Below are 56,148 nucleotides of genomic sequence, written 5' to 3' on the forward strand. Positions count from 1 at the left end.
GGTGGCGCTCGGCGGCGGGCACGGCCTGCACGCCACCCTCTCCGCGCTGCGGGTGCTCGCCGCGCGCGGGGTCGTCGACGAGCACGTCACGGCGGTCGTCACCGTCGCCGACGACGGCGGCTCCTCGGGCCGGCTGCGCCGCGAGCTGGGGTCGCTGCCGCCGGGCGACCTGCGGATGGCGATGGCCGCGCTCGCCGCCGACGACGTCGCCGGGCGGCGCTGGACCGCGCTGGTGCAGCACCGCTTCGGCGGCACCGGGGCACTGGCCGGGCACGCCGTCGGCAACCTGCTGCTCGCCGGGCTGATGGACACCCTCGGCGACCCGGTCGCCGCGCTCGACCAGGTCGGTGCGCTGCTCGGCGTCCGCGGCCGGGTGCTGCCGATGAGCTGTGAGCCGCTCGACATCGAGGCCGAGGTCACCGGGCTGGGCCTGTCCGGTGCGGACGGCGGCCCCTACCGGATCCGCGGCCAGGTCGCCGTCGCGTCCACCCCGGGGCGGGTCCGGCGCGTGTGGCTGCAGCCCGAGCGGCCGAGCGCCTGCGCGGAGGCCGTGGCCGCCGTGCGGGACGCCGACCTGCTGATCCTCGGCCCCGGGTCGTGGTTCACCAGCGTGCTGCCGCACCTGCTGGTCCCCGGGCTCCGCGACGCCGTGCTCGCCGCACCGGCGCGGCGCGTGGTGGTGCTCAACCTCGCCCCAGAGCCCGGGGAGACCGCCGGGTTCTCACCGGAGAGACACCTGGCCGTACTCTCCGAGCACGCACCGGCACTCAGGGTGGACGCGGTCGTCGCCGACGTCGCCGCCGTGCCGGTGCCCGACCGGCTCCACCGGGCGGCGTCGTCGATGCTGTCGCCCGGCGGCCGGGTCCACCTGGCCCCGGTCGCGGCCGACGCCGCGGTGCCGCGCCACGACCCGGTGGCGTTGGCCGATGCGCTCGGCGCGGTGGCCGGTCCGCAGGCACCGCATCCGGTGAGCACGCTGCCGGATGGTCCGACTCAGCACCCCGGAGGTCCGTGACATGGCGATGACCGCAGCGGTCAAGGACGAGCTGAGCAGGCTCGTCGTCACCAAGCCGTGCTGTCGGCGTTCCGAGGTCGCGGCCCTGCTGCGCTTCGCGGGCGGCCTGCACATCGTCGGCGGCCGCGTCGTGATCGAGGCGGAGGTCGACACGGGCTCCGTCGCCCGGCGCCTGCGCCGCGACATTCACGAGCTCTACGGCCACACCTGCGAGGCGCACGTCATCTCGCCGGGCGGGCTGCGCCGCGGCGCCCGGTACGTGATGCGCGTCGTCCGCGACGGCGAGGGGCTGGCCCGCCAGACCGGCCTGCTCGACGCCCGCGGCCGCCCGGTCCGCGGCCTGCCGCCGCCCGTCGTCTCCGGCGGGGTGTGCGACGCGGAGGCGGCGTGGCGCGGGGCGTTCCTCGCCCACGGCTCGCTCACCGAGCCGGGTCGCAGCTCGTCGCTGGAGGTCACCTGCCCCGGTCCCGAGGCCGCGCTGGCGCTCGTCGGGGCCGCGCGCCGGCTCGGCGTCACCGCCAAGGCCCGCGAGGTGCGCGGCGCCGACCGGGTGGTCGTCCGCGACGGCGACGCGATCGGCGCGCTGCTCACCCGCATGGGCGCCCACGAGTGCGTCATGGCGTGGGAGGAGCGGCGGATGCGCCGCGAGGTCCGGGCCACCGCCAACCGCCTGGCCAACTTCGACGACGCCAACCTGCGCCGCTCGGCCCGCGCCGCGGTCGCGGCGTCGGCGCGGGTGCAGCGGGCGCTGGAGATCCTCGGCCCGGACGTGCCGGAGCACCTGCAGGCCGCGGGGCGGCTGCGCGCGGAGCACACCCAGGCGTCGCTGGAGGAGCTGGGCCAGCTCGCCGACCCGCCGATGACGAAGGACGCCGTGGCGGGCCGGATCCGCAGGCTGCTGCACATGGCCGACAAGCGGGCCGCCGACCTCGGCATCCCCGACACCGACTCGGCGGTCACCGCGGAGATGCTCGACGAGAGCTGAGGCGCACCGCGGCTAGAGCGACCCTCCCGCGGTGTCCGACGCCAGCGCCGCCCGCCCCGCCTCCAGCCGCGCCACCGGCACCCGGAACGCCGAGCACGACACGTAGTCGAGCCCCGCGTCGTGGAAGAAGTGCACCGACTCCGGGTCGCCGCCGTGCTCGCCGCAGATGCCGAGCTTGATGTCGGGCCGGACCTCCCGCCCGGCCTGCACCGCCATCCGCACCAGCGCCCCGACGCCGTCGCGGTCGAGCGACTCGAACGGCGAGACGGTGAACACGCCCTTGTCCAGGTAGGTGGCGAAGATCGAGGCCTCGACGTCGTCACGGGAGAAGCCCCACGTCGTCTGGGTGAGGTCGTTGGTGCCGAAGGAGAAGAACTCCGCGGCCTCGGCGATGCGGCGGGCCGTCAGCGCGGCCCGGGGGAGCTCGATCATCGTGCCGACCGGGATGTGCAGCGCCACCCCCGCGTCGCGCGCGACCTCCGCCAGCACGCCGTCGATCTCGTCGCGGATCAGGTGCAGCTCCATCACCGACCCGACCAGCGGCACCATGATCTCGACGACCGGGTGCCCGCCCGCGGCGATCCGGTCGGCCGCGGCGCCGGCGATGGCCCGGACCTGCATCGCGAACAGCCCCGGCACGCTCAGGCCGAGCCGGACCCCGCGCAGCCCGAGCATCGGGTTGGACTCGTGCAGCCGGTCGACCGCGGCCAGCAGCGTGACGTCCTTCGCGACGTCGGCCTCCTCGCCCCGGCCGGTCGCCTGCGCCACCGCGACCCGCACGGCGAGCTCGGTGCGGTCGGGGAGGAACTCGTGCAGCGGCGGGTCGAGCAGCCGGATCGTGGTCGGCAGCCCGTCCATCGCCTCCAGCAGGGAGACGAAGTCGGCGCGCTGCAGCGGCAGCAGCTCGGCGAGCGCGGCCTCGCGGGCCGACGGGTCGTCGGCCAGGATCAGCCGCTCGATCAGCACCCGCCGCTCGCCCAGGAACATGTGCTCGGTGCGGCACAGCCCGATGCCCTCGGCGCCCATGTCACGGGCCCGGGTGGCGTCCTCGGCGGTGTCGGCGTTGGCCCGGACCCGCAGCTGCCGGGCCTGGTCGGCGTGGCGCAGCAGCCGGTCGACGCTGCGCACCAGCTCACCGGTCTGCTCGTCGGCGACCTCGAGCGCCGCGTCGAGCCCCTGCTCCAGGTAGATCACCACCGGGGACGCGACGACGGGCAGCTCACCGGCGAACACCTCGCCCGTCGACCCGTCGATGGAGAGCACCTCGCCCTCCGCGACCTGCGTGCCGTTGACCGACAGCGTGCGGGCCGCCGCGTCGACCTCGATCTCCTCGGCCCCGCACACGCAGGTGCGGCCCATCCCGCGGGCGACGACGGCCGCGTGCGAGGTCTTGCCGCCGCGGCTGGTCAGGACCCCGGTGGCGGCGATCATGCCCTCGAGGTCGTCGGGGTTGGTCTCGCGCCGCACCAGCATCACCTGCTCGCCCCGCGCGGCCCACGCGACGGCGGTGGCGGAGTCGAACACCACCTTGCCGACGGCGGCGCCGGGGGAGGCGGCCATGCCGCGGGTGAGCAGCGTGCGCTCGGCGTCGACGTCGAACTGGGGGAACATCAGCTGCGCGAGCTGGTGGCCGGTGACCCGGGCCAGCGCCTCGTCCCGGGTGATCAGCCGCTCGTCGACCAGCTGGGTGGCGATCCGGAACGCCGCGGCCGCGGTGCGCTTGCCGACGCGGGTCTGCAGCATCCACAGCTTGCCGCGCTCGACGGTGAACTCGATGTCGCACAGGTCGCGGTAGTGGGTCTCCAGGCGCCGCATGATGCGGGTCAGCTCGGCGTGCGAGGACGGGTCGAGCGCGGCGAAGTCCTCCAGGGTCAGGGTGTTGCGGATGCCGGCGACGACGTCCTCGCCCTGCGCGTTGGACAGGTAGTCCCCGTAGACGCCGGGCTGCCCGCTGGCCGGGTCGCGGGTGAAGCAGACGCCGGTGCCCGAGGTCTCGCCGAGGTTGCCGAACACCATCGCGCAGATGTTCACCGCGGTGCCGAGGTCGTGCTGGATGCGCTCGCGGCGGCGGTAGAGCCGCGCCCGGTCGGTGTTCCAGGAGTTGAACACCGCGCGCATCGCGAGGTCGAGCTGCTCGCGCGGGTCCTGCGGGAACTCCCGGCCCGTGGCGTCGGAGACGATGTGCTTGAACTCCTCGACCAGCTCGATGAGCGCGGGCACCGGGATCTCGACGTCGGTGGCCACCCCCGCCCGGGCCTTGACGGCGTCGAGCTCGTGCTCGAAGCGCTCGGCGGGGATGTCGAGCACCGTCCGGCCGAACATCTGGATGAGCCGCCGGTAGGAGTCCCAGGCGAACCGCTCGTCCTGCGCGGCCTCGGCCAGGCCCTTCACGGAGTAGTCGTTGAGCCCGACGTTGAGGACGGTCTCCATCATCCCGGGCATGGAGTGCTTGGCGCCCGAGCGCACCGAGACCAGCAGCGGGTCGACGACGTCGCCGAGGCGGCGTCCCAGCTCGTTCTCCAGCCGGCGCAGCGCCATCGTGATCTGCACGCGCAGCGACTGCGGCTCCTCGCCGCGCTCGAGGTAGTACCGGCAGGCCTCGGTGGTGACGGTGAAGCCGGGTGGCACCGGGAGGCCGAGCTTGGTCATCTCGGCCAGGTTGGCGCCCTTGCCGCCGAGCAGGTCGACCTGCGTGCGGTCGCCCTCGGAGAAGTCGAACACCAGCGGCGCGCGTTCGGGCTGGGCCGACCGGGCCCGGCCGGGTCCGGGTTGCTGCACCATCGTCACGACGCCTCCCACAGGGTCGACGCCGGGGGTGGCCCGGCGCACATCGCAGCGACGCTACGTGTGACGTGCGCGTCAGCTCAATGGTCCGCCCGGGGCGTGATCGATTCCGGACCCGCCGGTCCGGCCGGGTGTATCGATTCCGAACCGGACGGTGCCCGGTCCGGGGTCCGGACGCTAGGGTCGTCCCCGACGGAAGTGACGAGTCTGAGGAGGCACGGCGTGACGGTGCGCGTAGGCGTGAACGGGTTCGGTCGGATCGGGCGCAACTTCTGGCGCGCGGTGGACGCGCAGCGCAAGGCCGGCACCAGCGACATCGAGATCGTGGCGGTGAACGACATCACCGACAACGCGACGCTGGCGCACCTGCTCAAGTACGACTCGATCCTGGGCCGCCTGCCCTACGACGTCTCGTCGACCGACGACGAGATCCTCGTCGACGGCAAGGGCTTCAAGGGCCTCGCCGTGCGCGACCCCGCCGAGCTGCCCTGGAAGGACCTCGGCGTCGACGTCGTGGTCGAGTCCACCGGCATCTTCACCAAGCGCGAGGCCGCCGCGAAGCACCTCGACGCGGGCGCCAAGAAGGTCGTCATCTCCGCGCCGGCCACCGGCGAGGACATCACGATCGTCAAGGGCGTCAACGACGGCGACTACGACGGCAGCCAGACCGTCATCTCCAACGCCTCGTGCACCACCAACTGCCTCGCGCCGATGGCGAAGGTGCTCGACGACCTGGTGGGCATCGAGAAGGGTCTGATGACCACGATCCACGCCTACACCCAGGACCAGAACCTGCAGGACGGCCCGCACAAGGACCTCCGCCGCGCCCGCGCCGCCGCGCTCAACATCGTGCCGACCTCGACCGGTGCCGCGAAGGCGATCTCGCTGGTCATGCCGCACCTCAAGGGCAGGCTCGACGGCTACGCGCTGCGCGTCCCGATCCCCACGGGCTCGGCCACCGACCTGACGGCGACCGTCGGCCGGGAGACCACCGCCGAGGAGGTCAACGCCGCGATGAAGGCCGCGGCCGAGGGCCCGCTCAAGGGCGTCCTGCTCTACACCGAGGACCCGATCGTGTCCTCCGACATCGTCACCGACCCGCACTCCTGCATCTTCGACGCGGGCCTGACCAAGGTCATCGGCAACCAGGTCAAGATCGTCGGCTGGTACGACAACGAGTGGGGCTACTCCAACCGCCTCGTCGACATCACCGGCCTGGTGGCCTCGAAGCTGTGAAGACTCTCGACGACCTCATCGACGAGGGCGTCGAGGGCCGCCCGGTCCTCGTGCGCTCCGACCTGAACGTCCCGCTCGACGACGCCGGTGAGATCACCGACGACGGCCGGATCCGGGCCTCGGCGCCCACGATCTCCGAGCTCTCCGGCGCGGGCGCGATGGTGATCATCGTCGCGCACCTCGGCCGGCCGAAGGGCGAGCCGGACCCGGCGCTGTCGCTGGCGCCCGCCGCGTCGCGGCTGGGCGAGATCCTCGGCGCCCCGGTGCGGCTGATCAGCCAGAAGCACTGGGACGCCGGCCGCGGCGACCTCGGCATGGCGGCGGGCGACGTCGTCATGCTGGAGAACGTCCGGTTCGACCCGCGCGAGACGTCGAAGGACGACGACGAGCGGGCCGCGCTGGCCGACGAGCTCGTCGCGCTCACCGGCGACGACGGCGCGTTCGTCTCCGACGGGTTCGGCGTCGTGCACCGCAAGCAGGCGTCGGTCTACGACGTGGCGAAGGACCTCCCGGCCTACGCGGGCGGGCTCGTGCTGTCCGAGGTCGAGGTGCTCCGCACGCTCACCGAGACGCCGCAGCGGCCCTACGTCGTGGTGCTGGGCGGGTCGAAGGTCTCCGACAAGCTCGCCGTGATCGAGGCGCTGCTGCCGAAGGTCGACGCGCTGCTCGTCGGCGGCGGGATGTGCTTCACCTTCCTGGCCGCGCAGGGCTACGGCGTCGGCGACTCGCTGCTCGAGCGCGAGCAGATCGGCAGCTGCCGCACGCTGCTGGAGTCCGGGAAGATCGTGCTGCCCACCGACGTCGTGGTGGCCGACGACTTCTCCGCCGAGGCGACCACGCGGACCGTCGCGGCCGACGCGATCCCCGACGGCTGGAAGGGCCTCGACATCGGCCCCGACTCGGTCGCGGCCTTCGCCGAGGTGCTCTCCGGCGCGGCCACCGTGTTCTGGAACGGCCCGATGGGCGTGTTCGAGCTGGCGCCGTTCGCCGCGGGGACCCGGGGGGTGGCGCAGGCCATCGTCGACTCGTCGGCGTTCTCGGTCGTCGGCGGCGGCGACTCCGCCGCCGCGGTGCGGGCCCTGGGCCTGCCCGAGGACGGCTTCTCCCACATCTCGACCGGCGGCGGCGCGTCGCTGGAGTACCTGGAGGGCAAGACCCTTCCCGGCATCGCGGTCCTGGAGCAGTAGAGATGGCACGCAAGCCGCTCATCGCGGGCAACTGGAAGATGAACCTCAACCACCTCGAGGCCCTCGCGCTGGTGCAGAAGGTGGCGTTCGCGCTGCCGGAGAAGTACTACGCGAAGGTCGAGGTGGCCGTGCTGCCGCCGTTCACCGACATCCGCTCGGTGCAGACGCTCATCGACGGCGACAAGCTGCTCATGGCGCACGGCGCGCAGGACCTGTCCCCGCACGACTCGGGGGCCTACACCGGTGACGTGTCCGGGGTGATGCTCGCGAAGCTGGGCTGCCGCTACGTCACCGTCGGGCACTCCGAGCGCCGCGAGATCCACGGCGAGGACGACGCGACGGTCAACGCGAAGGTGCGCGCCGCGTTCCGGCACGGCATCGTGCCGATCCTGTGCGTCGGGGAGGGTCTCGACGTCCGCGAGGCGGGGGAGCACGTCGCGCACACCACGCGCCAGCTCACGGCCGCGCTCGCGGAGGTCGACGCCGAGCAGGCCGCGACGCTGGTGGTCGCCTACGAGCCGGTGTGGGCCATCGGCACCGGTCGCGTGGCGAGCGCCGCCGACGCGCAGGAGGTCTGCGCCGCCCTGCGCGAGGCGCTCGCGACCCGGTACGGCGCGGAGGTCGCCGCTGGGGTCCGCGTGCTCTACGGCGGCTCGGTGAAGGCCAAGAACGTCGGCGAGATCGTGGCCGAGGCCGACGTCGACGGGGCGCTGGTCGGGGGCGCGAGCCTCGACGCCGACGAGTTCGCCCAGCTGTGCGCGATCGCGGCGGGCGGCCCGCTCCCGTAGCGATCCGACGGCCTTGTACCCTCGATCACGGTTGTTCGCGACGTGAAGAGGATGGGATGAGGATCGCTCTCCAGATCGTGCTGATCGTCTCCAGCGTGCTGCTGGTGACGTTCATCCTGTTCCAGCGGGGCAAGGGTGGCGGTCTGTCCAGCCTCTTTGGTGGCGGTGTGCAGTCGAGCCTGTCCGGTTCGACGATGGCGGACAAGAACATCCAGCGGATCACGTTGTTCACGGGGCTGATCTGGGTGATCGCCATCGTCGGCACCGGCCTGCTGGTGAAGGTGGGGGTCTAGATGGCGATGTCCGGCGGCAACGCGATTCGCGGCACCCGCGTGGGTGCCGGTCCGATGGGGGAGTCCGAGCGCGGGGAGACCGCCCCGCGCGAGCACGTCCCCTACTACTGCGCCAACGGCCACGTGACGACGCCGTCGTTCGCGTCCGAGGCGGAGATCCCCGACTCGTGGGACTGCCCGCGCTGCGGGCTCCCGGCCGGGCGCGACGGGCAGAACCCGCCCGCGGCCCCGCGCACCGAGCCGTACAAGACGCACCTCGCGTACGTGAAGGAGCGCCGCTCCGACGCGGACGGCGCGGCCATCCTCGACGAGGCGCTCGGCCGCCTGCGCGCGTCCCGCGAGCTGTAGGCGCGACCGTGGGCCTGCGTGCAGCGTTGCGCGCGAGGATCGTGGGCGCCGTCGACGAGGTCGTCTCGCGGCACCGCGCGGAGCAGAACGCCGAGATCCGCGCGCAGATCGACGCGTCGGTGCGGGCCGAGGTCGACCGGATCGTCACCGAGATCCGCCAGGTCGAGATCCGCGACCGGCGCGACACCATCGCCGCCGCCGAGCGCGAGGCCGTGGCGTCCACCGCCCGGTTCGTCCAGCGGGAGATGCGCGAGGCGCGGTCCTTCCCGCACCCGGTCGCCACGCTGGAGCACGCGCTGGCGCTCGCGCCGACCGGCGGGCTCGCGCTCGAGTTCGGCGTCTTCACCGGCAGCACCCTGACGATCATCGCCGCGGCCCGCGACGGCGGCGTCTACGGCTTCGACTCCTTTGACGGGCTCCCGGAGAACTGGCGGGCGGGCTTCGACACCGGGGCGTTCGCCGTCGCCCGCCCGCCCGACGTCCCCGGCGCCGAGCTGGTGGTGGGTCTGTTCGCCGACACGCTCCCGGGCTTCCTCGCCGCGCACCCCGGGCCGGTCGACCTGCTGCACCTCGACGCCGACCTGCACAGCTCCACGGCCTGCGTCCTCGACGCGGTGGGCCCGCGGCTGCACCCGGGCAGCGTCGTGGTGTTCGACGAGTTCTTCAACTACCCCGGCTGGGAGCAGCACGAGGCGCGGGCCTGGCGCGAGTACGCCGAGGCCCACGGCGTCGCGTTCCGGTACGAGGCGTTCACCCACGACAACGAGCAGGTCGTCGTCCGGCTCGTCTGAGGCGGGTCAGCGGAGCTGCGCGCCGAGGGCCGACGCGAGCCGGTCGGCGGTGGTCGCCGCGGGCACGGCCGCGGCGGCGAGCGTGAGCAGGTCGCCGTCGTGCTCGGTCGCGGCGAACACGCCGCCGCCGGGCAGCCGGCAGACGAACCCGGAGCCCGCGGGCGTCCGCGTGTCCCTGTCGCACACGGCGGCGACGTCGTCGAGGGGGACGGGCGCGGCGAGGTCGACGACGAGGAACGCGTCGGACCCCCGGGCGTCGTAGACGCAGCGGGTGTCGCTCGCGGCCGTCCCGTCCGGGGTCCACGCGACGCCGGTCGCCGCGGCGAGCGCGTCGGCGTCGAGCAGGCAGGCCGCGGGTGGCGCGGGCGGCTCGGGGGCCACGGGTGCCGCGTCGGGTGCGGGGGTGCCGGCGCACCCGGTGAGGACCACCGCGCCCGCCAGCGCGCCCAGCAGCCGCCCGTTCACCGGGGCAGGGCCGCCTCGACGGCCGCGACGACCTCGTCGGAACCCGGCTCGGTGCGCGGGCGGAACCGGCGCAGCACCGTGCCGTCGGCGCCGACGAGGAACTTCTCGAAGTTCCACTGCACGTCGCCGTCGGCCCCGGAGTCGTCGGCGACGGCCGTCAGCTCGGCGTAGAGGGGATGGCGGCCGGGGCCGTTGACGTCGATCTTCTCCGTCAGCGGGAAGCTCACGCCGTAGGTGGCCGAGCAGAACGTCGCGATCTCCTCGGGGGAGCCGGGCTCCTGCCCGCCGAACTGGTTGCAGGGCACGCCGAGGACGGTGAACCCGCGGTCGCCGTAGCGCTCCTGGAGCTGCTCCAGCGCGGTGTACTGCGGGGTGAGCCCGCACTTCGACGCGACGTTGACGACGAGCACGGCGCGGCCGTCGAGCGGGGGCAGCGGGGAGCCGTCGAGGGCGGACAGCGGAGTGTCGAGCAGGGCCATGTCGTGCACCCTACGACCGCGATACCCTCCGCCGATGACGCGGTGGACGCTGCCTCCCGACGAGATCCCCAGTGCCTGGTTCAACGTGGTCCCGCACCTCGCGACGCCGCCGCAGCCGCCGCTGCACCCCGGCACCCGCGAGCCCGTCGGCCCCGACGACCTGGCCCCGCTGTTCCCGATGGCGCTGATCGGCCAGGAGGTGAGCGCCGAGCCGTGGATCGACGTCCCCGGAGAGGTGCTCGACATCCTCCGGCTGTGGCGCCCCACGCCGCTGGTCCGCGCGACCCGGCTGGAGAGGGCGCTCGGCACGCCGGCCCGGATCTACTTCAAGGACGAGTCGGTCTCGCCGTCGGGCAGCCACAAGACCAACACGGCCGTGCCGCAGGCGTTCTACAACAAGGCGGAGGGCGTCACCCGCCTGACGACGGAGACCGGGGCGGGCCAGTGGGGCACCGCGCTGGCGTTCGCGACGGCCCAGTTCGACCTGGACCTCAAGGTCTACATGGTCCGCGCCTCGTACGACCAGAAGCCCTACCGGCGCATCGCGATCGAGACCTGGGGCGGGGAGGTCGTGCCGTCCCCGGTCGACGACCCGAGCCACCCCGGGTCGCTGGGCAGCGCGATCTCCGACGCCGTGCGCGACTGCGCCGGCCGCGCCGACACCCACTACTCGCTCGGGTCGGTGCTCAACCACGTGCTGCTGCACCAGACCGTCATCGGGCTGGAGGCCAAGGAGCAGCTGGGGCTGGCCGGGGAGGGGCTGCCCGACGTCGTCATCGCGCCGTGCGGCGGCGGGTCCAACCTGGGCGGCATCGCGTTCCCGTTCGTCCCCGACGCCGGGGTGCGGCTGCTCGCCGTCGAGCCGCTGTCCTGCCCGACGCTGACGCAGGGCGAGTTCGGCTACGACTTCGGCGACGTCGAAGGGCTCACCCCGCTGCTGCCGATGTACAGCCTCGGCCGCGGGTTCATCCCGCCGTCGATCCACGCGGGCGGGCTGCGCTACCACGGTGACTCCCCGCTGATCTCCCAGCTCGTCCGCGACGGCCGGATGGAGGCCGTCGCCTACCCGCAGGGGAAGGTGTTCGAGGCCGCGGTCCAGTTCGCCCGGACCGAGGGGAAGATCCCGGCGCCGGAGTGCGCGCACGGCATCCGCGCCGCGATCGACGAGGCACTGGCCGCGAAGGAGACGGGGGAGGAGAAGGTCATCCTGTTCAACTACTGCGGGCACGGCTTCCTCGACCTCGCCGCCTACGACGAGTACAACCACGGCCGGCTGCCCGAGGAGCAGGGTTCCTGACCGCGACCGTCAGCACCCGCAGGGGGCGGTGAGGGGGTCGGGTGCGTGCTCCACGCGCCCGGCCGCCGTCTGCACCGGCAGGCCCTCCCGGATCCAGTACTCGATCCCGCCCTGCATCTCCCGGACCGTGAACCCGCGCCGCGCGAGCGCGAGGGCGGCGCGGGTGGCGCCGTTGCAGCCCGGTCCCCAGCAGTAGGTGACGACCGGGGTGCCCGGGTCCAGCGGGCCGGGCAGGTCGGCCGTCGGCAGGTGCACCGCCCCCGGCACGTGGCCCTGGTCCCACGCGGCGCGGCTGCGGGTGTCGACGAGCGCGAACCCGCCCGCGGGCAGGTCGCGGTGCACGTCGGCGACGTCGGTGAGGTGGGCCAGGCGGGCGGTGAAGAAGGCGACGGCGTCGGTCATGGAGCCGACGCTAGGGTCTGCTCGCCCGCGGCCACAGGCAGGATCCACGGTAGTTTCGTCCGATGGCCGTGGAATCCCTGGACGATCTGGACTGGCGCCTGCTGGAAGCCCTGCAGGCCGACGGCCGCGCGAGCTACGCCGACCTCGGTCGCACCGTCGGGCTCTCGCCCAGCGCCGTCACCGAGCGGGTGCGCCGGCTGGAGGAGTCCGGGGTGATCACCGGCTACACCGCGGAGGTCGACCCGGAGAAGCTGGGGCTCGCGATCACGGCACTGGTGCGGCTGCGCTACCCGCACGGCAACTACCGGCCCTTCCGCGACCTGCTCGCCACCACCCCGGAGATCGGCGAGGCCCACCACGTCACCGGGGAGGACTGCTTCGTGCTGACGGTCCGGGCCCGGTCGATGCGGCACCTGGAGGAGGTCACCGGGCGCATCTCCGGGCTCGGCGCGGTCACCACGAGCGTCGTCTACTCCAGCCCGCTGCCGCGCCGCTCGGTCGTCGCGAGCGCGGTGGGGGCGTCCGGGGCGGCGGCGAGCGGTGCACGCCGCCGCACCTGAGGCCGCCCACACCCGAGTCCGCCGCACCCGGGTCCGCCGCACCCGGGTCATCCCGCGCGGCGCACGGCCCGGCGGTAGTGGAACACCACGCTCAGGGTGATCCAGAACAGCGGCCAGACCGGCCAGAGGCGGGGGCCGTCCCCGACGAACCCCGGGCCGTCGAGCACCGGTCCGACCGCCCACCGGAGCAGCAGCAGGACCGCGACCACCGCGCCCACGGCCACGTGCACGGTCAGCCGGCGGCGGGCCGACGGGCTCAGCCCGCGCCATCCCGGGGCGGCGACCTCGGGCTCCGGCGCGGGCAGGTCGGCGGTGAGCGGGGCCAGGTCGTGGTGGAACCGCGCGGCGTACGCCGACGCCTGGCGCTCGTCGGCCTCGGCGAGGGTCAGGCGGCCGTCGGCGGCGGCGGCGCGCAGGCGCCGCGCGACCTCCTCGCGCTCGGCGTCGGAGACGCGGACCGACGCGGCGCGGACCGAGGCGGCGGGGGCGGACGCGGCGGAGACGGGGGTGGCGGGGACGGGGGGTGGCGGGGACGTCGCTGGTGGTCATGTTCGCTCCGGTGGTCCGGGTGGGGTGGGACCCGTCCAGCTTCGCGACGCGGACGGTCCCGGTCGTCCGGTCCACGGGGGCACCCGCACTGCGCCCGGTGCGGTAGCGCGACCGCCCGGCGTACGCCCGCGGGAGCAGGCCCGGCGTCGCCCGGCGGGGGCGTCGCGGCGGGCCGGACCTGGCTACCGTGGACCGGTGCCGCCGACCCCCGCCTCCCGTGCGTGGTGGGGTGGGGTGCGCCCGACGGTCCTGGTGCCGCTCCTGGTGGCCGTGCTCACCCTGGCCGGCACCCAGTGGGCCGCCCGGGCCGGACAGCCCGCGGCGCGTCCCGTCGACGGCATCGCGGTGGTCCTGCTGCTGGCCGGGCCGGCGCTGCTCGTGGTGCGCCGGGCCCGGCCGGGGCTGGTCCTCGGGCTGGTCGCCGCCGTGCTCGTCGGCTACCTCGCACTGGGCTACCCGGTGGGGCCGGTGTTCGTCGCGTCGCTGGTGGCGCTGGCCGAGGCGGTGTCGGCCGGGCGGCGGGTCGTCGCGTACTCCGTGACCGCGGTGGCGTTCACCGCCGCCGTCACGATCTACGCCCTCACCCACCCGGGGGTGCAGGTCCCGCTCCCCGCGATCGGGGGCTGGACGGCGTCGCTGGTCGCGTTCGTCGCCGGGTGCGAGCTGCGCCGGTCGCGGCGGGAGCGCCTGGAACAGGCCCAGGAGGCCCGGAACGAGGCCGAGCGCCGCCGGGCGGGGGAGGAGCGCCTGGCGATGGCGAGGGAGCTGCACGACGCGCTGGGCCACCACCTGTCGCTGATCAACGTCCAGGCCGGGGTCGCGCTCTACCTCATGGACGACGACCCCGAGCAGGCCCGCCGGGCCCTCGCGACGATCAAGGCGTCCAGCCGGGAGCTGCTGCGCGAGATGCGCGCGACCCTCGGGGTGCTGCGCGGCGTCGACGAGCCGTCCCGGGAGCCGGTCGCCGGGCTCGCCCGCCTCGACGCGCTCGTCGCCGAGAACCGGCAGGCCGGGCTGCCGGTCACGGTCCGCACCACCGGCACGCCGCGGGACCTGCCGGCCGGGGTGGACCTCGCCGCCTACCGGATCGTGCAGGAGGCCCTGACCAACACCCGTCGCCACGCCGGGGCCGACGCCGCGACGGTGCAGCTGGACTACGCCGACGGCGGCCTGACCGTCGAGGTCACCGACGACGGGGCGGGGACGTCGGAGCCCGGCGGCGGGAACGGGCTGCCCGGCATGCGCGAGCGCACCGCGGCGCTCGGCGGCGCGTTCAGCGCGGGCCCCGGCCCCACCGGCGGGTTCCGGGTGCGCGCCCACCTGCCGACCGCCCGTGAGGAGGCGGCCCCGTGATCCGGGTGCTGCTCGCCGACGACCAGGCGCTCGTCCGCGCCGGGTTCCGCGCGCTGCTGTCGTCCACGCCCGACATCACCGTCGTCGGGGAGGCCGAGGACGGGCACGCGGCCGTGCGGCTGGCCCGCGACACCGCCCCGGACGTCGTCCTCATGGACATCCGGATGCCCGGCACCGACGGGCTCGACGCCGCGCGGCAGATCGTGGCCGACCCGCGGCTGGCCGCCGTCCGCGTCGTCATGCTCACGACGTTCGCGGAGGACGCCTACATCTTCGACGCCGTCCGGGCCGGGGCCAGCGGCTTCCTGGTCAAGGACATCGAGCCCGCCGACCTCATCGCGGCCGTCCGCGTCGTCCACCGCGGCGACGCCCTGCTCTCCCCGACGGTCACCCGCCGGCTGATCGAGGAGTTCGCCGCGCGGGCCAAGCCGCCGGAGCCCGGCCGCGAGATCGGCGCCCTGCTCGCCCGGCTCACCGACCGGGAGCGGGAGGTGGTGGCCCTCGTCGCGACCGGGCTGTCCAACGACGCCATCGCCGCGCGGCTGGTCGTCAGCCCGGCCACCGCGAAGACCCACGTCAGCCGGGCGATGGTGAAGCTCGGGGCCCGCGACCGCGCCCAGCTGGTGGTGCTCGGCTACGAGTCCGGCCTGGTCCGCCCCGGCTGGCTGGGCTGAGGCCGCCGGGGTCGTCCGCTACGGGCCGGGGAGGGCGTCGAGCAGGGTCGCGGGGCCGGTGCAGGTCGCGCCGAGGGCGCGGACGCGGTCGCGCAGGCCCCGGTCGGCGGTGACGACGAGGACGCCGGACCCGCCCAGGTCCCGGGTGAGCGCGACGATCGCGTCGTCGCCGTCCGCGTCGGCCCGGACCACGTGCAGCCGCGGGTGCGGGGGAGGGTCGGCCGCGCGGGCCGCACCCTCCAGCACCAGGTGCAGCAGTCCCGTCTCCAGCGGCCCCGTGTCCAGCGCCCCCGTGTCCAGCGCCGCGGCGAGCCGCCCGGCCAGCCGCTGCGCCGCGCCCGCCCGGTCGCGCCACCAGCCGTCGGGACGGGAGCCGACGACGTTGGCCCCGTCGACGACGACGTGCCGGACGGCGGGGCCGCTCATCCGATGGGCGGCACCAGGTCGCGGGGCAGCTCCGACGCCGCGGCCCGGTCGAGCAGCCACCGCGTGCGGCGGCGCCCGCGCGCCCCGGCGACCGGGATGGCCACCTCCCCCGCCCCGCCCAGGGCCAGGGAGACCGCCGCGGCCTTCGCCTCGCCCGTGGTGATGATCCAGACCTCGGCGGCGCGGCGGATCGCCGGCAGCGTCAGCGAGACGCGGGTGGGCGGCGGCTTGGGGCAGCCGTGCACGGCGACGACGGACCGCTCGGTCTCGTAGACGGCGGGGGAGTGCGGGAACACCGACGCGGTGTGGCCCTCGCCGCCCATCCCGAGCAGCAGGATGTCGAACGACGGCACGGGCCCGTGGTCCTCCGGGCGGGCGGCCTTCGCGAGCAGCTGCGCGTAGGCCTCGGCGGCGGCCCCGGCCCCGGACGGTCCGGTGCCGGTGTCGGCGCCCATCGGGAACACCTTGGCCGGGTCGACCCGCACGTGGTCGAGCAGGGCCTCGCGGGCCTGGGTCTCGTTGCGGTCGGGGTGCCCGGGCGGCAGGAACCGCTCGTCGCCCCACCAGAACTCGACCTGGCCCCAGTCGACGGCGTCACGGGCGGGCGTCTGCCGGATGTGCTCGAGCATCGCGATCCCGACGCCGCCGCCGGTGAGCACCAGCTTCGGCACCGCGCCCGCGGCCTGCAGGTCGACCAGCCGCGTGAGCAGCCGGGCGGCGGCGGCCGCGGCGAGGACGTCGGGGTCGGCGTGGACGGCGATGTCGGCGGCCATCAGGACGACACCGCCAGTGCCGGCACCGTCACGGGCGTGCGCCCGCGGGTGGTCTGCGCGACGCCGGCGAGCGCGCCGGCGTAGATCTCGTCGGGGTCGAGCCGGCGCAGCTCCTCGGCGAGGCAGTCGCGCAGCTCCCGGCGGGGCAGCGCGACGAGCCGGTCGGGCTGCCCCGGCTGGCGCAGGCTGCCCACCTTGCCGTCCGGCCGCACGAGCTCGACCGGGCCGGACGGCCGCTCCAGCACCACCGACACCAGGCCGGGCCCGCTCGCGGCGGGCGAGCGCTTGACCTTCACCCCGAGCCGCGAGACGAGCCAGCCCGCGATCAGGTCGGTCGACGGCGACACGGTCTCGCCCGCCACCACGGCGGAGGTGACGTCCTCGTGCGGCGGGGCGTCGAGGGCGGTGGCGAGCAGCGCGCGCCACGGCGTCAGGCGGGTCCAGGTGAGGTCGGTGTCGCCCGCGACGTGCTTGGCGCGGCGCTGCTCGAACGCCTTCAGCGGGTTCTTCGCCGACAGCGCGTCGGTGATGCGGCGCTGCGCGAGGCGCCCGACGGCGTCCTCGGACGGCACGGCGGGGGCCTCGCCCGGCCACCACGCGACGACCGGGGCGTCGGGCAGCAGCAGCGGCGTGACCATCCCGGCCCCGGCCTCGGGCGCGGCGAGCGCGCCGTAGCCGCGCAGCACGATGACCTCGCTCGCACCGGCGTCACCGCCGACGCGGATCTGCGCGTCGAGCCGCGGCGCGGCCTTGCGCTGCCCGCTGGCCAGCACGATCACCCGGCACGGGTGCTCGCGGCTCGCGGAGTTGGCGGCCTCGATCGCCCCCTCCACGGCGGAGCCGTCGTCGGTGATGATCACCAGGGTGAGCACGCGGCCCAGCGCCTGCACGCCGCCGTCCTCGCGCAGCTCGACGAGCTTCCTGTTGACGGCGGAGGTGGTGCTCGACGGGAGATCGACGATCATGGACGCCTCCAGGTGCGGCCGGTGCGGGCGAGCATGGCGTCGGCGGACTCGGGACCCCACGAGCCGGCCGGGTAGGGATCGGGACCGGTCTCCGCGGCGTGCCAGTGCTCGATGACCGGGTCGAGGATCTCCCAGGAGCGCTCGACCTCGTCGTTGACCGGGAACAGCGACGGCTCGCCGAGCAGGACGTCGAGGATGAGGCGCTCGTAGGCCTCCGGGGAGGCCTCGGTGAACGAGGTGCCGTACCCGAAGTCCATCGTGACGTCGCGGACCTCCATGGTGGAGCCGGGCACCTTCGACCCGAACCGCATGGTGACGCCCTCGTCGGGCTGCACCCGCACCACGAACGCGTTCTGCCCGAGCTCCTCGGTCATCGTCTCGTCGAAGGGCAGGTGCGGGGCGCGCTTGAAGATGACCGCGATCTCGGTGACGCGGCGGCCGAGGCGCTTGCCGGTGCGCAGGTAGAACGGCACCCCGGCCCAGCGCCGGGTGTCGACCTCGACGGTGATGGCCGCGTAGGTCTCGGTGCCGGACTCGGGGTCGAAGCCGACCTCCTCCTTGAGCCCCGGCACCTTCTCGCCGCCCTGCCAGCCGCCGCTGTACTGCCCGCGGGCCGTGGTCTCGTCCAGCGGCCCGACCAGGCGGGTCGCCTTGAGCACCTTCGTCTTCTCCGCGCGCAGCTCGTCGGAGGAGAAGGAGGTGGGCTCCTCCATCGCGATGAACGCGAGCAGCTGCAGCAGGTGGTTCTGGATGACGTCGCGGGCGGCGCCGATGCCGTCGTAGTACCCGGCCCGACCGCCGAGGCCGATGTCCTCGGCCATCGTGATCTGCACGTGGTCGACGTAGTGGGAGTTCCAGATCGGCTCGAACAGCTGGTTGGCGAAGCGCAGCGCGAGGATGTTCTGGACGGTCTCCTTGCCGAGGTAGTGGTCGATGCGGAACACCGAGTCCTCGGGGAAGACCTCGTTGACGATCTGGTTGAGCTCCACGGCCGACTTCAGGTCGTGCCCGAACGGCTTCTCGATGACGACCCGGCGCCACTGGTCGAGCCCCTCCTGGGCGGCGAGGCCGGAGCGGGAGAGCTGCTTGCACACCACCGGGAACGCGTCCGGGGGGATGGAGAGGTAGAAGGCGTGGTTGCCGCCGGTGCCGCGCTCGCGGTCGAGCTCGCGGACGGTGTCCTCGAGGCGGTCGAACGCGTCGTCGTCGTCGAAGCTGCCCTGGACGAAGCGGAACCCCTCGGCGAGCCGGTCCCACACGCTCTGCCGGAACGGGGTGCGCGCGTGCGCCTTGACGGCCTCGTAGACGACCTGGCCGAAGTCCTGAGCGGCCCAGTCGCGGCGGGCGAACCCGGTGAGCGCGAAGCCCGGCGGCAGCAGCCCGCGGTTGGCGAGGTCGTAGATGGCGGGCATCAGCTTCTTGCGCGAGAGGTCACCGGTGACCCCGAAGATCACCAGTCCGCACGGACCCGCGATCCGCGGGAGCCGCTTGTCGCGGGGATCGCGGAGCGGGTTGCTCCAGCCCGCCGCCGGCGTGGCCGTCATGGGTGTCTCCCAGTCGTTCGGTGTGGGGGGTGATCGTCCTACAGGTGCTGCACCGCGCGCACGACGGCCACCATCCCGAGGAGGCGGTCGGTCAGGTGCAGCCGCAGCACCGGTCCGGGCTGGGCCGCGGCGTCGGCGTCGGCCTGCCCGGCCTGGGCGTCGTCGAGCCCGGAGCGGCCGTCTCCCGCGCCGGTGATCTGGCAGACCGCGGCCCCCGGCCGCAGCGCCGGACCCCAGTCGAAGGTGACGGTGCGGCCGGTCCGCCGGGCCAGCACGTCGCGCAGCAGCGCGATCGACGCGTCGGACTCGCGGTCGAGGTGGGCGTGCAGGGCCACGTGCGTGCCGTCGATGTCCAGCAGGGCCAGCAGCGCGTCGCCGACGGTGGTGGTGCCGTCGGGGAGCCACGCCCCCGCGGAGACCTTGACGTCGTCGTCGGTGAACGCCGGGCGCAGGGCGGCGCCGGAGGGGGAGAGGTCCGCCGGCCCGCGCAGGTGCGCGGCGACGGCCGCGGCGTGCTCCCACAGCAGGATCCGTGCGGCGGCCGGGCCGGGCACGTCGACGTCGCCGTCCGGGCCGATGCGCAGCGCCTGGTGGACGCCCGGGTTCCCGTCGTGGACCACGGGCACCGGCTGCCCGCCGAACGCGTCGAGCAGGGCGGCGGTGAAGCGGTCCCCGACCTCGACGACGGTGTGCTCGGCGAGCAGCGCGCCCAGCACCAGTGCGGGGTTGGCGGGGTCGTCGGCGAGCAGGCCGTCGCGGGCCGCCACCGCGTCGGTGACCAGCGCGGCGACGTCGGCCCCTGCGAGCCCGGCGGGCACCAGGACGTAGGGGGAGAAGGCACCGGCGGCCCCGGCGGTGACGGTGACGCCCGCGCCGGGGGAGTCCGGGCCGGCGGCCACGACGACCGTGTGCGCGACCGGGTCGAGCCCCTCGGCCCGGAACCCCGCGCGGACCTCGTCGACGACGCGGCCCAGTGCCCGGACGTCGACCGGCGCCGTACCGGGCGGGACGGCGACCGTGAGCACCGTGGCGTCGAGGTCGCCGTCGAGCGCGTCGGCGACCCGCACCGGGTCGGCGGAGTCGAGCACGAGCAGACGGGCGCCGTCGCCCGCGAGCGCCTCGGCGAGCGCGCCGACCTCCGGCGTGGTGACCAGCAGGACCTTCGCCAGGCCCGCGACGTGCAGCGACTCCCGCAGGGCCGTGATCTCCCCGACGAGCGGCCGGGCGGCCCGCACGCACGCGGCGCGCGGGCCGTCGGCGACCCGGGAGGCGACGGCCCCGCCCACCAGCCGGTCGAGCAGCTCGGCCGGCGGGTGGACGGAGGTGGTCAGCACGGGCGCCCCATCCCGTCCACCTCAGCGGGCGCCGTCGAGCTGGCCCTGCACGGTGTCGCCGAGCTCGGACCAGGACTTCTCGAACTTCTCGACGCCCTCGTCCTCCAGGGTGAGGAACACGTCGGTGAGGTCGATGCCCACGCGCTCGAGGGCGTCGAAGACCTCCTGCGCCTCGGCGGCGGTGCCGGTGACCCGGTCGCCGTGGACCTCGCCGTGGTCGGCGAAGGCCTGCATCGTCTTCTCCGGCATGGTGTTGACGGTGTCGGCGACGACGAGCTCGGTGACGTAGAGGGTGTCCGGGTAGTCGGGGTTCTTCACGCCGGTGGAGGCCCACAGGGGCCGCTGCACCTTCGCGCCCTTGGCCGCCAGCGCCTCCCAGCGCTCCCCGGAGAACACGTCCTGGAACGCGGCGTAGGCGAGCCGGGAGTTCGCGACGCCCGCCTTGCCGCGCAGCGCCAGCGCCTCGTCGGTGCCGATCTTCTCCAGCCTCTTGTCGATCTCGCCGTCGACGCGGGAGACGAAGAAGCTCGCGACCGACGCGATGTCGGCCAGCTGGTGCCCGTTGGCCGCGGCCGCCTCGAGGCCCTCGAGGTAGGCGCCCATGACGGCCCGGTAGCGCTCGACGGAGAAGATCAGGGTGACGTTGACGGAGATGCCCTCGCCCAGCGTGGTGTTGACCGCGGGCAGGCCGTCCTCGGTGGCCGGGATCTTGACCAGCAGGTTGGGCCGGTCGACGGCCTTCCACAAATCGATCGCCTGCGCGACGGTGCCGTCGGGGTCGCGGGCCAGGCCCGGGTCGACCTCCAGCGACACGCGGCCGTCGATGCCGCCGGTGGCCTCCCAGACGCCGCGGAAGACGTCGCAGGCCTCGGTGACGTCGGCGACGGTGATCTCGCGGACCGCGTCCTCGACCGACGCGCCGCGCCCGGCGAGCTCGCGGACCTGCTCGTCGTAGGCCTCGCCGTCGGCCAGTGCGCCCGCGAAGATCGTCGGGTTGGTGGTGACGCCGACGACGTGCGAGTCGGTGATCAGCTGCCGGAGGTTGCCGCTGCGCAGGCGCTCGCGCGACAGGTCGTCGAGCCAGATGGAGACCCCCGCGTCGGCGAGGGCCTTCAGACGGTCGTTGCTCATCTCGGAACTCCTCAGACTGCGTCGGTGGCGATGGCGGAGAGGCTGCGCTCGGCGGCCGCGACGACCGCCTCGGTGGTGAAGCCGAACTCGCGGAACAGGACGTCGGCGTCCGCGCTCGCGCCGTAGTGGTCGATGGAGACGATCTCGCCCGCGTCGCCGGCGAAGCGGTACCAGGACTGCGCGACGCCGGCCTCGACGGTCACGCGCGCCCGTACGGCCTTCGGGAGGACGGACTCGCGGTAGGCCGCGTCCTGCTCGTCGAACCACTCGACGCACGGCATGGACACCACCCGGGTGGCAACGCCCTTGTCCTCCAGGACCTTCCGCGCCTCGACGGCCAGCGACACCTCGGACCCGGTGGCGATGATCACCAGCTGCGGCGTGCCGGACGAGGCCTCGGCCAGCACGTACCCGCCCTTCGCGACGCCCTCGACGGAGGTGCCCTCCAGGGTCGGCAGGTTCTGCCGCGACAGCGCGAGGCCGCACGGGCCCTCGGGCCGCTCCAGGACCGCCTTCCACGCCGACGCCGTCTCGTTGGCGTCGGCCGGGCGCACCACGGACAGCCCGGGGATCGCGCGCAGCGCGGAGAGCTGCTCGATGGGCTGGTGCGTCGGGCCGTCGCCACCCAGGCCGATCGAGTCGTGCGTCCAGACGTAGATGCCGGCGCACTTCATCAGCGCGCCGAGCCGCACGGCCGGGCGCATGTAGTCGGAGAAGATGAGGAACGTGCCGCCGTAGGGGCGGGTGGGCCCGTGCAGCGCGATCCCGTTGATGATCGCGCCCATCGCGTGCTCGCGGATGCCGAAGTGCAGCGTGCGGCCGTAGGGCTGCGCCTTCCACATCGACGTGGCGATCGAGGTGGGGCCGAAGGAGTCGGCGCCCTCCATCGTGGTGTTGTTGCTCTCCGCGAGGTCGGCGGAGCCGCCCCACAGCTCGGGCAGCACGTCGGCGAGGGCCTTGAGCACCTCGCCGGAGGCCTTGCGGGTGGCGACGCCCTTCGGGTCGACGTCCCAGCTCGGCAGCGCCTTCTCCCAGCCCTCGGGCAGGGTGCGGCCCAGCATGCGGTCGAGCAGCGCCTTGCGGTCGGGCTCGCGCTCCGCCCACGCGTCGAAGGTGGCGGTCCACTCCTCGTGGGCGGCCCGGCCCGTGTCGCGCAGCGAGCGGGTGTGCGCGAGGACGTCGGCGTCGACCTGGAAGGTCCGCTCGGGGTCCATCCCGACGATCTTCTTGACCGCCGCGATCTCCTCGGCGCCCAGCGCGGAGCCGTGGGCCTTGCCGGTGTTCATCTTCGTCGGCGCGGGGAAGCCGATGATCGTGCGCAGCAGCACGAACGACGGGCGGCCGGTCTCGGCCTTCGCGGCCTCCAGCGCGTCGAGGATGCCGGTGACGTTCTCGCCGCCCTCGACGACCTGCACGTGCCAGCCGTACGCCTCGTACCGCTTCGCGACGTCCTCGGACAGCGCGATGTCGGTGTCGTCCTCGATGGAGATCTTGTTGTCGTCGTAGATCACCGTGAGGTTGCCCAGCTGCTGGTGCCCGGCGAGCGAGGACGCCTCGGCGGTGACGCCCTCCTCGATGTCGCCGTCGGAGGCGATGACGAAGATCTGGTGGTCGAACGGGCTCTCGCCCGGGGCGGCGTCGGGGTCGAACAGGCCGCGCTCGCGGCGCGCCGCCATCGCCATACCGACGGCGGAGGCGAGGCCCTGGCCCAGCGGACCGGTGGTGATCTCGACGCCGGGGGTGTGGCGGTGCTCGGGGTGGCCGGGGGTGGCCGAGTCCCACTGCCGCAGGTTCTCGATGTCGGCGAGCTCGAGGCCCCAGCCGCCGAGGAACAGCTGCAGGTACAGCGTCAGGCTGGAGTGCCCGCAGGACAGCACGAACCGGTCGCGGCCGATCCAGTCGGCGTCGGTGGGGTCGTGGCGCATCACCTTCTGGAACAGGCTGTACGCCAGCGGGGCGAGGCTCATCGCCGTGCCCGGGTGCCCGGAGCCGGCCTTCTCGACGGCATCGGCGGCCAGCACGCGGACCGTGTCGACGGCCCGCCGGTCCAGTTCGGTCCAGTCGGCGGGCAGCGAGGCCTGCGTCAGGCGGGCGATGTCGGCATCGGTCACGGGCACGGCGGCTCCCTGGTCTCGTGGTCGTTCGGCACTGGATCGTCCGGGGCGCTGGTCACGGGGCGGTACGCCACGACGCGTCGGCGCCAGCCTATCCACGTCGGACAGCTGCGCGCGCCGTCCCGCACCCACGGTTCACGCCGGGTTACCCGACAGGCCGTCCCGTCATGCGCCGGGCTAGGATCGACGCGCTGTAGAAGAACCGCCCCACCACATCGCGGATCGAGGTTGTGCCGGTGAGTGTGCCCGTGTCCGACGTGGCACCGACGCAGGTCGGGTTCGTGGCCCGTGCCCGTACGACCGTCGGCGCCTACCTGGGCCTCACCAAGACCCGGATCATCGAGCAGCTGCTCGTGGTCACGGTGCCGGCGATGTTCCTCGCGCAGCGGGGGATCCCGAGCGTGTGGCTGATCGTCGCCACGCTGCTCGGCGGCGCGCTGGCCGCGGCGAGCGCGCACGCGCTCAACTGCGTCGTCGACGCCGACATCGACAAGGTGATGAAGCGCACCGCCCGTCGCCCGCTGGCCAAGGGCCAGGTGCCGCCGCGCAACGCGCTGGTGTTCGGCCTGGCGCTGGGCGTGCTCAGCTCGGTGTGGCTCGGCCTGACGACGAACTGGCTCGCCGCCGCGCTGTCGGTCGCGGCGATCGCGTTCTACGTGCTGGTCTACACGCTGCTGCTCAAGCGCCGGACGTCGCAGAACATCGTCTGGGGCGGCGCGGCGGGCTGCATGCCCGTCGTCATCGGGTGGGCGGCGGTCACCGGCACCGTCGAGTGGCCCGCGCTGGTCATGTTCGCGGTCATCTTCTTCTGGACGCCGCCGCACTTCTGGGCGCTCGCCATGCGCTACCGCGAGGACTACGCCGCCGCCGGGGTGCCGATGCTGCCCGTCGTGGCCACGCCGGTGCAGGTGTCGCGGCGGATCGTCGCGTACTCGTGGGTGATGTTCGTGGTCACGCTCGCGCTGCTGCCCGTCACGTCGTGGATCTACGCGGCCGTCGCGGTGCTGGGCGGGGCCTGGTTCGTGTTCTCGGCCCACCGGCTGCACCACGACATCGTCGCGGGCGACGAGATCAGCCCGATGAAGCTGTTCCACCTGTCCAACATGTACCTGTGCCTGCTGTTCGCCGCGATCGCGGTGGACGCGGCCATCGGCCTGCCGGTCCTCGGCCTGCCCTTCTAGCGACACGGCCCGCGCCGCGCAGGCCCCCGGGCTCGGCGCAGGCCCCCGGGCTCGGCGCAGACCCAGGGGCTCGGCGCAGACCCAGGGGCACGGCGCAGACCCCCGGCGGTCTGCGCGGTGACCACGCGGTCTGCGCGGTGGGTCGGGCTGTCCCGTTCGGCCTCGGGAGCACCGCCCGCCGCGGCATCCTCGCCCGGTGGATCCCCTCCTGCACCGGCGTGCGCTGCTCGCCGGCGGCGCCGTCCCGCACGAGGTCCGGCGGCAGCTGCAGCGCGGGGAGCTCGTCGGGGTCCGGCGCGGTCGTTACGTGGCGGGCGGGCTGCCGACGCGTCCCGAGCTGCGCCATCTGCTCCACGTCCACGCGGCGATGACGGAACTGGCGCCGGACGCCGTCGCGAGCCACCAGTCGGCCGCCGTCGTGCACGGACTGCCGCTCTGGAACGCCGACCTCACCCGGGTGCACGCGACGCGGGACCGGCGGTCGGGTGCCCGCCGCAGCCCCGTCACCCACCTGCACGCGGCCCGGCTGGACCCCGACGAGGTCGTGGTCGTCACCGGCGTGCGGGTCACCTCGGTCGCGCGCACGGTGCTCGACGTCGCGCGCTCGCTGCCGTTCGACGCCGCCCTCGTCGTCGCCGACGCGGCACTGCACCGCCACCTCGTCACGCGCGAGGAGCTGGCCGCTGCGCTGGTGCGGGCGCAGCGGTGGCGGGGTACACCCGGGGCGGGGCGGGTGCTGGCGTTCGCCGACCCCGGTTCGATGAGCGTCGGCGAGACCCGCAGCCGCGTCGCCCTGCGCGACGCCGGTCTCCCGGCGCCCGTGCTGCAGTGGCGGGTCCGCGCGTCGGACGGGACCGAGGTGGCGCAGACCGACTTCGGCTGGCCGGAGCTGTGGACGGTGGGGGAGTTCGATGGCCGGGTGAAGTACGGCCGGTCCCTGCGACCGGGCGCGGACCCCACCCGGCTGCTGGTCGAGGAGAAGCGGCGCGAGGACGCGGTCCGGGCCGAGGGCCTCGGGATGGTGCGGTGGATGTGGGCCGACCTCGACCGCTTCGCGCCGGTGGCCGAGCGGCTGCGGCGGACGTTCCGCTGACCGCCCGCCGCCACCGCGCAGATCCCGCTGTCACCGCGCAGACCGCCGGGGGTCTGCGCGGCGCCCGGGGGTCTGCGCGGTCGAACGGGGTGGCCGGGGTCAGGCCGCCGGGATCAGCCCGTTCGGGTTGAGCACGTACTTCTTGGCCGCACCCGCGTCGAACTCCTGGTAGCCGCGCGGGGCGTCGTCGAGGGTGAGCACCTCGGCGTTGACGGCGTCGGCGATGTGCGCCTTGTCGTGCAGGATGCTCATCATCAGCCCGCGGTTGTACTTGAGCACCGGGCACTGGCCGGTGTGCAGGGAGTGGCTCTTGGCCCAGCCCAGCCCCAGGCGCACCTTCAGCGTGCCCTGCTTGGCGTCGTCGTCCCCGGCGCCTGGGTCGCCGGTGACGTAGAGCCCGGGGATGCCGAGGCCGCCGCCCGCGCGGGTCAGCGACATGATCGAGTTGAGCACCGCGGCCGGCTGCTCACCCGCGTCGGCGCCGTGGCCGGTGGCCTCGAAGCCCACCGCGTCGACCGCGCAGTCGACCTCGTTGGTCCCGAGGATCTGGCCGATCTGGTCCTCCAGGGTCGCGTCGGCCGAGACGTCGACGGTCTCGCAGCCGAACGAGCGGGCCTGCGCGAGGCGGTCGGCGTTGAGGTCCCCGACGATGACGACGGCCGCACCCAGCAGGTTCGCCGCGTACGCGGCGGCCAGGCCGACCGGGCCCGCGCCCGCGACGTAGACGGTGGACCCCGTCGTGACGCCTGCGGTGTACGCGCCGTGGTAGCCGGTGGGGAAGATGTCCGACAGCATCGTCAGGTCGAGGATCTTCTCCAGCGCCTGGTCGCGGTCGGGGAACTTCAGCAGGTTGAAGTCGGCGAACGGGACCATGACGAACTCCGCCTGGCCGCCCTCCCAGCCGCCCATGTCGACGTAGCCGTACGCGGAGCCCGCGCGGGCCGGGTTGACGTTGGTGCAGATGCCGGTCTGGCCCTCGCGGCAGTTGCGGCAGCGCCCGCAGGCGATGTTGAACGGCACCGAGCAGATGTCGCCGATCTCGAGGAACTGGACGTCGCTGCCCTTCTCCACGACCTCGCCGGTGATCTCGTGGCCGAGGGTCTGGCCGGGCGGGGCGTCGGTGCGACCGCGGACCATGTGCTGGTCGGAACCGCAGATGTTCGTCGAGACCGTCCGCAGGATCACCGCGTGGTCGGCCTTGCGCGTCATGCCCATCGCCTCGGCCACCTCGGCCGGGACCTCGAGCTTGGGGTAGTCGTGGTCCTCGACCGCGACGACGCCGGGCTCCTTGTAGACGACGATCTTGTTTCCGCTCATGCGTGCCTCCTCATGTGTCGAGGACGGCCTACCCGGCGGCGGACGGGGGTGAAACCCGGGCTCAGCGCCCGTAGACGGGCTGGGTCTGGGGGTTGAACACGTCGAAGGTGACGTCCCCGGCCCCCGCGATCGCCGCGTCGTCGACGGCGAGCACGTCGAGACCCTTCCGGATGTCGGAGGAGAAGACGTGGCCGTTGTACCAGTACGCCGACCACGACCCGCCCAGCGTCAGCTCGGTGCCCGACAGCGGCCCGCGCTCCCAGAACCCGATCTCGACGGGGTTCGCGGAGTCGGTGAAGTCCCACACCGAGACCCCGCCCTGGTACCAGGCCTGCACCATGACGTCGCGGCCCGGGACCGGGATCAGCGAGCCGTTGTGGGCCACGCAGTTCTCCTGCTCGGTCTGCAGCCGCGGGATCTTGTAGTAGCTGCGGAACTCCAGCTGCCCGTCGACGACGTCGTAGATCCCGTCGGCCCCGCGGAACGGTCCGACGGCCGCGGTGCAGGTGGCCGCGCTGCCGCCGCCCAGCTCGTCGGTGAACACGACCTTCGACCCGTCGTCGTTGAACGTGGCGCTGTGCCAGAACGCGAAGTGGGTGTCGTCGCGCACGCGCTCGATCACCTGCGGGTCCTCGCGGTCGGAGATGTCCATGAGCACGCCGTCGCCCATGCAGGCGCCGGCGGCGAGGTCCTTCGCCGGGTAGACGGTGATGTCGTGGCAACCGGTGGTGGTGTCGCTGCCGGGACCGGGGTTGCCGCCGTCGGGGAACAGCACCGGCTCCGCGACGACGGCGGCGGCCGCCGGGTCGGCCAGCGGCACCTCGACGATCGAGATCCGGTCGTGCGGCGGGAGGCAGCCGAGCAGCTCGGGCGCGGGGGCGTAGGAGGAGACGTAGAGGTAGACCGACTCGCCCGCGGTGTCGGGGACCAGCGTGTGGGTGTGCGAGCCGCACGCCGTGGCCACCGACGTCACGTAGGCCGGGTTCGCCGGGTCGGAGACGTCGAAGACCTTGATGCCCTCCCAGTACGGGAGCAGTCCCTGGTTCTGCGGCACGGCCGAGCAGGTGTCGTCGCTCCAGCGGGAGTCGGTGGACAGGAACAGCAGGTCGCCGCTGACGGACACGTCGTTCTGCGAGCCGGGGCACAGCACCTGGCTGACGACCTGCGGCGCGGCCGGCTCGCTGATGTCGTAGACGACGAAGCCGTCGTAGTTGCCGACGTAGGCGAGGTCGCCGGAGAACGCGATGTCGGTGCCGTAGGACCCCTCGCCGGTGAACGGCTCCTGCTTCGGCACGTTCGCGACCTGGGTGACGTCGTCGCTGCTCACGATCTCGTCGACGCCCGGTCCGACCGGCGGCGGCCCCGGCACGGTCGCGGACGCGGGGGGCACGGTCGCGGACGCGGGCACCGGCGCGACCAGCGCCAGCGCCGCCACCGCCGCCGTGACCAGTACGGTCCTGAGCCGTCCGCGCATCGCTGATCGTCCCCCCGACGTGTCCCCCGACCGCCCCGCACTGTGCCAAGGGAACCGGACGTTTCCGAACCCCCACGCGGGAGGACCACCCGTCCGGACCATCTCGCCCTCGGTAGCGTGACCGCCATGCGACGCGCACTGGCGGTCTCCGTCGCCGTGCTCGCCCTGGCCGGGTGCGGGGCGGCGCCGGACGGGCCGCGGGTCGTCGTCCCCGGCGCTCCGGGGGAGCCCGCGCGGGTCATGTCGGGGACGGAGGCGGCGCAGCGGCGCTCGCCGGTGCCGGTGTCGCCCGCCGACGTCGCGTTCGTCGAGCGGATGGTCCCGCACCACGAGCAGGCCCTGGAGATGGCCGCGCTGGCCCCGGCACGGTCCGCCGACCCGGGGGTGCGGGCGATGGCCGAGCGGATCGCGGGCGTGCAGGGCCCGGAGATCGCCGTGCTGCGGGCGTGGCTCGCGCGCCAGGACCCCCGCTCCGCGCACGGCGACCACACCGGGATGCCCGGCACGGCCACCCCCGCCCAGCTCGACGAGCTCGCCGCCGCGACCGGGCCCGCGTTCGACCGGCTCTTCGTCGCGCTGATGATCGCCCACCACGAGGGCGCGCTGGCGATGGCGGCGCAGGTGCGCACCGCGGGCACCGACCTGTTCGTCGCCGCGTTCGCCGACGACGTCGTCGCCACGCAGAGCGCCGACGTCGACCGGCTGCGCGGCCTACTGCAGTAGGTCGGGGGTCGCCCAGTCCTTGCCGAGCACGTGGTGGTCGAGGAACGCCAGCACGGTGGCGTACCAGACCGCGGCGTTCTGCGGCGTGAGGATCCAGTGGTTCTCGTCGGGGAAGTACAGGAACCGGTGCGGCAGCTCGTCCGGGTCCCCGTCGTGGCGGCTGACCAGGTCCCACCACAGCCGCAGCGCCTCGCCGACGGGCACGCGGTAGTCGCGGTCGCCGTGGATGACGAGCACCGGGGTGGTGATCGCATCGGCGTGCAGGTGCGGGCTGTTGGCCAGCGCCGTCTCCGCGGTCATCTCGCGCCGCCAGTACCAGGGGGCGTCGGTCGTCGGGCCGAACTGGTCGAGCGCCCACAGGCTCGCGTGCGTGACGATCGCGGCGAAGCGGTCGGTGTGCCCGGCGATCCAGTTGGCCATGTAGCCGCCGAACGACCCGCCCATCGCGGCCGTCCGGGTCCCGTCGACGTCCGGTCGCGCGACGGCGGCGTCGGTGAGCGCCATGAGGTCCGTGTACGGCGCGCCGCCCCACTCGCCCCAGCCGCGGGCGACGAAGTCGAGCCCGTAGCCGGTGGACAGCGCCGGGTCCGGCAGCAGCACCGCGTACCCGTGCGCGGCCATCAGCCACGGGTTCCACCGCCACTGCCAGGCGTTCCAGCTGCCCAGCGGGCCACCGTGGATCCACAGGACGAGCGGCGCGGGCTCCGTCGAGTCCGGCAGCACCAGCCAGGCGCGCAGCGGCGTCCCGTCCTGCGCGGTGGCGTGCACCTCGGTGAGCGTGCCCGGCACGTCGGGGGCGGGCTCGGGGGCCGGGAGCGGCACGGGCCGCTGGTCGGGGGTGGTGGCGTCGAGCCGGACGGGGGCGGGCGGGGCGTCGATCGCGCTGCGCAGGGCGTAGACGACGGTGCCGTCGGGGGAGACCCGCACGTCGGTGTAGGCGCCGTCGTCGCCGGTGAGCCGGGTGACCCGGCCGTCCTCGACGCGGAACACCGGGGAGCGGCCCCCGTCGTCGGCGGTGACGACGAGCGCGGCGCCGTCGGGCGTCCACTGCGCGCCGGTCGCCCAGCGGTCCCACCCCGGGGCGGCGTCGACGGGCTCCCCGCCCGCGAGCGGCAGCACGACCAGCCGCAGGTCGGTGGGGACGTGCGGGGTCGACAGGCTCTCCCGGACGCACGCGACGAGCGTGCCGTCCGGGCTGATCACCGGGCCGTGGAACTCGTGGCCGGGGTCGTCGGCGAGCACCCGCCGCTCCCCGGTCGCGGTGTCGACGACGACGAGCGTGGACCGGGTGCCCCCGCCGCGCTGCGGCACCGCCCACGAGCTGACGACGTGGCGCCCGTCGGGGGTGACGTCGTGGGAGCCCTCGACGAGCGCGGCACCGGGGACGGGGGTGAGGTCGGTCCACGGGTCGCCGACGGCGGGCGCGCAGAGCAGCCGCGGCGCGTCCGGCCCGAGGTCGTGGTCCCAGAACCGGACGGGGTGCGCGGCGTGCAGGATCCCGGTCACCTTCTTCTCCCGGCGGGCCTTCCGCCGTGCCTCGTCGTCCTCACCGGAGGTGGAGGTCGGCAGTGTCATCGACGTCACCACGACCGTGCCCGCGTCCCGGGCCACGGCGACGCCGCCGATCCCGCCGGGCCGGGTGCCGACGACCTCGGCCTCCCCGCCGCCGGCCGGCAGCCGCCAGAGCGCGGCGGGGGAGTCGGGGGCCTGCTCGGCGGCGTCCGGGTCGGGGCGGGCGGAGGTGAACAGGACGTCGCCGTCGGGGGTGAACACGGCCCCGGCCTCGCCCTTCGCGCTGCGGGTGAGCCGTCGGGCCGGCCGTTCACCGGAGGGGTCGATCTCCCACAGCGCGGTGCCGAAGCGGGTGCGGTCGGGTCCGGGCGTCGCCACGGACGTCACGAGGCGGGTGCCGTCGGGGGAGAGCGCGAGCCCGGACAGGCGCGGCAGGTCGAGGTAGCGCTGGACGTCGTCGAACCGGCTGGTCATGGACCCACCCTGGCGCAGTACCCGTCAGGCCGTCGACTCGGATCCGTGGGTAGGTTAGCCTGCGCTCAACTTCGGGAAAGGGACCTTTCGTGCATCCATCCAGCAAGTACGTGAGCCGGACGATCGCCCTGCTGACGGTCGGGGCCGCGCTCGTCGCGTGCGGGGGTGCGCCCGGCCCGGCGCCCGAGGCGGCCGCGGAGGGCGACGGCGTGCTGACGATCTACTCCGGTCGCAACGAGGCACTGGTCGGGCCCCTGATCGCGCAGCTGGAGGCGGCGGTCGGCAGCCCGGTCGAGGTCCGCTACGGCAGCACCGGGGAGATGGCCGCGCAGCTGCTGGAGGAGGGGGCCGACTCGCCCGCCGACCTGTTCTTCGCCCAGGACGCCGGCGCGCTCGGCGCCGTCGCGGGGGCGGGGCTGCTCGCGCCGCTGCCCGCCGACGTGCTCGAACCCGCCCTGGAGCGCTACCGCGCCGCCGACTCGACCTGGGTCGCCACCTCGGCGCGCGCCCGCGTCGTGGCCTACAACACCGCGCTGGTGCCCGAGGCCGACCTCCCCGCCTCGCTCGACGACCTGCTCGACCCCCGCTGGGCGGGCCAGATCGGCATCGCGCCGTCGAACGCGTCGTGGCTGTCGTTCGTCACCGGCCTGCGGCTGATCCGCGGGGAGGACGGTGCCCGCCAGTGGCTCACCGCGTTCGCCGCGCAGAACCCCCAGCGCTTCGACGGCAACGGCGCGGTCGTCGACGCCGTGGCGGCGGGCAGCGTGGCGGCCGGGCTGGTCAACCACTACTACCTGTTCGAGAAGATCGCGGAGCTCGACCCGGCCACCTACCCGGTCCGCAACCACTACGTCGCGAACGACCCGCTGGGGCTGGTCAACGTCGCCGGCGTCGGCGTCACCGCGTCGGCCGACGACCCGGGCCCCGCGCTGGAGGCCGTGCGCTACCTGCTCTCCACCGAGGGCCAGCAGTACCTCGTCGACGAGACCGCCGAGTACCCGGTGATCGCCGGTGTCACCCCGGCCCGCACCGACGTCGACCTGGCCCCGCTGGAGTCGCTGTCGGCCCCCGACGTCGACCTGGCCGACCTGTCGTCGCTGGCCGAGACCGAGACGCTGCTGCAGGAGGTCGGCCTGCTGTGACGGCGGTGGCCACGCGCCCCCGGGCCCGCGTCCGGCCGGGCCGCGCCCCTGCGCTGCTCGTCGGCTGGGGCGCGGTGGCGGGCGTCGTCGCCGTCGTCCCGCTGGTGTACCTGGTCGTGCGGGCGCTGGAGAACGGTCCGGGGCTGTTCCTGACCGTGCTCGGGCGCCCGCGCACGCTGGACCTGCTCGTCGCCAGCGTGCTGCTCGCCGGTGCGGTCACGGCGGTGTGCGTCGTCGTCGGGTCGCTGGCGGCGTGGCTCGTCGTGCGGACCGACCTGCCCGGGCGGCGCGTGCTCGCGGTGCTGTTCGCGCTGCCCCTGGCGGTGCCGTCCTACGTCGCCGGGTTCACCTGGATCTCCGAGTGGCCCACGTCGGCGGGGTTCTGGGGGGCGTTCGGCGTGCTCGCGGCCGTCAGCTTCCCCTACGTCTACCTGCCGGTCGCGGGGGCGCTGCGGGCCGCCGACGGCGGGCTGGAGGAGGTCGCGCGGTCGCTGGGCCACGGGCCCGCGCGGGTCCTGCTCGGCGTCACCCTGCGCCAGGCGTGGCCCGCGGCCACCGCGGGCGGGCTGCTCGTCGCGCTGTACGTGCTCAGCGACTTCGGTGCGGTCTCGCTCATGCGCTACGACACCTTCACGCTCGGGATCTACACCAGCTACCGCGGCACGTTCGACCGCACGCCGGCCGCGGTGCTCGGCTGCGTGCTCGTGGTTCTGGCCGCGCTGGTGACGTTCGGGGAGGCTCGGGCCCGCGGGCGCGCGGCGCACCGGATCGCGCGCGGCGCGGCCCGCCCGGCGGCCCCGGTGCGGCTCGGCGGCGCGCGGGTGCCCTGGCTGGGGTTCTCCGCCGTGGTCGTCGGCGTCTCGCTGGGCATCCCCGCGTGGAGCCTGACGCACTGGATGGTGGTGGGGTCCTCGCTCGGCGTCGACGTGTCCGACCTGGGCGCGGCCGGGCTGGTCACGCTGCAGGTCGCGGCGCTCGGCGCGCTGCTGACGACGGTGCTCGCGATCCCCGTCGGCGTGCTCGCCGCCCGGTACCGCGGCCGGGCGACCGCGGCGCTGGAGACCTCCACCTACGTCGCGCACGCCCTGCCCGGGATCACCGTCGGGCTGGCGCTGGTGTTCCTCGGCATCCGCCTGCTCCCGGGGATCTACCAGGAGACCCCGCTGCTCGTCCTGGCCTACGCGGTGCTGTTCCTGCCGCTGGCGGTCGGGGCGATCCGGGCGGCCGTCGCGGCCACCCCGGCGCGGCTGGAGGAGGTCGCACGCTCGCTGGGGCACGGGCGGATCACGACACTGGCCCGCGTGACGGTCCCGCTCGCCGCACCCGGCGTCGCCGCCGGGGCCGCCCTGGTCTTCCTCACCGCGGCCAAGGAGCTGCCGGCGACGCTGCTGCTGCGCCCCACCGGCGCCGACACGCTCGCGATCCGGCTGTGGACCCACACCGGAGCCGGTCAGTACGCGGCCGCGGCGCCCTATGCGATCCTGCTCGTCGTGCTCGCCGCCGTCCCCGTCCTGCTGCTCGACCGGGCCGTGCGGCGGTGACGCCCGCACTCGTCGTCCGGGGGGTGCACGCCTCCTACCCGGGCACGCCGGTCCTGCACGGGATCGACCTGACGGTCGCCCCGGGCGAGCTGGTGGCCGTGCTCGGCGGCTCGGGCTGCGGCAAGACCACGCTGCTGCGCGCCGTCGCCGGGTTCCACCCGCTCGACGCCGGATCGGTCGAGCTCGACGGCCGGCTCGTCGCCTCCGCCGACCCCTCCTCCGGCGGCGTCGACGTGGCGCCGGAGCGTCGCGGCGTCGGCCTCGTGCCCCAGGACGGTGCGCTGTTCGGGCACCTCACGGTGGCGGGCAACGTCGGGTTCGGGCTGGACCGCGCGGGCCGCCGCACCGGGCGGGTCGAGGAGGTGCTGGAGCTGGTCGGGCTGCCCGGGTACGGCCGGCGCCGCCCCGACGAGCTCTCCGGCGGCCAGCAGCAGCGCGTCGCGCTGGCCAGGGCGCTCGCCCCGGCGCCCGCGCTGGTCCTGCTCGACGAGCCGTTCACCGCACTGGACGCCGGACTGCGGGCCGAGGTGCGCGAGCAGGTCTGCGCGGCACTGCGGGCCGCCGGGGCCGCCGCCGTCCTCGTCACCCACGACCAGCAGGAGGCGCTCGGCGTCGCCGACCGGGTCGCGGTGCTGGTGGCGGGCCGGGTCGTGCAGGCGGGCGCCCCGCACGAGCTGTACCGGGCCCCCGTCGACCTCGACGTCGGCACGTTCGTCGGCGAGGCCGTGGTGCTCGCGGCGCAGGTCAGCGCGGGCCGGGCGGACACCGCGCTGGGCCGCCTCGCCGTCGACGGCCCGGACGGCCCGGGCCGGGTCCTGCTGCGCCCCGAGCAGCTCCGGCTGCGCGGCGGGTCGGCGGCCACGGTCCGCGAGGTGATCTTCCACGGGCACGACTCGACGGTGCTGGTCGAGCACGGCGGCACCGTGCTGCGCTGCCGCACCGCCGACGCCGACCTGCCGCGGGTGGGGCAGCGGGTCGACGTGGAGGTGGCGGGGCCGGTGCTGTTCTACCCGTCCTCAGGGGACCAGTAGCACCTTCCCGGTGGTCCGCCGGGCCTGCAGGTCCTCGTGGGCGGTGCGGGCCTCGGCGAGGGGGTAGCGGTGCCCGATGCGGACGTCGAGGGTGCCGTCGGCGACGGAGGCGTAGACCGCCGCGGCCCGCTCCCGCAGCGCCTCGGGGGTCGGGAGGTGGTGGAACAGCGTGGGGCGGGTGAGGTAGAGCGAGCCGCCGCGGTTGAGCCGCTGCGGGTCGACCGGTGGCACCGGGCCGCTGGCCGCGCCGAACAGCACGAGCATCCCGCGCACGCGCAGGGAGTCCAGGCTCGCGTCGAAGGTCGTCCTCCCGACGCTGTCGTAGGCGACAGCCACGCCGGTGCCGCCGGTGAGGTCGCGCACCGCGGCCGCGAGGTCGTCGACCTCGGTGTACCGGATCACCTCGGCCGCCCCGGCCCCGCGGGCCAGCTCCTCCTTCTCCGCGGTGGAGACGGTCGCGATCACCCGGGCGCCCTTCGCGGCGGCGAGCTGGGTGAGCAGCAGCCCGACCCCGCCCGCGGCCGCGTGCACCAGGACGTCGTCACCGGGCCGGACGGGGTAGGTGTCGTTCACGAGGACGTGGGCGGTCATGCCCTGCAGCAGCGCGCCGACGGCCAGGTCGTCGGACACGCCGTCGGGGACGGGGACGGCCTTCGCCGCGTCGACGGCGACGAGCTCGGCGTAGCTGCCGAGCTGCTCGCACCACGCCACGCGGTCGCCGACCGCGAACGCGTCGACCCCCTCGCCGAGCGCCCGCACCCGCCCGGCGCCCTCCAGCCCGGCGACGTAGGGCAGCGTCATCGGGTAGATGCCCTCGCGCTGGTAGGTGTCGATGTAGTTGACGCCCGCCGCCGCCACCTCCACGAGGATCTCGCCGGGCCCGGGGGCCGGGTCGTCGAGCTCGGTCGGCGTCAGGACGTCGGGGCCACCGGCCTCCGTGATCTGGATCGCGCGCACGGCCCGATCATGGCCCGGCGAGTGCCGGTTCCGCATCCCGGGTGCCGACCGGGGCGCCGGAGCGCTCGACGGTGGCGAACCACAGCGTCGACGCGGCGGCGGTGACCAGACCGGCGCCGAGCACGTGCAGCACGACCAGCACCTCCGGGACGCCGACCGCGTACTGGATGCCGCCGAGCGCGCCCTGCGCGAGCACGACGACGATCAGCACGCGGAACCGCCGGACCAGCGACGCGGGCGCGGCGACGGCGTGCAGGGCGAACCCCAGCCCGACCAGCAGCCCGAGGTAGCCGAACAGCAGCTCCGCGTGCAGCTGCGCCATGGACTCGACGCCCAGCCCGAGCCGCGGGGTCTCGGCGTCGCCGGCGTGCGGCCCCGCCGCGGTGACGAGCGTGCCCGCGACCAGCAGCGCGGCGAGCACCCCGGAGCTGACGCCGACCAGCCCGCGGATCGCCCGCGGCACCAGCGGCCGCGGCGGCCCGTCGCCCTCGCCGGTGGCCAGCACCAGTGCCGCGGAGAGCCAGACGAGCCCGGCCGAGACCATGAAGTGCAGCGCGACCCCGCCCCAGGCCAGGTCGGTGAGCACGGTGATGCCCCCGATGACGGCCTGCGCGACGATCCCCGCCGGCATCACGGCGGCCAGCAGGGTGAGCCGGCGCCGCCGCGGGCGGGTGCCGAGCGCGGCGAGCAGGACCAGCCCGGCGACGAGGACGATCACGAACGTCAGCAGCCGGTTGCCGAACTCGACCCACTGGTGCAGCGGTGCCACGTCGGCGTTCGAGACCGGCACCATGCTGCCGGGGAAGCACTCCGGCCACCCCGGGCAGCCCAGCCCGGACCCGGTGACCCGCACCGTGACCCCGGTGACCATGATCCCGACCTGGGCCACGAGGTTCGCGATCGCGAGGCGGCGCATCGTGGTGGCCGGGGTGACGGGGAGACGGTCGAGGACGCTCACGGACCGATCGTAGGCCGGGGCGCGGGCGGCCCGCCCGTCGCCGGGGGTCAGCGCAGCTTGACCAGCCGCGTCGCCGCGAGCCCGGCCGCCACCGCCCAGGCCACCAGTACCAGCACCGGGGTGAGGCCGGGCGGTGCGCCGGTCGTGAGCACGGTGCGCAGGCCCTCGGCCAGCGCACCCGACGGCAGCGCCGACGCCACCGCGGCCAGCGGGCCGGGGAGCTGGGCCACCGGGACGACGATGCCGCCGGCGAGCAGCAGCACGAACCACACGACGTTGGCGACGGCGAGGGTGACCTCCGCCCGCAGGGTGCCGCCGAGCAGGATGCCCAGCGCCCCGAAGGCCGCCGACCCGAGCAGCACGAGCAGCACCGCCCAGGCCGGTCCGGCGCCGGCGGGGCGCCAGCCCAGGACCGCGGCGATGACGCCGAGCACGACCATCTGCACGGCCACGATCCCCAGCACCGCGACCAGGCGGCCCGCCACGAGCAGCCAGCGGGGGAGTGCGGTGGCGGCGAGGCGGCGGATCACGCCGTAGCGGCGGTCGAAGCCGAACGCGATCGCCTGCCCGGTGAAGGCCGTGGACATCACCGCCAGCGCCAGCACCCCCGGCGTGACGCTCGCGACGCGCGGCTCCGGCAGCGGCACGAGGTCGAGCAGCGTGAGCCCGACCAGCAGGACGATCGGGATGAGCAGCGTCAGCAGCACCTGCTCGCCGTTGCGCAGCGCGAGCCGCAGCTCGGTGCCGGCCTGCGCGCGGAGCATCCTCAGCGGTGCGCCCGGACCCGGACGCGGGCTGAACGTGCCCGCCACGAACCGGCCCTGCGGGGAGGAGTACATCGACGACGTCATGTGCGCAGCTCCCGGCCGGTCAGTTCGAGGAACACGTCCTCCAGGCTGCGCCGGGCGACCTGCACGTCGTCGGCGAGCGCGCCCTGCTCGGCGCACCACGAGGTGATCACCGACAGCACCGCCGGGTTGATCCGGCCCTGCACGAGGTAGCGGCCGGCGATCGGCTCCGCGGCGCCGTAGCCGTCGGGCAGGGCGGCGCGCAGACCGTCGAGGTCCATCCCGGCGCGGGCGCGGAAGCGCAGCTCCTGCTGCTCGCCCGCGGTGAGGACGGCCGGTGTGCCGTGCGCGACGACGCGGCCGTCGTCGACGATCACGACGTCGTCGGCCAGCGCCTCGGCCTCCTCCATGAGGTGGGTGGTGAGCAGGACGGCGACGCCGTCGCGGCGCAGCGCGGAGATCAGGTCCCAGACCAGGCGGCGGCCCTGGGGGTCCATGCCTGCGGTCGGCTCGTCGAGGAACACCAGCTCCGGCCGGCCGACGACCGCGCAGGCGAGCGCGAGCCGCTGCTGCTGCCCGCCGGAGAGGCGCTTGTAGGGGGTGCGCCCGCAGGAGTCGAGCCCGAGGACCCCGGACAGCCAGCCGACGTCGAGGGGGTGGGCGGCGCAGGCCGCGACCACCCGCAGCATCTCCCCGGCGTGCACGCCCGGGTAGGCGCCGCCGCCCTGGGGCATCACCCCGATCCGGGCGCGCAGCGCGTCGGGCGCCCCCGCCGGGTCGACGCCGAGCACCCGCACCTCGCCCGCGTCGGCGGTGGCGAACCCGGTGCACACCTCGACGGTGGTGGTCTTGCCCGCGCCATTGGGCCCGAGCAGGGCCAGCACGGAGGCGGCGGGCAGCTCGAGGTCGAGCCCGTCGACCGCGGTCGTCCGGCCGTAGCGCTTGACCAGGCCACGGACGGACACGGCGGGGTGCGGACTCACGGGGGTGAGTCTAGAGAGGTGCCCCCGGGGTGTCCTGAGGGCGACCCGCCGGGACGCGCCCCGGCCAGGCGTCGACGTCGACCCCGGTGCGCCCGGCCAGGCTGCGCCGCACCACGAGCAGGGACAGTGCGAGCACCAGCAGCCCGGCGATGATGGCCATGGGCAGCTGGTAGGCGCGGAAGTTGAAGTCGGCCCCCGTCGGCGGCACGACGATCGCGAGGATGCCGGAGATCACCAGCATCGCCCGCCGCGCCTTGGGCATCGCCTTCGTGGCGGCCAGCGGGATGACCGCCCAGAGCAGGTACCAGGGGTGCACGATCGGGCTCAGCACCACGACCGCGGCCATCCCGGCGGCCATGCCGGTGATGGCGTCGAGCCGCCCGCGCAGCACGGCGAGCATCAGCCACCCGGCCAGCAGCGCGGCCAGCACCAGCCCGGCCGCGCGGGTGAGGGAGAGCACGGCGTCGGTGTGGTCGCCCAGGCCGCCGAGGATGATGCCGACCTGCCCGCCGAGCAGCCCGAAGTCGGTGGAGATCGACAGCCAGCTGCGGATCAGGCTGGGCGCGCCCAGCGCGTCGAGCCAGCGCAGGCCCAGGCCGGTGCCGTAGCCGAAGACCGCGTAGACCAGCGCCGCGATCGCGGTGAACAGCGCGGCCGCGATCGCGACGTCGCGCACCCGCCCGCCGCGCCGCCGCGCCCACTCGATGCCGAGGAACCCCAGCGCGAGCAGCGCGGGCAGCTTCACCGCCGAGGCCAGCACGATGAGCACGCCGCCGCCGAGCAGGTGCGGATCCCACCAGCGCTCGCCCGCGCGCAGGCCCACCTCGAACCCGACGAGCATCAGGCCGACCATCAGCGACTCGTTGTGCATGCCGCTGACCAGGTGGAACAGCACCAGCGGGTTGGCGACGCCGAGCCACATCGCGAGCCCAACGTCGAGCCCACAGCGCCGCGCGAGCTTCGGCAGCACCCACACGATCATCGCCACGCCGACCAGGGCCAGCGCCCGGTGCGCGAACACCCCGGCGACGATGTCGTTGCCGGTGAGCGCGGTGATCCCGCGGCCGAGCACGAGGAAGAACGGGCCGTACGGGGCGCCGGTGTCGCGCCAGATCGTGGGGATGGACCGCACCAGCGGGTCGTCGACGCCGAACGCCTCGGCCGGGCCGAGCGTGTACGGGTCGAGCCCGCGGGCCAGCGTGGCGCTCTGCGCGAGGTAGCTGTAGACGTCGCGGGAGAACAGCGGCGGCGCCAGCGCGAGCGGGATCGCCCACAGCACCGCGGTGCGGCCGAGCTGGGCCCGGGTCGGGGCCGGGGCGACGGCGCCGTTCTCGCGCAGCATCTTGCCGATCCACAGCCAGGCCAGCACGACCATGCCGATGCCGGCGTAGGTGATGGCGATGGCGACCGTGGCGTTGCGGCTGGGCAGGCTGAGCACCCGGATGCCGAACAGCGGGTTGGGGACGGGCAGGGCGCCGGACCCGAGCGCGCCCCCCGCCATCAGCAGCGACCCGACGAGCCCGAACAGCCGGGCGGTGCGGCTCGGGTCGCGCGCGGGCGGCGACGGCGGACCCTCGTCCACGATCGTGTCGTCCACCCCGGGTGCGGCCATGCCGGGAGCGTATCGACCTGCCGCGACGTGAAGCGCCTCACCCGTGGCGGGGGGTGCCTTTGCCGTCCTCGGCGATATAGGCAACACTGGCGTTGTGAAAACAACCGGCACCCCCGTTCTCGGGACCGTCGGTGTGCCCGTCCAGGCGGGGGGGCCCACCGACGGTCGCACCCGCGAGTCGGTCGCCCGCCTGCTCATGGAGCAGGGACCGATCACCGCGGCCGACGTCGCCGCGGCGCTGGAGCTGTCCTCGCCCGCCGTGCGCCGGCACCTCGACGCACTCCTCGCCGACGGCGAGGCCGACGTGCGCGACGCCCCCCGCCGGGGCCCGCGCGGCCGGGGGCGTCCCCCGAGGCAGTACCTGCTCACCGACGCCGGCCGGGCGCGCTTCGGCCACGGCTACGACGACCTCGCGGTCGCCGCGCTGCGCTACCTGGCCGAGCACGGGGGCCCGGACGCCGTCGAGGGCTTCGCGCAGAGCCGCGTCGAGGAGCTCCTCGGCGACGGCATCGCGACGGTCACCGCGGCGCACGGCGCCGACGCCCGGGTCGAGGCACTGGCCGACGTGCTCACCGCGCGCGGCTACGCGGCCCAGGCCCGGTCGGCGGGCACCGGCCCCGGCGGGCACGGCGTCCAGCTGTGCCAGCACCACTGCCCGGTCGCGCACGTCGCGGCCGAGTTCCCGGCGCTGTGCGAGGCCGAGACCCACGCCTTCGCGGAGCTGCTCGGCACCCACGTGCAGCGCCTCGCGACCATCGCCCGCGGAGATTCCGCGTGCACCACCCACGTCCCTCTGGATCCTCCCGAGATCCGGCGGAGCACGACAACCACCACGATCCCGAGAGGGAGACAGCCCGAATGACGACAGCTCCAGAAGTACCGATGACGCAGGACGAGACGATCGACTCGCTCGGCCGCTACGACTTCGGTTGGGCCGACCCGGACACCGCGGGCGCCACCGCACGACGCGGGCTGTCCGCCGATGTCGTCGCCGACATCTCCGCGCTCAAGAGCGAGCCGCAGTGGATGCTCGACTTCCGCCTCAAGGCCCTCGACATGTTCGAGAAGAAGCCGATGCCGCGCTGGGGCTCCGACCTGTCGGGCATCGACTTCGACAACATCAAGTACTTCGTGCGCTCGTCGGAGAAGCAGGCCGCCACCTGGGACGACCTGCCCGCCGACATCAAGAACACCTACGACAAGCTGGGCATCCCCGAGGCCGAGAAGGCCCGCCTGGTCTCCGGTGTGGCGGCGCAGTACGAGTCCGAGGTCGTCTACCACTCGATCCGCGAGGACCTCGAGGAGCAGGGCGTCATCTTCCTCGACACCGACACGGCGCTCAAGGAGCACCCGGAGCTGTTCCAGGAGTACTTCGGGTCGGTCATCCCCAGCGGTGACAACAAGTTCTCCGCGCTCAACTCCGCGGTGTGGTCGGGCGGCTCGTTCATCTACGTCCCGCCGGGCGTGCACGTCGACATCCCGCTGCAGGCCTACTTCCGGATCAACACCGAGAACATGGGCCAGTTCGAGCGCACGCTGATCATCGTCGACGAGGGTGCCTACGTGCACTACGTCGAGGGCTGCACGGCGCCGATCTACAGCTCCGACTCGCTGCACTCGGCGGTCGTGGAGATCATCGTGAAGAAGGGCGGCCGCTGCCGCTACACGACGATCCAGAACTGGTCGAACAACGTCTACAACCTGGTGACCAAGCGGGCCAAGGCCTACGAGGGCGCCACCATGGAGTGGGTCGACGGCAACCTCGGCTCCAAGGTCACCATGAAGTACCCGGCCGTCATGCTGATGGGCGAGCACGCCAAGGGTGAGGTGCTCTCCATCGCCTTCGCGGGCGAGGGCCAGCACCAGGACGCCGGCGCCAAGATGACGCACCTCGCGCCGCACACGTCCTCGACGATCATCTCCAAGTCGGTGGCCCGGGGCGGCGGCCGCACGTCCTACCGCGGGCTCGTGCGCGTCAACCCGAACGCGCACCACTCCCGGTCCACGGTGAAGTGCGACGCGCTGCTCGTCGACACGATCAGCCGGTCCGACACCTACCCCTACGTCGACGTCCGCAACGACGACGTCTCGATGGGGCACGAAGCCACCGTTTCCAAGGTGAGCGAAGACCAGTTGTTCTACCTGATGAGCCGCGGGCTCACCGAGGACGAGGCCATGGCCATGGTCGTGCGCGGATTCGTCGAACCCATCGCGCGCGAGCTGCCCATGGAGTACGCCCTGGAACTCAACCGGCTCATCGAGCTGCAGATGGAGGGTTCGGTCGGATGACCGACGTAGTTTCCGGCCTCGCCCCCGAGCTGGCCGGCGCGAAGAAGGGCATGGGCTCCAAGCCCCTGGCCAGCGCGAGCGAGCGCTTCACCGCCTACGACGTGGACGCCTTCGAGGTCCCCAGCGGCCGCGAGGAGAACTGGCGCTTCACGCCGAAGCGCCGCCTGCGCGGCCTGTGGGAGACCACGTCGTTCGAGGCGTCGGCCACGGTCACGGTGGGCGACGCCGGTGCGGCGGGCGTGGCGGTCGAGACCGTCGGCCGCGACGACGCGCGGATCGGCGAGGGCGGCGTCCCCGCCGACCGCATCGCCGCCGCGGCGTGGTCGGCGTTCACCGAGGCCACCGTCGTCACCCTCGACGGCACGCCCGAGCCGGTGACGATCTCGGTCACCGGCCCGGGCGAGGGCGCGGTCGCGGTGGGGCACGTGCAGATCCGCACGACCCCGCACACGGTCGCCACCGTCGTCGTGGAGAACAGCGGCTCCGGCACGCTGGCCGACAACCTCGAGGTCGTGCTGGCCGACGGCTCCACGCTGCACCTCGTGGTCACCGAGGAGTGGGCCGACGACGCCGTGCACACGGGCTCGCACCACTTCTCGATCGGCCGCGACGCCACGCTGCGCGGTGTCGCCGTGCAGCTCGGCGGAGACCTGGTGCGCATCGTGTCGACCGTGAACTACCGCGGCCCCGGCGGCGACGCCGAGCTGCTGGGCCTGGGCTACGCCGACGCGAACCAGCACCTCGAGCAGCGGCTGCTCGTCGACCACGGCGTGCCGCAGTGCACGAGCAACGTGCTCTACAAGAACGCCCTGCAGGGCGACGGGGCCCACACCGTCTGGATCGGCGACGTGCTGATCCGCGCGGCCGCGGAGAACACCGAGACCTTCGAGTTCAACCGCAACCTCGTGCTCACCACCGGCGCCCGCGCCGACTCGGTGCCGAACCTGGAGATCGAGACCGGCGAGATCGTCAGCGCCGGGCACGCCAGCGCCACCGGCCGCTTCGACGACGAGCAGCTGTTCTACCTGCAGAGCCGCGGCATCCCCGAGGACGCGGCCCGGCGCCTGGTCGTGCGCGGCTTCTTCGGCGAGATCCTGTCCAAGATCACCCTGCCCGACCTGCGCGAACGGCTGGAGGCGGCCGTCGAGGCCGAGCTCGCCGTCGTCGGCGTCTGACACCACCACACACGGAGCACTCACACATGTCCACCTTGGAGATCAAGGACCTGCACGTCTCGATCGCGGTCGACGGCGGCACCAAGGAGATCCTCACGGGGGTCGACCTGACGATCGAGTCCGGCCAGACCCACGCGATCATGGGGCCGAACGGCTCGGGCAAGTCCACGCTCGCCTACGCGATCGCCGGGCACCCGAAGTACGACGTCACCTCCGGCGAGATCCTGCTCGACGGCGTCGACGTGCTGTCGATGAGCGTCGACGAGCGCGCCCGCGCCGGCCTGTTCCTCGCCATGCAGTACCCGGTCGAGGTCCCCGGCGTGTCCACGGCCAACTTCCTGCGCTCCGCGGCCACCGCGGTCCGCGGCGAGGCGCCGAAGCTGCGCACCTGGGTCAAGGAGGTCAAGGGCGCGATGGCCGACCTCGACATCGACCCCGCGTTCGTCGACCGCAACGTCAACGAGGGCTTCTCCGGCGGCGAGAAGAAGCGCCAGGAGGTGCTGCAGCTCTCGCTGCTCAAGCCCAAGTTCGCGGTGCTCGACGAGACCGACTCCGGCCTCGACGTCGACGCCCTGCGCGTCGTCTCCGACGGCGTCAACCGCTACCGCGCGGGCGGCGAGACCGGCGTCCTGCTGATCACGCACTACACGCGGATCCTGCAGCACATCCGCCCCGACGTCGTGCACGTCTTCGCCGGTGGCCGGGTCGTCGAGTCCGGCGGCCCCGAGCTGGCCGACGAGCTGGAGAAGAACGGGTACGAGCGGTTCACGAAGGCTGCTGCCGTCTGATGGACGTCCAGAAGATCCGGGCGGACTTCCCGATCCTCGCGCGCACCGTGCGCGGGGGTCGGCCCCTGGTCTACCTCGACTCCGGGGCCACCGCGCAGCGGCCGCGGCAGGTGCTCGACGCGGAGCGCAGCTTCCTCGAGCAGCACAACGCGGCCGTGCACCGCGGCGCGCACCAGCTCGCCGAGGAGGCCACCGACGCCTACGAGTCGGCCCGCGCGCGGATCGCCGCGTTCGTCGGGGCCGACCCGGGCGAGGTCGTGTTCGTCAAGAACGCCACCGAGGGCATCAACCTCGTGGCGTACGCGATGGGCAACGCCGCGGGCTTCCCGGGCGCGGAGCGCTTCGAGATCGGCGCGGGCGACGAGATCGTCGTCACCGGGCTCGAGCACCACGCCAACCTGGTGCCGTGGCAGGAGCTGTGCCGCCGCACCGGAGCCGTCCTGAAGTGGTTCGAGGTCTCCGAGGACGGTCGCATCGACCTCGACAGCGACCCGATCACCGAGCGCACGAAGATCGTCGCGTTCGCGCACCAGTCCAACGTGCTCGGCACGATCCTCCCGGTCGAGGAGCTGACCCGGCGGGCGAAGGCGGTCGGCGCGCTGGTGCTGCTCGACGCCTGCCAGTCGGTGCCGCACATGCCGGTCAACCTCACCGAGCTCGGCGTCGACTTCGCGGTGTTCTCCGGGCACAAGATGCTCGGGCCGTCCGGGGTCGGCGTGCTCTACGGGCGTGCCGAGCTCCTCGCCGCGATGCCGCCGTTCCTCACCGGCGGGTCGATGATCGAGATGGTGCGGATGGAGGGGTCGACCTACGCCCCGCCGCCGCAGCGCTTCGAGGCAGGGGTGCCGATGACGTCGCAGGCCGTGGGCCTCGCGGCGGCCGTCGACTACCTGAACGAGATCGGGATGGAGTCGGTGCACGCCCACGAGCTGGAGCTCACCGCTCTCGCGATCGAGGGCCTGTCGGCGATCCCCGGGGTCCGCGTGCTGGGCCCGGTCACCACCGACGACCGCGGCGGCGCCGTGGCGTTCGTCGTCGACGGGGTGCACGCGCACGACGTCGGCCAGGTGCTCGACGACCGCGGTGTCGCGATCCGCGTCGGGCACCACTGCGCGTGGCCGCTGCACCGACGCTTCGGGGTGGCCGCCACCGTCCGGGCGTCGTTCCACGTCTACAACACGCCGGACGAGGTCACGGCTCTGGTCGAGGGCGTGCAGGCGGCCCGCGAGTTCTTCGGGGTGGCGTAGATGCAGCTCGAACAGATGTACCAGGAGATCATCCTGGACCACTACCGCACGCCGCACGGTGCCGGACTGCGCGAGCCGTACGACACCGAGTCCATGCAGATCAACCCGACCTGCGGCGACGAGATCACCCTGCGGGTGCGGCTCGACGGCGACACGGTGGCGGAGGTCTCGCACGAGACGCTCGGCTGCTCGATCAGCCAGGCGTCGGCGTCGGTGCTCACCGACCTCGTCGTCGGCCGGTCCGTCGGCGAGTCGATGAAGATCCTCCAGGCGTTCCAGGAGATGGCGCAGGGGCGCGGCAAGGTCGAGCCCGACGAGGACGTGCTCGGCGACGGCGTCGCGTTCGCCGGCGTCGCGAAATACCCGGCGCGGGTCAAGTGTGCGCTGCTCGGGTGGATGGCGTTCAAGGACGCGGTCATCCGGGTCGGCGATTCCAAGGAGGCAACGGCATGAGCGAGACCACCGAGACGGCGGAGACGACCGAGACGACCGGGGCGGCGACGACCGGGTCCGACGACGTCGTCCGCGGGGCGGCGGGCATGCCCGAGCCGCCCGCCGCGGCCGACGGCCCGTCGGTCGACGACCTCGAGGAGGCCATGCGCGACGTGGTCGACCCCGAGCTCGGCATCAACGTCGTCGACCTGGGCCTGGTGTACGGCATCCAGGCCACCGACGGCGTCGCCACGATCGACATGACCCTGACCAGCGCGGCCTGCCCGCTCACCGACGTCATCGAGGAGCAGACCCGCTCCGCGCTGACCGGGGGCGGCACCGGCGGCCTGGTCAACGACATCAAGATCAACTGGGTCTGGATGCCGCCGTGGGGCCCGGAGAAGATCACCGAGGACGGCCGCGAGCAGCTGCGGGCGCTCGGCTTCCGCGTCTGACCGCACCCCTGGACAGGACCCCCGTCGGCTAGGTTCGACGGGGGTCCGGTTCGTTCACGGGGGGTGTCGGGTGCGGCTGGGAGCGATGCTGCGGCGGGAGGTGCTCCCGGAGCACACCGCCGCCTACGCGCGGGGCGTCGAGCGGCTCGGCTTCGACGAGCTGTGGGTCGTCGAGGACTGCTTCTACGCCGGCGGGGTCGCCGCGGGGGCGGTCGCGCTGGCGTCCACGGAGCGGATCGCGGTGGGCCTGGGCGTCCTGCCCGCCGTGATGCGCAACCCGGCGGCGACCGCGCTGGAGATCGCCGCGCTGGCGCGGATGTTCCCCGGGCGGCTGCGCGCGGGGATCGGGCACGGCGTCACCTCGTGGATGCACCAGATCGGCGCGTTCCCCTCCTCGCAGCTCGCGGCGCTGGAGGAGACGACGTCGGCGGTGCGGGCGCTGCTGCGGGGGGAGCGGGTCACCGTCGACGGCCGCCACGTCCACCTCGACGACGTCGCGCTGGAGTTCCCGCCACCCGTCGTCCCGCCGGTGGCGACCGGCGTGCGCGGCCCGCGGTCGCTGCGCGTCTCGGGGCGGGTCGCCGACGGCACGGTGCTCACCGAGCTGTCGGTCCCGTCCTACGTGCGCCGGGCGCGGGAGCGCATCGACGAGGGTCGCGCGGAGGCCGGGCGCACCGACGCCCACCACGTCACCGTGTACGCCTTCGCCGCCCCCGACCGCGACGACGTCCGCGCGCTGGTGGCCGACGGCCTGCGCGACGGCGGGTCGTCCGGGCAGTGGGGTGACCTCGACGTGACGGCACCGGTCGCGGCCGGGGACCTGCCCGACTCCTGGCTCGACGAGCTGACGGTCTCCGGGCCCGCCGCCCGCCGCTCCCTCGACGCCCTGCGCGACGCGGGCGCCGACACGGTGGTGCTGATCCCCGCGGCGGAGGACCCCGACGAGGCGCTGGCGCAGCTCGCGGCCCTGCGCGGCGCGCTGACCTGACCGGCGCGCCCGCCACCGGCACCCGGTGACCGGGGTCGACCGGGCTCGGTGGCCGCCCCGGACGCGACGGGCGGGGTCTAGGGCTGCACCGCGTTGGCCCGGATCACGTCGGCGTAGAACAGGGCGCTGTCCTTCACCGTGCGCTCCTGGGTGGTGTAGTCGACGTGCACGATCCCGAAGCGCTTGCCGTAGCCCCAGGCCCACTCGAAGTTGTCGAGCAGCGACCACACGCAGTACCCCACCACCGGCGCGCCCGCGGTGATCGCGGCGTGCACCGCGGCGATGTGGGTGCGCAGGTACTCGCGGCGGTCCGGGTCGGCGACGCGGCCGTCCGGGCCCACGACGTCGGGGAACGCGGCCCCGTTCTCGGTGACCAGCAGATCCAGGCCCGGTGCCTCGCGGGCCATCCGCACCAGCAGCTCGGTCATCCCGCGCGGGTCGATGCCCCAGCCCATGTCGGTCTTGCGGCCGGGGCGGAACGGGAACTCGACGTCCTCGCACGCGATCCACGGGCTCGCCGCCCCGTCGCCGTGGCCGTCGGCGTACTCCTTGGGCCGCTCCCGCGTCCAGTGCCGCACGACGGTGGGGGAGTAGTAGTTCACCCCCAGCACGTCGACGCCCCCCGCGGCGACGAGCTGCAGGTCACCGGGCCGCACGAACCCCCAGTCGGTGACGCCCGCGGTGTCGGCGAGCACGTCGGCGGGGTAGCGGCCGCGCAGCAGGGGGTCCAGGAACACCCGGTTCTGCAGACCGTCGACGCGGCGGGCGGCGTCGGCGTCGAGCGGCGAGTCGGTCTCCGGGCGCACCCACACCAGGTTCAGGCTGATCGAGATCCGGGCGTCCGGCACGGCCGCCCGGATCGCGGCCGCGCCGAGGCCGTGGGCCAGGTTGAGGTGGTGCACCGCGGCGAGCGCCGCGGCGTCCTCGGTGCGCCCCGGCGCGTGCACGCCGCTGGCGTAGCCGAGGTAGGCGGTGCACCACGGCTCGTTGAGCGTGATGAACAGCCGCACCCGGTCACCCAGCGCCGCGGCGACCACGCCGGCGTACTCGGCGAACCGCTCCGCCGTCGCCCGGGAGGTCCAGCCGCCCGCGTCCTCCAGGGCCTGCGGGAGGTCCCAGTGGTAGAGCGTGACGGCCGGGGTGATGCCGGCGGCCAGCAGGGCGTCGACCAGGTCCGAGTAGAACGCCAGCCCCTCGGGGTTCACCGGGCCCAGCCCGTCGGCGGTGACCTGCGGCGTGATCCGCGACCAGGACACCGAGAACCGGTAGGAGGTGAGGCCGAGCCGGGCCATCAGGGCCACGTCGTCGCGGAAGCGGTGGTAGTGGTCGACGGCGACGTCCCCGGTGTCGCCGTCGACCACCCGGCCCGGGGTGTGGGAGTAGGTGTCCCAGATCGACGGCGTGCGCCCGCCCTCCGCGGCGGCCCCCTCGATCTGGTACGCGGCGGTGGCCGAGCCCCACAGGAAGCCGGTCGGGAACGTCAGCGGTGCGGTGACCGGCCCTGCGTGCGTGCTGGTCACCGGGTGCGTGGTGGTCAAGCGGGTCATCCCTTCACGGCGCCGGCGATGATGCCGCCGACGATCTGACGGCCCAGCAGCAGGAAGACCACGATCACCGGCAGCGTCCCGACGAGGGTGCCCGCCATGATCACCGAGGTGTCCGGGACGTACCCGCTGCCGAGGTTGTTGAGGGCCACCTGGACGGTGGGGTTGGACGAGTTGAGCGTGATGACCGGCCAGAAGAAGTCGTTCCAGGCCGTCATGAACGTGAGCATCGCGAGCACCGCCATGCCCGGGCGGGCGATCGGCAGCACGATCGAGACGAACGTCCGCAGGGAGGTGGCCCCGTCGACCTTCGCCGCGTCGAGCAGCTCGTCGGGCAGCGTCTGCACGAGGTACTGACGCATGAAGAACACCCCGAACGCCGCCACCAGCGACGGCAGGATCACCGAGCTGAGCTCGCCGGCCAGCCCGAGGTTCGCCATCAGCGCGTAGAGCGGGACGACGCCGAGGCTCGGCGGGATCATCATCGTGCCCAGCGCCACCGCGAACAGCGTCGCGCGGCCGCGGAAGCGCAGCTTGGCGAACGCGAAGCCGGCCAGGGTGCACAGCAGCACCGTGCTGACCGTGATCACGCCGGAGACGATCGTGGAGTTCACCAGCGCGAGGCCGATGTCCTGCGAGTCGATCGCCTTGACGATGTTGGACCACAGGTCCGGGCCCGGCGTCAGCGGCGGCGGCGTCCGGTTCATCTCCGCCATCGGCCGGCTGGCCGCGACGATCATGTAGTAGAAGGGGACGAGGAAGACGAACGCGGTGACCCCGAGCAGGACGTAGCTCAGCGGACCCGCGGAGTCGTTGCGGCGCAGCCGCTTGCGCGACGTCGCCGGCGGCACCGGCGTGACGGGCGGTCGTTCCAGGGTCGCGGTCACTTCGGGGCCCTCCGCTTCGCCAGCCGGGTGTTGACCAGGACCAGCACGATGATCAGCAGGAAGGTCACCCACGCGACGGTCGCGGCGCGGCCGAGGCTGCCGTAGGTCCAGCCCTGCTGGTACATGAACAGCCCGAGGGTCTGGTACTGCCCGAGCGCGCCGCCGTCGGGCTTCCCGCCGCCGAAGATCAGCGGCTCGCCGAAGAGCTGGCTGGCCCCGATCGTCGAGACGACGATCGTGAACAGGATCGTCGGCCGCAGTCCGGGCAGCGTGACGTGCCGGAACTGCTGCCAGCGGCTCGCCCCGTCCAGCGCGGCGGCCTCGTAGAGGTCCTGGCTGATCGACTGCATGCCGGCCAGGTAGATCAGGGCGTTGTAGCCGGTCCAGCGCCAGATGACGATGACCGAGATGGCGACCTGGGCCGTCCAGTCGCCGTTGCGCCAGTCGACCGCGTCGACGCCGACGATGCCGAGCAGCCAGTTGACGGCCCCGGCGTCGCGGCCGAAGAGCTGCGCGAACACCAGCGCCGCGGCCGCCACCGACGTGGCGTACGGCATGATCATCGAGACGCGGAAGAAGGTGCGGCCCCGCATCCGGTAGTTGAGCAGGTGCGCGAGGCCCAGTGCCAGCGCGAGCTGCGGCACCGTCGACAGGACGCCGATGGTGAACGTCTTCCACAGCGCGTTGTAGAACTCCGGATTGGACAGCAGCCAGGTGTAGTTGTCCAGCCCCAGCCACTCCATGTCCGACCCGAGCCGGTAGGAGTGCAGGCTGATCCACGCGGTGTAGATCAGCGGGAACAGCCCGAACGCGGCGAAGAGCAGGAAGAACGGGGCGACGTAGGCGTAGGGGGCGGAGCGCTCCTCGACCTGGAACAGCCGGGTGCGCCACGGGGTCCCGGCCCCCGGGGGCGTACGCACCCCGGGAGCCGGACGGAGCGGGGTCGACACGATCAGCCGACCTGGTTGTTCACGTCGGCGAGTGCGGAGTTCCAGGCGTCCGCGGGGGCGACCCCGTTGGCCTCGACCGACAGCAGCGCCTGCACCATCGCGCTCTTGATCACGCCGTCCTCCGGGCCGAGGATCTGCACCGGGGCGTTCTGCGTCGAGGTGGAGAAGATCTGGCCGATCGGGGCGTCGTTGAACCACGGGTCGGTGGCGTCGGCGACCATCTCGATGCCGCCCGTCGTCGACGGGAAGTTGCCGGCGGAGGCGAAGACCTCGGCCTGGCGCTCGGGGGCGGTGAGCCACGCGGCGAGCTTCGCGGCCTCCTCGACGTGCTCGCTGGAGGCCGGGATGCCGAGGTAGGCGCCGCCCCAGTTGCCGCCGGCCCCGCCGGGAAGGGTCGTGACGTTCCACAGGCCCGCGCCGGCGTCACCGGCCTTGCCCTTGATGTAGCCGATCATCCAGGACGGGCAGGCGATGGTGGCGAAGCTGCCCGAGGCGAAGCCCGCGTCCCAACCGGGGTCGACGAACTGCTCGAGGCGGGCGATGAGCCCGGCCTGGCCGGCCGCGGCGGCGGTGTCGAACGCGCTGCGCACGGCGGGGTTGGTCTCGTGCACCAGCGCGCCGGCCGCGTCGTAGTAGATCTCCTGCTCGGTGGAGATGATCGCGTTGTAGAACCCGCCCGCGGAGTCCATCCACGCGCTGCCGGCGGGGGCGGCGGCCTGGTACTCACGGCCGAGGGCGAGGTAGTCGTCCCAGCTGGTGAGGCGGGCCGAGAGGGCGGCGGGGTCGGTGGGCAGCCCGGCCTGGGCGAGCAGGTCGGACCGGTAGCAGATGCCCATCGGGCCGATGTCGGTGCCGAGGCCGAGCACGGCGCCGTCGGCCGTGGTGGCGGCGGGCTCCTTCCACTCCACGTAGTTCGCGATGGAGTCGGCGGCCGGGGTGTCGCGCAGGTCGGTCCACAGGTCCTGCTGGTTGGCGACGACGTCGGCGATGCGCGCGACCTCGATGCCCTGGATGTCGGCGACGCCGCTGCCCGAGGCCAGCCGGGTCTGCAGCGCGGGCCAGTACTTGTCCTCGCCCTGCGTGGACTCGTAGGTGATGGTGATGCCCGGGTTCTCGGCCTCGTAGCGGTCGAACAGGCCGAGCTCCTCGTAGCCGAAGGTCCCGAACAGGCTGACGGTCAGCTCGACCGGGCCGCCCTCGGCGGGCGCCGACCCGCCGCCTCCGCAGGCGGCGAGCAGCAGCGTGCCCGCCACGGCGGTGGCGAGTGCTGCGGTGGTCTTCTTCCGAACGGTCATCGCGATGTCCTCCAGTGCCGGCGGCGTCGTCGGCGGTGGGCGCGTTGCGTGAGAGCGCGCTCACACCGTGAGGAGGAGAGTGGACCCGATGGGGTGAGAAGTCAAGAGAGCGCTCTCACGAGGTCGCTCCACGCGGTCTACGCGGAGTCGCGGCGGACGATCTCCGTCGGCAGGATCACCGGGGCCTGGGGCTCGCCGCCGTGGGTGATCTGGTCGAGCAGCAGCGTGGCCAGCGTGCGGCCCATCTCGACCATCGGCTGGCGGACCGTCGTGAGCGCGGGCTGGGCCGACGCCGCGATCGCGGAGTCGTCGAAGCCGACCACCGCGACGTCCTCGGGCACGCGGCGCCCCGACTCCCGCACGGCCTGCAGCGCACCGGCCGCCATCAGGTCGTTCGCGGCGAACACGCCGTCGATGGCGGGGTCGGCGGCGAGCAGGTCGAGCATCGCGCGCCGGCCCCCGGCGATGCTGAAGTCGCCGTCGGCCGCCCCCGCGTCGACGACGTCGTGGGCGGCCAGCTCGGCGCGGAACCCGTCGACGCGGTCGACGGAGGCGGCCATGTCGAGCGGACCGGTGATCGTCGCGATCCGCCTGCGGCCCAGCTGCGCGAGCAGGCGCACCGCGGCCATCGCCCCGCCGACGTTGTCGGCGTCGACGTAGGTGAGCGGGGTGCGCGACTCGTGCGCGAACGGGCGCCCGGAGAGCACGACCGGCACCCCGGCGTCCTGCAGGCGGCGGGGGAGCGGGTCGTCGCCGTGCAGGGAGACCAGGATCGCGCCGTCGAGGTGCCCGCCCAGGGCGAACCGCTCGAAGCGCTGCCGCTCGACGTCGTCGCCGCTGACCACGGCGAACACCAGCTGCATGTCGTGGCGGGCCACCACCCCGTGCGCCCCGTGCAGGACCTGCGAGAAGTAGGGGTCGGCGAAGAACCGGTCCTCGGACTCGGCGACGACGAAGGCGATCGAGTCGCTGCGCCGCGTCATCAGCGAGCGGGCCGCCCGGTTGGTCACGTAGCGCAGCTCCGCGGCCGCCCGGAGCACGGCCTCGCGCGCCTGCGGCCCGACCTTCGTCGACCCGGACAGCACCCGGCCCGCCGTGGCCCGGGAGACGCCGGCCCGCGCGGCCACCGACTCCAGCGTGGGCGCGCCACCGCCGCCGTTCCGCCCCGCCATCCGACCTCCCCGGTCCGTTGCCCCGCGTCATGGTCGCAGGTGGCGCCGGGCCGGATCCGCAGGCTCAGGTCACGTCGACGCGTCCGGCCCCGGCGTAGACGTTCATCGTCTCCCCGCGCAGGAACCCGACCAGCGTGACGCCCGCGTCCTCGGCCAGCTCCACGGCGAGCGAGCTCGGGGCCGAGACCGCCGAGAGCACCGGCACCCCGGCCATCACGGCCTTCTGCACCAGCTCGAACGACGCCCGCCCGGACACCATCAGCACCGTGCCCGCCGCCGGGACCCGGCCGTCGAGCAGGGCCCACCCGAGCACCTTGTCGACGGCGTTGTGCCTGCCGACGTCCTCGCGGGCGACGAGCAGCTCGCCGTCGGCGGTGAACAGGCCCGCGGCGTGCAGGCCGCCGGTGGTGTCGAACAGCTTCTGGGCCGCGCGCAGCCGGTCGGGCAGGGCGCTGAGCAGCGCGGGCGTGACGGTCACCGGGTCGGCGGCTGGGGAGAAGCGGGTCTTGAGGCGGACGGCGTCGAGGCTCGCCTTCCCGCACACCCCGCACGACGACGTCGTGTAGAAGTTGCGCTCGATGCTGGCGTCCGGCGGCTGCACGCCGGGAGCGAGCCCCACGTCGAGGACGTTGTAGGTGTTGCGGCCGTCGTCGTCGAAGGAGTCGCAGTAGCGGGCGGTGGCGATGTCGGCCGCGCTGCCGAGCACCCCCTCCGTCAGCAGGAACCCGTGCGCCAGCTCGACGTCGTGGCCGGGGGTGCGCATGGTGACCGACAGCGGCTTGCCGTCGACGCGCAGCTCCAGCGGTTCCTCGGCGGCCAGGGTGTCGAGCGTCCGCTGCGCCCCGCCCGGCCCGATCCGGACCACCGGCCTGCGGATGCTGAGCCGACCCATTCTCTCCTCCAGTGACGCAGGACACCCACGATCATCTATCGTGGCCAACGGTAGTCCTGTTCCCGCTGGAAGGACCGACGATGCGCCGCCGCCGTCCCCGTCACGTCCGGATCACCGAGCCTCTCGTCCGCGAGAACGGCGTTCTCCGGCCCGCCACGTGGGACGAGGCGCTCGACCGCGCCGCCGCCGGGTTCCGGGGCGTGGCGCCCGAGGCGTTCGGGATGTTCAGCTGCTCCAAGGCCACCAACGAGATGAACTTCACCGCGCAGAAGTTCGCGCGGGCGGTGATGGGGTCGAACAACGTCGACTCCTGCAACCGCACTTGACACGCTCCCTCGGTCGTCGGTCTGACGGCCACGTTCGGAGCCGGTGGCGGCACCTCGTCCTACGTCGAGGCGGAGCACGCCGACCTGCTCGTCCTGTGGGGCTCCAACGCGCGTGAGACCCACCCGATCTTCTTCCACCACGTGCTGCAGGGGCTGAAGAACGGCGCCCGCATGTACTCGGTCGACCCGCGCCGCACGTCCACGGCGCAGTGGGCCGACGCGTGGCTCGGGCTCGACGTCGGCACCGACATCGCGCTCGCCAACGCCATCGGCCGCGAGATCATCCACGCGGGGCTGGTGAACGAGGAGTTCGTGCGCACCGCCACGGAGCACTTCGAGGAGTACCGGGCCACGGTCGAGCCCTACACGCTCGAGCGGGCGCAGGAGATCACCGGCGTCGACGCCGCACTGATCCGCGAGCTCGCCCACGCCTACGCCACCGCCGAGCGCGCGCAGCTGTGCTGGACCCTCGGCATCACCGAGCACCACAACGCCGCCGACTACGTGTTCGCGCTGATCGACCTGGCGCTGCTCACCGGGCACGTCGGCCGCTACGGCTCGGGCCTGGTGCCGCTGCGCGGGCAGAACAACGTGCAGGGCGGCGGCGACATGGGGGCGATCCCGGCCAAGCTCCCCGGCGGCTACGACGTGGGCGACGACGTCGCGCGGGCCCGCTACGGGCGGGCGTGGGGCACCACCCTGTCGACGACGCCGGGCATGCACCTGTCGCAGATGTTCGAGGCGATGGAGACCGGGCAGCTGAGGGCGCTGTACTGCATCGGGGAGAACCCGGCGGAGTCCGAGGCCAACGCCACCCACTCCCGGCACCTGCTGGAGGGGCTCGACCACCTCGTCGTCCAGGACATCTTCCGCACCGCCACGGCCGACATGGCCGACGTCGTGCTGCCCGCGGCGGCCGACTGGTGCGAGTACGAGGGCACCGTCACCAACTCCGAGCGGCGGGTGCAGCGGGTCCGCAAGGCGATCGACCCGCCCGGGCTCGCGCGTCCGGACACCCACATCATCTGCGCGATCGCCGACCGGCTGGGGCAGAGCTGGGGCGAGCCGACCGCGGAGCAGGTGTGGGACGAGCTGCGGTCGCTGTCGCTGAACTGGCACCACGGCATGAGCTACGAGCGCCTCGACGCGCTCGGCGGCCTGCAGTGGCCGTGCCCGTCGCTGGACCACCCGGGCACGCCGCTCATGCACGCGCGGCTGTGGGAGTCCGGCGAGGCGCGCGGGAAGGCGGCGCCGTTCACACCGGTCGAGCACGTACCGCCGGTCGACACGCTCACGCCCGAGTACCCGATCCGCCTCACCACGGTCCGGGTGCTCGACGCCTACAACTCCGGGGTGCAGACCGGGGGCTACGCCTCGCCGCTGCGCCGCCGCGAGGCGCTGCGGATGGACGCCGCCGACGGGGCCCGCC

General features: G+C 74.1%; 53 protein-coding genes and 1 pseudogene (2 of these 54 running past the window's edge). 27 read left to right on the forward strand and 27 right to left on the reverse strand.

Annotated features, from left to right (window positions below):
• Positions 1 to 1,015: the 3' portion of a gluconeogenesis factor YvcK family protein gene (locus H6H00_RS22825; RefSeq protein WP_185722679.1), read on the forward strand. The gene continues 8 nt to the left of window position 1, outside the view; the window shows 1,015 of its 1,023 coding nt (coding positions 9-1,023); its start codon lies off the left edge, out of view; the stop codon is at positions 1,013 to 1,015.
• Between the two features lies 1 nt (position 1,016).
• Positions 1,017 to 2,000, forward strand: coding sequence for a DNA-binding protein WhiA (whiA, locus tag H6H00_RS22830; RefSeq protein ID WP_185717759.1), 984 nt, complete (start codon positions 1,017 to 1,019; stop codon positions 1,998 to 2,000).
• A gap of 12 nt (positions 2,001 to 2,012) precedes the next feature.
• Here whiA and ppdK read toward each other — a convergent pair whose 3' ends face one another.
• On the reverse strand, positions 2,013 to 4,781 hold the full coding sequence (ppdK, locus tag H6H00_RS22835) for a pyruvate, phosphate dikinase (protein ID WP_185722680.1): 2,769 nt from the start codon (positions 4,779 to 4,781) through the stop codon (positions 2,013 to 2,015).
• A 225-nt stretch (positions 4,782 to 5,006) separates the two neighbouring features.
• Between ppdK and gap the strand changes: the two genes are divergently transcribed.
• Genes gap through H6H00_RS22865 form a run of 6 tightly spaced genes read left to right on the forward strand, consistent with a single transcriptional unit; the run spans position 5,007 to position 9,427 of the window.
• Positions 5,007 to 6,020 (forward strand): type I glyceraldehyde-3-phosphate dehydrogenase, encoded by a 1,014-nt coding sequence (gene gap / locus H6H00_RS22840; protein ID WP_185717760.1) that lies wholly within the window; start codon positions 5,007 to 5,009, stop codon positions 6,018 to 6,020.
• The gene (locus H6H00_RS22845) at positions 6,017 to 7,207 is read left to right on the forward strand and encodes a phosphoglycerate kinase (protein ID WP_185717761.1); all 1,191 of its coding nucleotides are present in this window, start codon (positions 6,017 to 6,019) and stop codon (positions 7,205 to 7,207) included. Before gap ends, H6H00_RS22845 begins: the two co-directional genes overlap by 4 nt.
• A gap of 2 nt (positions 7,208 to 7,209) precedes the next feature.
• The gene (tpiA, locus tag H6H00_RS22850) at positions 7,210 to 7,995 is read left to right on the forward strand and encodes a triose-phosphate isomerase (RefSeq protein ID WP_185717762.1); all 786 of its coding nucleotides are present in this window, start codon (positions 7,210 to 7,212) and stop codon (positions 7,993 to 7,995) included.
• Positions 7,996 to 8,051: 56 nt separating this feature from the next.
• Positions 8,052 to 8,288 carry a preprotein translocase subunit SecG gene (gene secG / locus H6H00_RS22855; RefSeq protein ID WP_141276232.1) on the forward strand — a complete coding sequence of 79 codons (237 nt, stop codon included), beginning with the start codon at positions 8,052 to 8,054 and terminating at the stop codon, positions 8,286 to 8,288.
• A 6-nt stretch (positions 8,289 to 8,294) separates the two neighbouring features.
• The gene (locus H6H00_RS22860) at positions 8,295 to 8,636 is read left to right on the forward strand and encodes an RNA polymerase-binding protein RbpA (protein WP_185722682.1); all 342 of its coding nucleotides are present in this window, start codon (positions 8,295 to 8,297) and stop codon (positions 8,634 to 8,636) included.
• Between the two features lie 26 nt (positions 8,637 to 8,662).
• Positions 8,663 to 9,427: a class I SAM-dependent methyltransferase gene (locus H6H00_RS22865; RefSeq protein ID WP_185717763.1), complete on the forward strand. Its 765-nt coding sequence runs from the start codon at positions 8,663 to 8,665 to the stop codon at positions 9,425 to 9,427.
• A gap of 6 nt (positions 9,428 to 9,433) precedes the next feature.
• Here the strand turns inward: H6H00_RS22865 and H6H00_RS22870 are convergent, their stop codons facing one another.
• Both H6H00_RS22870 and H6H00_RS22875 read right to left on the reverse strand, forming a co-directional pair.
• Positions 9,434 to 9,892, reverse strand: coding sequence for a hypothetical protein (locus H6H00_RS22870; protein WP_185717764.1), 459 nt, complete (start codon positions 9,890 to 9,892; stop codon positions 9,434 to 9,436).
• Positions 9,889 to 10,371 carry a glutathione peroxidase gene (locus tag H6H00_RS22875; protein WP_304632926.1) on the reverse strand — a complete coding sequence of 161 codons (483 nt, stop codon included), beginning with the start codon at positions 10,369 to 10,371 and terminating at the stop codon, positions 9,889 to 9,891. Before H6H00_RS22875 ends, H6H00_RS22870 begins: the two co-directional genes overlap by 4 nt.
• Before the next feature lie 34 nt (positions 10,372 to 10,405).
• On the opposite strand from H6H00_RS22875, the gene H6H00_RS22880 reads away from it, so the two are divergent.
• Positions 10,406 to 11,668 carry a TrpB-like pyridoxal phosphate-dependent enzyme gene (locus tag H6H00_RS22880; protein ID WP_185717766.1) on the forward strand — a complete coding sequence of 421 codons (1,263 nt, stop codon included), beginning with the start codon at positions 10,406 to 10,408 and terminating at the stop codon, positions 11,666 to 11,668.
• Between the two features lie 9 nt (positions 11,669 to 11,677).
• On the opposite strand, the gene H6H00_RS22885 is transcribed toward H6H00_RS22880, so the two are convergent.
• Entirely contained in the window at positions 11,678 to 12,070 is a 393-nt protein-coding gene (locus H6H00_RS22885) for a rhodanese-like domain-containing protein (protein ID WP_185717767.1), read from the reverse strand.
• A 62-nt stretch (positions 12,071 to 12,132) separates the two neighbouring features.
• Between H6H00_RS22885 and H6H00_RS22890 the strand changes: the two genes are divergently transcribed.
• Positions 12,133 to 12,630: an Lrp/AsnC family transcriptional regulator gene (locus H6H00_RS22890; protein WP_185717768.1), complete on the forward strand. Its 498-nt coding sequence runs from the start codon at positions 12,133 to 12,135 to the stop codon at positions 12,628 to 12,630.
• A gap of 47 nt (positions 12,631 to 12,677) precedes the next feature.
• Here H6H00_RS22890 and H6H00_RS32430 read toward each other — a convergent pair whose 3' ends face one another.
• A complete protein-coding gene (locus H6H00_RS32430; protein ID WP_255425324.1) occupies positions 12,678 to 12,848 on the reverse strand; it encodes a hypothetical protein in 171 nt (56 codons plus the stop codon).
• Between the two features lie 93 nt (positions 12,849 to 12,941).
• Positions 12,942 to 13,076 (reverse strand): annotated as a pseudogene (locus tag H6H00_RS32435) (DUF1707 domain-containing protein); the annotation flags it as partial.
• A gap of 298 nt (positions 13,077 to 13,374) precedes the next feature.
• Here H6H00_RS32435 and H6H00_RS22900 point away from each other — a divergent pair.
• Both H6H00_RS22900 and H6H00_RS22905 read left to right on the forward strand, forming a co-directional pair.
• A complete protein-coding gene (locus H6H00_RS22900; RefSeq protein WP_185717769.1) occupies positions 13,375 to 14,532 on the forward strand; it encodes a sensor histidine kinase in 1,158 nt (385 codons plus the stop codon).
• Complete coding sequence (locus tag H6H00_RS22905) at positions 14,529 to 15,206, forward strand: response regulator transcription factor (RefSeq protein WP_185717770.1); 678 nt, start codon at positions 14,529 to 14,531, stop codon at positions 15,204 to 15,206. Before H6H00_RS22900 ends, H6H00_RS22905 begins: the two co-directional genes overlap by 4 nt.
• 18 nt (positions 15,207 to 15,224) lie before the next feature.
• On the opposite strand, the gene H6H00_RS22910 is transcribed toward H6H00_RS22905, so the two are convergent.
• The 7 genes from H6H00_RS22910 to tkt are packed head-to-tail and all read right to left on the reverse strand — an operon-like array spanning position 15,225 to position 23,496.
• Positions 15,225 to 15,632, reverse strand: a complete 408-nt coding sequence (locus tag H6H00_RS22910) for a PIN domain-containing protein (RefSeq protein ID WP_185717771.1) — start codon at positions 15,630 to 15,632, stop codon at positions 15,225 to 15,227.
• Positions 15,629 to 16,408 carry a 6-phosphogluconolactonase gene (gene pgl, locus H6H00_RS22915; RefSeq protein WP_185722685.1) on the reverse strand — a complete coding sequence of 260 codons (780 nt, stop codon included), beginning with the start codon at positions 16,406 to 16,408 and terminating at the stop codon, positions 15,629 to 15,631. The genes H6H00_RS22910 and pgl overlap by 4 nt, the downstream gene beginning before the upstream one ends.
• The gene (gene opcA, locus H6H00_RS22920; protein ID WP_185717772.1) at positions 16,405 to 17,370 is read right to left on the reverse strand and encodes a glucose-6-phosphate dehydrogenase assembly protein OpcA; all 966 of its coding nucleotides are present in this window, start codon (positions 17,368 to 17,370) and stop codon (positions 16,405 to 16,407) included. Before opcA ends, pgl begins: the two co-directional genes overlap by 4 nt.
• Complete coding sequence (gene zwf, locus H6H00_RS22925) at positions 17,367 to 18,914, reverse strand: glucose-6-phosphate dehydrogenase (protein ID WP_185717773.1); 1,548 nt, start codon at positions 18,912 to 18,914, stop codon at positions 17,367 to 17,369. Before zwf ends, opcA begins: the two co-directional genes overlap by 4 nt.
• Before the next feature lie 38 nt (positions 18,915 to 18,952).
• The gene (locus tag H6H00_RS22930; RefSeq protein ID WP_185717774.1) at positions 18,953 to 20,248 is read right to left on the reverse strand and encodes a hypothetical protein; all 1,296 of its coding nucleotides are present in this window, start codon (positions 20,246 to 20,248) and stop codon (positions 18,953 to 18,955) included.
• Between the two features lie 21 nt (positions 20,249 to 20,269).
• Positions 20,270 to 21,379 (reverse strand): transaldolase, encoded by a 1,110-nt coding sequence (gene tal / locus H6H00_RS22935; RefSeq protein WP_185717775.1) that lies wholly within the window; start codon positions 21,377 to 21,379, stop codon positions 20,270 to 20,272.
• Between the two features lie 11 nt (positions 21,380 to 21,390).
• Positions 21,391 to 23,496, reverse strand: a complete 2,106-nt coding sequence (tkt, locus tag H6H00_RS22940) for a transketolase (RefSeq protein WP_185717776.1) — start codon at positions 23,494 to 23,496, stop codon at positions 21,391 to 21,393.
• 233 nt (positions 23,497 to 23,729) lie between these two features.
• On the opposite strand from tkt, the gene H6H00_RS22945 reads away from it, so the two are divergent.
• Positions 23,730 to 24,674, forward strand: coding sequence for a heme o synthase (locus tag H6H00_RS22945; RefSeq protein WP_379539967.1), 945 nt, complete (start codon positions 23,730 to 23,732; stop codon positions 24,672 to 24,674).
• Positions 24,675 to 24,870: 196 nt separating this feature from the next.
• Positions 24,871 to 25,767 carry a hypothetical protein gene (locus H6H00_RS22950; protein WP_185717777.1) on the forward strand — a complete coding sequence of 299 codons (897 nt, stop codon included), beginning with the start codon at positions 24,871 to 24,873 and terminating at the stop codon, positions 25,765 to 25,767.
• A 99-nt stretch (positions 25,768 to 25,866) separates the two neighbouring features.
• On the opposite strand, the gene fdhA is transcribed toward H6H00_RS22950, so the two are convergent.
• Together fdhA and H6H00_RS22960 are read right to left on the reverse strand one after the other, a co-directional pair.
• A complete protein-coding gene (fdhA, locus tag H6H00_RS22955) occupies positions 25,867 to 27,084 on the reverse strand; it encodes a formaldehyde dehydrogenase, glutathione-independent (RefSeq protein WP_185717778.1) in 1,218 nt (405 codons plus the stop codon).
• Between the two features lie 61 nt (positions 27,085 to 27,145).
• Positions 27,146 to 28,558 carry an LVIVD repeat-containing protein gene (locus H6H00_RS22960; protein ID WP_185717779.1) on the reverse strand — a complete coding sequence of 471 codons (1,413 nt, stop codon included), beginning with the start codon at positions 28,556 to 28,558 and terminating at the stop codon, positions 27,146 to 27,148.
• A gap of 126 nt (positions 28,559 to 28,684) precedes the next feature.
• Here H6H00_RS22960 and H6H00_RS22965 point away from each other — a divergent pair, with 126 nt between their 5' ends.
• Complete coding sequence (locus tag H6H00_RS22965; protein WP_185717780.1) at positions 28,685 to 29,281, forward strand: DUF305 domain-containing protein; 597 nt, start codon at positions 28,685 to 28,687, stop codon at positions 29,279 to 29,281.
• Here the strand turns inward: H6H00_RS22965 and H6H00_RS22970 are convergent.
• On the reverse strand, positions 29,270 to 31,267 hold the full coding sequence (locus H6H00_RS22970; RefSeq protein ID WP_185717781.1) for a S9 family peptidase: 1,998 nt from the start codon (positions 31,265 to 31,267) through the stop codon (positions 29,270 to 29,272). The two genes, H6H00_RS22965 and H6H00_RS22970, sit on opposite strands and share 12 nt — an antisense overlap.
• An 89-nt stretch (positions 31,268 to 31,356) precedes the next feature.
• Between H6H00_RS22970 and H6H00_RS22975 the strand changes: the two genes are divergently transcribed.
• From H6H00_RS22975 to H6H00_RS22985, 3 genes are read left to right on the forward strand one after another with little or no spacing between them, the layout of a single operon-like run.
• The gene (locus H6H00_RS22975) at positions 31,357 to 32,409 is read left to right on the forward strand and encodes an extracellular solute-binding protein (protein WP_185717782.1); all 1,053 of its coding nucleotides are present in this window, start codon (positions 31,357 to 31,359) and stop codon (positions 32,407 to 32,409) included.
• A 5-nt stretch (positions 32,410 to 32,414) separates the two neighbouring features.
• On the forward strand, positions 32,415 to 33,950 hold the full coding sequence (locus H6H00_RS22980) for an ABC transporter permease (protein ID WP_255425325.1): 1,536 nt from the start codon (positions 32,415 to 32,417) through the stop codon (positions 33,948 to 33,950).
• Positions 33,947 to 34,981, forward strand: coding sequence for an ABC transporter ATP-binding protein (locus H6H00_RS22985; RefSeq protein WP_185717783.1), 1,035 nt, complete (start codon positions 33,947 to 33,949; stop codon positions 34,979 to 34,981). Before H6H00_RS22980 ends, H6H00_RS22985 begins: the two co-directional genes overlap by 4 nt.
• Here H6H00_RS22985 and H6H00_RS22990 read toward each other — a convergent pair.
• The 5 genes from H6H00_RS22990 to mptB are packed head-to-tail and all read right to left on the reverse strand — an operon-like array spanning position 34,967 to position 40,279.
• Positions 34,967 to 35,938: a quinone oxidoreductase family protein gene (locus tag H6H00_RS22990; RefSeq protein ID WP_185717784.1), complete on the reverse strand. Its 972-nt coding sequence runs from the start codon at positions 35,936 to 35,938 to the stop codon at positions 34,967 to 34,969. The genes H6H00_RS22985 and H6H00_RS22990 overlap by 15 nt on opposite strands.
• A 7-nt stretch (positions 35,939 to 35,945) precedes the next feature.
• On the reverse strand, positions 35,946 to 36,896 hold the full coding sequence (locus H6H00_RS22995; RefSeq protein WP_344735741.1) for a COX15/CtaA family protein: 951 nt from the start codon (positions 36,894 to 36,896) through the stop codon (positions 35,946 to 35,948).
• Positions 36,897 to 36,943: 47 nt separating this feature from the next.
• Entirely contained in the window at positions 36,944 to 37,747 is an 804-nt protein-coding gene (locus H6H00_RS23000) for an ABC transporter permease (protein ID WP_185717785.1), read from the reverse strand.
• Positions 37,744 to 38,667 (reverse strand): ABC transporter ATP-binding protein, encoded by a 924-nt coding sequence (locus H6H00_RS23005; protein ID WP_185717786.1) that lies wholly within the window; start codon positions 38,665 to 38,667, stop codon positions 37,744 to 37,746. Before H6H00_RS23005 ends, H6H00_RS23000 begins: the two co-directional genes overlap by 4 nt.
• A gap of 10 nt (positions 38,668 to 38,677) precedes the next feature.
• Complete coding sequence (gene mptB, locus H6H00_RS23010; RefSeq protein ID WP_185717787.1) at positions 38,678 to 40,279, reverse strand: polyprenol phosphomannose-dependent alpha 1,6 mannosyltransferase MptB; 1,602 nt, start codon at positions 40,277 to 40,279, stop codon at positions 38,678 to 38,680.
• A 133-nt stretch (positions 40,280 to 40,412) separates the two neighbouring features.
• On the opposite strand from mptB, the gene H6H00_RS23015 reads away from it, so the two are divergent.
• The 8 genes from H6H00_RS23015 to H6H00_RS23050 all read left to right on the forward strand — a co-directional run bounded on the left by H6H00_RS23015 (position 40,413) and on the right by H6H00_RS23050 (position 47,653).
• Positions 40,413 to 41,141: a helix-turn-helix transcriptional regulator gene (locus tag H6H00_RS23015; RefSeq protein ID WP_379539970.1), complete on the forward strand. Its 729-nt coding sequence runs from the start codon at positions 40,413 to 40,415 to the stop codon at positions 41,139 to 41,141.
• 20 nt (positions 41,142 to 41,161) lie between these two features.
• A complete protein-coding gene (gene sufB, locus H6H00_RS23020) occupies positions 41,162 to 42,568 on the forward strand; it encodes a Fe-S cluster assembly protein SufB (protein WP_439653248.1) in 1,407 nt (468 codons plus the stop codon).
• A gap of 50 nt (positions 42,569 to 42,618) precedes the next feature.
• Positions 42,619 to 43,743, forward strand: coding sequence for a Fe-S cluster assembly protein SufD (sufD, locus tag H6H00_RS23025; RefSeq protein ID WP_255425863.1), 1,125 nt, complete (start codon positions 42,619 to 42,621; stop codon positions 43,741 to 43,743).
• 26 nt (positions 43,744 to 43,769) lie between these two features.
• Entirely contained in the window at positions 43,770 to 44,531 is a 762-nt protein-coding gene (gene sufC / locus H6H00_RS23030) for a Fe-S cluster assembly ATPase SufC (RefSeq protein ID WP_185717790.1), read from the forward strand.
• Complete coding sequence (locus H6H00_RS23035) at positions 44,531 to 45,778, forward strand: cysteine desulfurase (RefSeq protein WP_185717791.1); 1,248 nt, start codon at positions 44,531 to 44,533, stop codon at positions 45,776 to 45,778. The genes sufC and H6H00_RS23035 overlap by 1 nt, the downstream gene beginning before the upstream one ends.
• On the forward strand, positions 45,779 to 46,231 hold the full coding sequence (sufU, locus tag H6H00_RS23040) for a Fe-S cluster assembly sulfur transfer protein SufU (protein ID WP_185717792.1): 453 nt from the start codon (positions 45,779 to 45,781) through the stop codon (positions 46,229 to 46,231).
• Entirely contained in the window at positions 46,228 to 46,665 is a 438-nt protein-coding gene (locus H6H00_RS23045; protein WP_185717793.1) for a metal-sulfur cluster assembly factor, read from the forward strand. The genes sufU and H6H00_RS23045 overlap by 4 nt, the downstream gene beginning before the upstream one ends.
• A gap of 70 nt (positions 46,666 to 46,735) precedes the next feature.
• Entirely contained in the window at positions 46,736 to 47,653 is a 918-nt protein-coding gene (locus H6H00_RS23050; RefSeq protein WP_255425326.1) for an LLM class flavin-dependent oxidoreductase, read from the forward strand.
• Positions 47,654 to 47,730: 77 nt separating this feature from the next.
• Here the strand turns inward: H6H00_RS23050 and H6H00_RS23055 are convergent, their stop codons facing one another.
• From H6H00_RS23055 to fdhD, 6 genes are all read right to left on the reverse strand, one after another.
• Positions 47,731 to 49,200 carry a GH1 family beta-glucosidase gene (locus H6H00_RS23055; RefSeq protein WP_185717794.1) on the reverse strand — a complete coding sequence of 490 codons (1,470 nt, stop codon included), beginning with the start codon at positions 49,198 to 49,200 and terminating at the stop codon, positions 47,731 to 47,733.
• Positions 49,197 to 50,084, reverse strand: a complete 888-nt coding sequence (locus H6H00_RS23060; protein WP_255425328.1) for a carbohydrate ABC transporter permease — start codon at positions 50,082 to 50,084, stop codon at positions 49,197 to 49,199. The genes H6H00_RS23055 and H6H00_RS23060 overlap by 4 nt, the downstream gene beginning before the upstream one ends.
• Positions 50,081 to 51,004, reverse strand: coding sequence for a carbohydrate ABC transporter permease (locus tag H6H00_RS23065; RefSeq protein ID WP_185717795.1), 924 nt, complete (start codon positions 51,002 to 51,004; stop codon positions 50,081 to 50,083). The genes H6H00_RS23060 and H6H00_RS23065 overlap by 4 nt, the downstream gene beginning before the upstream one ends.
• 32 nt (positions 51,005 to 51,036) lie before the next feature.
• Positions 51,037 to 52,329 carry an ABC transporter substrate-binding protein gene (locus H6H00_RS23070; RefSeq protein WP_185717796.1) on the reverse strand — a complete coding sequence of 431 codons (1,293 nt, stop codon included), beginning with the start codon at positions 52,327 to 52,329 and terminating at the stop codon, positions 51,037 to 51,039.
• 137 nt (positions 52,330 to 52,466) lie between these two features.
• Positions 52,467 to 53,501 (reverse strand): LacI family DNA-binding transcriptional regulator, encoded by a 1,035-nt coding sequence (locus H6H00_RS23075; protein WP_185717797.1) that lies wholly within the window; start codon positions 53,499 to 53,501, stop codon positions 52,467 to 52,469.
• Between the two features lie 64 nt (positions 53,502 to 53,565).
• Entirely contained in the window at positions 53,566 to 54,393 is an 828-nt protein-coding gene (fdhD, locus tag H6H00_RS23080; RefSeq protein WP_185717798.1) for a formate dehydrogenase accessory sulfurtransferase FdhD, read from the reverse strand.
• Between the two features lie 80 nt (positions 54,394 to 54,473).
• On the opposite strand from fdhD, the gene H6H00_RS23085 reads away from it, so the two are divergent.
• Positions 54,474 to 56,148: the 5' portion of a molybdopterin oxidoreductase family protein gene (locus H6H00_RS23085; RefSeq protein ID WP_185717799.1), read on the forward strand. Its footprint extends 260 nt past the window's final position; only the first 1,675 of its 1,935 coding nucleotides appear in the window; it begins with the start codon at positions 54,474 to 54,476; its stop codon lies beyond the right edge, outside the window.

This window comes from Pseudonocardia petroleophila, from assembly GCF_014235185.1.
Classification (GTDB): Bacteria; Actinomycetota; Actinomycetes; order Mycobacteriales; family Pseudonocardiaceae; genus Pseudonocardia; species Pseudonocardia petroleophila.

What these genes read in the sequence shown, in the direction of transcription:
- tpiA (WP_185717762.1), top strand. Translation starts at nt 7,210, where the DNA reads ATGGCACGCAAGCCGCTCATCGCGGGCAACTGGAAGATGAACCTCAAC.
- H6H00_RS23035 (WP_185717791.1), top strand. Translation starts at nt 44,531, where the DNA reads ATGGACGTCCAGAAGATCCGGGCGGACTTCCCGATCCTCGCGCGCACC.
- H6H00_RS23075 (WP_185717797.1), bottom strand. Translation starts at nt 53,501, where the DNA reads ATGGCGGGGCGGAACGGCGGCGGTGGCGCGCCCACGCTGGAGTCGGTG.
- H6H00_RS22960 (WP_185717779.1), bottom strand. Translation starts at nt 28,558, where the DNA reads ATGCGCGGACGGCTCAGGACCGTACTGGTCACGGCGGCGGTGGCGGCG.
- H6H00_RS22910 (WP_185717771.1), bottom strand. Translation starts at nt 15,632, where the DNA reads ATGAGCGGCCCCGCCGTCCGGCACGTCGTCGTCGACGGGGCCAACGTC.
- H6H00_RS22875 (WP_304632926.1), bottom strand. Translation starts at nt 10,371, where the DNA reads ATGGCCCTGCTCGACACTCCGCTGTCCGCCCTCGACGGCTCCCCGCTG.
- H6H00_RS23000 (WP_185717785.1), bottom strand. Translation starts at nt 37,747, where the DNA reads ATGACGTCGTCGATGTACTCCTCCCCGCAGGGCCGGTTCGTGGCGGGC.
- sufD (WP_255425863.1), top strand. Translation starts at nt 42,619, where the DNA reads ATGGGCTCCAAGCCCCTGGCCAGCGCGAGCGAGCGCTTCACCGCCTAC.
- H6H00_RS23045 (WP_185717793.1), top strand. Translation starts at nt 46,228, where the DNA reads ATGAGCGAGACCACCGAGACGGCGGAGACGACCGAGACGACCGGGGCG.
- H6H00_RS22880 (WP_185717766.1), top strand. Translation starts at nt 10,406, where the DNA reads ATGACGCGGTGGACGCTGCCTCCCGACGAGATCCCCAGTGCCTGGTTC.
- sufB (WP_439653248.1), top strand. Translation starts at nt 41,162, where the DNA reads ATGACGCAGGACGAGACGATCGACTCGCTCGGCCGCTACGACTTCGGT.
- secG (WP_141276232.1), top strand. Translation starts at nt 8,052, where the DNA reads ATGAGGATCGCTCTCCAGATCGTGCTGATCGTCTCCAGCGTGCTGCTG.
- sufC (WP_185717790.1), top strand. Translation starts at nt 43,770, where the DNA reads ATGTCCACCTTGGAGATCAAGGACCTGCACGTCTCGATCGCGGTCGAC.
- mptB (WP_185717787.1), bottom strand. Translation starts at nt 40,279, where the DNA reads ATGGCCGCACCCGGGGTGGACGACACGATCGTGGACGAGGGTCCGCCG.
- opcA (WP_185717772.1), bottom strand. Translation starts at nt 17,370, where the DNA reads ATGATCGTCGATCTCCCGTCGAGCACCACCTCCGCCGTCAACAGGAAG.
- H6H00_RS22860 (WP_185722682.1), top strand. Translation starts at nt 8,295, where the DNA reads ATGTCCGGCGGCAACGCGATTCGCGGCACCCGCGTGGGTGCCGGTCCG.
- H6H00_RS22970 (WP_185717781.1), bottom strand. Translation starts at nt 31,267, where the DNA reads ATGACCAGCCGGTTCGACGACGTCCAGCGCTACCTCGACCTGCCGCGC.
- fdhA (WP_185717778.1), bottom strand. Translation starts at nt 27,084, where the DNA reads ATGAGCGGAAACAAGATCGTCGTCTACAAGGAGCCCGGCGTCGTCGCG.
- H6H00_RS22890 (WP_185717768.1), top strand. Translation starts at nt 12,133, where the DNA reads ATGGCCGTGGAATCCCTGGACGATCTGGACTGGCGCCTGCTGGAAGCC.
- H6H00_RS23070 (WP_185717796.1), bottom strand. Translation starts at nt 52,329, where the DNA reads ATGACCGTTCGGAAGAAGACCACCGCAGCACTCGCCACCGCCGTGGCG.
- H6H00_RS22965 (WP_185717780.1), top strand. Translation starts at nt 28,685, where the DNA reads ATGCGACGCGCACTGGCGGTCTCCGTCGCCGTGCTCGCCCTGGCCGGG.
- zwf (WP_185717773.1), bottom strand. Translation starts at nt 18,914, where the DNA reads ATGACGGCCACGCCGGCGGCGGGCTGGAGCAACCCGCTCCGCGATCCC.
- ppdK (WP_185722680.1), bottom strand. Translation starts at nt 4,781, where the DNA reads ATGGTGCAGCAACCCGGACCCGGCCGGGCCCGGTCGGCCCAGCCCGAA.
- tal (WP_185717775.1), bottom strand. Translation starts at nt 21,379, where the DNA reads ATGAGCAACGACCGTCTGAAGGCCCTCGCCGACGCGGGGGTCTCCATC.
- whiA (WP_185717759.1), top strand. Translation starts at nt 1,017, where the DNA reads ATGGCGATGACCGCAGCGGTCAAGGACGAGCTGAGCAGGCTCGTCGTC.
- sufU (WP_185717792.1), top strand. Translation starts at nt 45,779, where the DNA reads ATGCAGCTCGAACAGATGTACCAGGAGATCATCCTGGACCACTACCGC.
- fdhD (WP_185717798.1), bottom strand. Translation starts at nt 54,393, where the DNA reads ATGGGTCGGCTCAGCATCCGCAGGCCGGTGGTCCGGATCGGGCCGGGC.
- H6H00_RS23055 (WP_185717794.1), bottom strand. Translation starts at nt 49,200, where the DNA reads ATGACCCGCTTGACCACCACGCACCCGGTGACCAGCACGCACGCAGGG.
- H6H00_RS22885 (WP_185717767.1), bottom strand. Translation starts at nt 12,070, where the DNA reads ATGACCGACGCCGTCGCCTTCTTCACCGCCCGCCTGGCCCACCTCACC.